General features: G+C 70.6%; 49 protein-coding genes (2 of these 49 only partly in view). 27 read left to right on the plus strand and 22 right to left on the minus strand.

Going from position 1 to position 57201, the window contains the following annotated elements:
* A protein-coding gene (gene hmpA, locus BLT59_RS08160; protein WP_091778338.1) for an NO-inducible flavohemoprotein crosses the window boundary here: on the minus strand, positions 1–149 show its start. 1093 nt of this gene lie to the left of the window's left edge; the window shows 149 of its 1242 coding nt (coding positions 1–149); the start codon lies at positions 147–149; the stop codon falls past the left edge of the window.
* A gap of 193 nt (positions 150–342) precedes the next feature.
* On the opposite strand from hmpA, the gene BLT59_RS08165 reads away from it, so the two are divergent.
* Entirely contained in the window at positions 343–834 is a 492-nt protein-coding gene (locus BLT59_RS08165; RefSeq protein WP_091778340.1) for an Rrf2 family transcriptional regulator, read from the plus strand.
* 19 nt (positions 835–853) lie between these two features.
* Here the strand turns inward: BLT59_RS08165 and BLT59_RS08170 are convergent, their stop codons facing one another.
* The 7 genes from BLT59_RS08170 to BLT59_RS08200 form a co-directional block, all read right to left on the minus strand.
* Positions 854–1960, minus strand: a complete 1107-nt coding sequence (locus BLT59_RS08170) for a microcin C ABC transporter permease YejB (protein ID WP_091778342.1) — start codon at positions 1958–1960, stop codon at positions 854–856.
* Between the two features lie 4 nt (positions 1961–1964).
* Entirely contained in the window at positions 1965–3812 is a 1848-nt protein-coding gene (locus BLT59_RS08175; RefSeq protein ID WP_091778344.1) for an extracellular solute-binding protein, read from the minus strand.
* Between the two features lie 14 nt (positions 3813–3826).
* Complete coding sequence (locus tag BLT59_RS08180; RefSeq protein ID WP_091778346.1) at positions 3827–5752, minus strand: extracellular solute-binding protein; 1926 nt, start codon at positions 5750–5752, stop codon at positions 3827–3829.
* A 169-nt stretch (positions 5753–5921) separates the two neighbouring features.
* On the minus strand, positions 5922–8006 hold the full coding sequence (locus BLT59_RS08185) for a hypothetical protein (RefSeq protein ID WP_091778348.1): 2085 nt from the start codon (positions 8004–8006) through the stop codon (positions 5922–5924).
* Between the two features lie 334 nt (positions 8007–8340).
* Positions 8341–11160 carry a DUF4159 domain-containing protein gene (locus BLT59_RS08190; RefSeq protein ID WP_091778350.1) on the minus strand — a complete coding sequence of 940 codons (2820 nt, stop codon included), beginning with the start codon at positions 11158–11160 and terminating at the stop codon, positions 8341–8343.
* A 7-nt stretch (positions 11161–11167) separates the two neighbouring features.
* Positions 11168–12079 carry a DUF58 domain-containing protein gene (locus BLT59_RS08195; protein ID WP_091778353.1) on the minus strand — a complete coding sequence of 304 codons (912 nt, stop codon included), beginning with the start codon at positions 12077–12079 and terminating at the stop codon, positions 11168–11170.
* Positions 12080–12081: 2 nt separating this feature from the next.
* A complete protein-coding gene (locus tag BLT59_RS08200; RefSeq protein ID WP_091778542.1) occupies positions 12082–13086 on the minus strand; it encodes an AAA family ATPase in 1005 nt (334 codons plus the stop codon).
* Positions 13087–13392: 306 nt separating this feature from the next.
* Here BLT59_RS08200 and BLT59_RS08205 point away from each other — a divergent pair, with 306 nt between their 5' ends.
* The 4 genes from BLT59_RS08205 to BLT59_RS08220 all read left to right on the plus strand — a co-directional run bounded on the left by BLT59_RS08205 (position 13393) and on the right by BLT59_RS08220 (position 19960).
* Positions 13393–16527, plus strand: a complete 3135-nt coding sequence (locus BLT59_RS08205) for a rhamnan synthesis F family protein (RefSeq protein WP_091778355.1) — start codon at positions 13393–13395, stop codon at positions 16525–16527.
* Positions 16528–16546: 19 nt separating this feature from the next.
* Entirely contained in the window at positions 16547–18079 is a 1533-nt protein-coding gene (locus BLT59_RS08210) for a glycosyltransferase family 2 protein (RefSeq protein ID WP_091778357.1), read from the plus strand.
* A 152-nt stretch (positions 18080–18231) separates the two neighbouring features.
* The gene (locus BLT59_RS08215; RefSeq protein ID WP_091778359.1) at positions 18232–18735 is read left to right on the plus strand and encodes a cupin domain-containing protein; all 504 of its coding nucleotides are present in this window, start codon (positions 18232–18234) and stop codon (positions 18733–18735) included.
* Positions 18736–18769: 34 nt separating this feature from the next.
* Complete coding sequence (locus BLT59_RS08220; RefSeq protein ID WP_244513901.1) at positions 18770–19960, plus strand: acyltransferase family protein; 1191 nt, start codon at positions 18770–18772, stop codon at positions 19958–19960.
* Positions 19961–19988: 28 nt separating this feature from the next.
* Here BLT59_RS08220 and BLT59_RS08225 read toward each other — a convergent pair whose 3' ends face one another.
* The gene (locus BLT59_RS08225; RefSeq protein ID WP_091778363.1) at positions 19989–21254 is read right to left on the minus strand and encodes an FAD-dependent monooxygenase; all 1266 of its coding nucleotides are present in this window, start codon (positions 21252–21254) and stop codon (positions 19989–19991) included.
* Positions 21255–21353: 99 nt separating this feature from the next.
* On the opposite strand from BLT59_RS08225, the gene tesB reads away from it, so the two are divergent.
* The 3 genes from tesB to BLT59_RS08240 all read left to right on the plus strand — a co-directional run bounded on the left by tesB (position 21354) and on the right by BLT59_RS08240 (position 24468).
* Positions 21354–22253 (plus strand): acyl-CoA thioesterase II, encoded by a 900-nt coding sequence (tesB, locus tag BLT59_RS08230; RefSeq protein ID WP_091778365.1) that lies wholly within the window; start codon positions 21354–21356, stop codon positions 22251–22253.
* Between the two features lie 295 nt (positions 22254–22548).
* Complete coding sequence (locus tag BLT59_RS08235; protein ID WP_010683623.1) at positions 22549–22887, plus strand: P-II family nitrogen regulator; 339 nt, start codon at positions 22549–22551, stop codon at positions 22885–22887.
* An 81-nt stretch (positions 22888–22968) separates the two neighbouring features.
* A complete protein-coding gene (locus BLT59_RS08240; protein ID WP_091778367.1) occupies positions 22969–24468 on the plus strand; it encodes an ammonium transporter in 1500 nt (499 codons plus the stop codon).
* 211 nt (positions 24469–24679) lie between these two features.
* On the opposite strand, the gene BLT59_RS08245 is transcribed toward BLT59_RS08240, so the two are convergent.
* A complete protein-coding gene (locus BLT59_RS08245; RefSeq protein WP_091778369.1) occupies positions 24680–25849 on the minus strand; it encodes a phosphoserine transaminase in 1170 nt (389 codons plus the stop codon).
* A 215-nt stretch (positions 25850–26064) separates the two neighbouring features.
* On the opposite strand from BLT59_RS08245, the gene BLT59_RS08250 reads away from it, so the two are divergent.
* On the plus strand, positions 26065–26244 hold the full coding sequence (locus BLT59_RS08250; protein WP_091778371.1) for a hypothetical protein: 180 nt from the start codon (positions 26065–26067) through the stop codon (positions 26242–26244).
* Here the strand turns inward: BLT59_RS08250 and trmD are convergent.
* Positions 26202–26951 carry a tRNA (guanosine(37)-N1)-methyltransferase TrmD gene (gene trmD / locus BLT59_RS08255; protein ID WP_091778373.1) on the minus strand — a complete coding sequence of 250 codons (750 nt, stop codon included), beginning with the start codon at positions 26949–26951 and terminating at the stop codon, positions 26202–26204. The genes BLT59_RS08250 and trmD overlap by 43 nt on opposite strands.
* A 75-nt stretch (positions 26952–27026) precedes the next feature.
* On the opposite strand from trmD, the gene BLT59_RS08260 reads away from it, so the two are divergent.
* A complete protein-coding gene (locus BLT59_RS08260; protein WP_091778376.1) occupies positions 27027–27752 on the plus strand; it encodes a class I SAM-dependent methyltransferase in 726 nt (241 codons plus the stop codon).
* Between the two features lie 7 nt (positions 27753–27759).
* Here BLT59_RS08260 and BLT59_RS08265 read toward each other — a convergent pair whose 3' ends face one another.
* Both BLT59_RS08265 and BLT59_RS08270 read right to left on the minus strand, forming a co-directional pair.
* A complete protein-coding gene (locus BLT59_RS08265) occupies positions 27760–28893 on the minus strand; it encodes an aromatic ring-hydroxylating oxygenase subunit alpha (protein ID WP_091778378.1) in 1134 nt (377 codons plus the stop codon).
* A gap of 326 nt (positions 28894–29219) precedes the next feature.
* The gene (locus BLT59_RS08270; RefSeq protein ID WP_091778380.1) at positions 29220–29849 is read right to left on the minus strand and encodes an ATPase; all 630 of its coding nucleotides are present in this window, start codon (positions 29847–29849) and stop codon (positions 29220–29222) included.
* 312 nt (positions 29850–30161) lie between these two features.
* Here BLT59_RS08270 and BLT59_RS08275 point away from each other — a divergent pair, with 312 nt between their 5' ends.
* The 5 genes from BLT59_RS08275 to rimM are packed head-to-tail and all read left to right on the plus strand — an operon-like array spanning position 30162 to position 33374.
* Positions 30162–30380 carry a glutathione S-transferase gene (locus BLT59_RS08275; RefSeq protein WP_091778382.1) on the plus strand — a complete coding sequence of 73 codons (219 nt, stop codon included), beginning with the start codon at positions 30162–30164 and terminating at the stop codon, positions 30378–30380.
* Positions 30381–30395: 15 nt separating this feature from the next.
* On the plus strand, positions 30396–31967 hold the full coding sequence (ffh, locus tag BLT59_RS08280; protein ID WP_091778384.1) for a signal recognition particle protein: 1572 nt from the start codon (positions 30396–30398) through the stop codon (positions 31965–31967).
* Entirely contained in the window at positions 31964–32296 is a 333-nt protein-coding gene (locus tag BLT59_RS08285; RefSeq protein ID WP_091778386.1) for a chorismate mutase, read from the plus strand. Before ffh ends, BLT59_RS08285 begins: the two co-directional genes overlap by 4 nt.
* Before the next feature lie 7 nt (positions 32297–32303).
* Positions 32304–32666 (plus strand): 30S ribosomal protein S16, encoded by a 363-nt coding sequence (gene rpsP / locus BLT59_RS08290; protein WP_091778388.1) that lies wholly within the window; start codon positions 32304–32306, stop codon positions 32664–32666.
* A gap of 12 nt (positions 32667–32678) precedes the next feature.
* Positions 32679–33374: a ribosome maturation factor RimM gene (rimM, locus tag BLT59_RS08295; RefSeq protein WP_091778390.1), complete on the plus strand. Its 696-nt coding sequence runs from the start codon at positions 32679–32681 to the stop codon at positions 33372–33374.
* A 68-nt stretch (positions 33375–33442) separates the two neighbouring features.
* On the opposite strand, the gene BLT59_RS08300 is transcribed toward rimM, so the two are convergent.
* Both BLT59_RS08300 and BLT59_RS08305 read right to left on the minus strand, forming a co-directional pair.
* Complete coding sequence (locus tag BLT59_RS08300) at positions 33443–35107, minus strand: DHA2 family efflux MFS transporter permease subunit (RefSeq protein WP_091778393.1); 1665 nt, start codon at positions 35105–35107, stop codon at positions 33443–33445.
* A complete protein-coding gene (locus tag BLT59_RS08305) occupies positions 35104–36369 on the minus strand; it encodes an HlyD family secretion protein (RefSeq protein WP_091778395.1) in 1266 nt (421 codons plus the stop codon). Before BLT59_RS08305 ends, BLT59_RS08300 begins: the two co-directional genes overlap by 4 nt.
* Positions 36370–36564: 195 nt before the next feature.
* Here BLT59_RS08305 and BLT59_RS08310 point away from each other — a divergent pair, with 195 nt between their 5' ends.
* Positions 36565–37230 carry an HdeD family acid-resistance protein gene (locus BLT59_RS08310; protein ID WP_091778397.1) on the plus strand — a complete coding sequence of 222 codons (666 nt, stop codon included), beginning with the start codon at positions 36565–36567 and terminating at the stop codon, positions 37228–37230.
* A 161-nt stretch (positions 37231–37391) separates the two neighbouring features.
* Positions 37392–39851, plus strand: coding sequence for a PBP1A family penicillin-binding protein (locus BLT59_RS08315; RefSeq protein ID WP_091778399.1), 2460 nt, complete (start codon positions 37392–37394; stop codon positions 39849–39851).
* Positions 39852–39855: 4 nt separating this feature from the next.
* Here BLT59_RS08315 and BLT59_RS08320 read toward each other — a convergent pair whose 3' ends face one another.
* Positions 39856–40284 carry a DUF1810 domain-containing protein gene (locus BLT59_RS08320; protein WP_091778543.1) on the minus strand — a complete coding sequence of 143 codons (429 nt, stop codon included), beginning with the start codon at positions 40282–40284 and terminating at the stop codon, positions 39856–39858.
* A 103-nt stretch (positions 40285–40387) separates the two neighbouring features.
* Between BLT59_RS08320 and BLT59_RS08325 the strand changes: the two genes are divergently transcribed.
* Positions 40388–40741 (plus strand): hypothetical protein, encoded by a 354-nt coding sequence (locus tag BLT59_RS08325; protein WP_091778401.1) that lies wholly within the window; start codon positions 40388–40390, stop codon positions 40739–40741.
* Between the two features lie 173 nt (positions 40742–40914).
* Here the strand turns inward: BLT59_RS08325 and BLT59_RS08330 are convergent, their stop codons facing one another.
* Positions 40915–41184 carry a hypothetical protein gene (locus BLT59_RS08330; protein WP_091778403.1) on the minus strand — a complete coding sequence of 90 codons (270 nt, stop codon included), beginning with the start codon at positions 41182–41184 and terminating at the stop codon, positions 40915–40917.
* 348 nt (positions 41185–41532) lie between these two features.
* On the opposite strand from BLT59_RS08330, the gene pcaD reads away from it, so the two are divergent.
* Positions 41533–42342, plus strand: a complete 810-nt coding sequence (pcaD, locus tag BLT59_RS08335; RefSeq protein ID WP_091778405.1) for a 3-oxoadipate enol-lactonase — start codon at positions 41533–41535, stop codon at positions 42340–42342.
* 175 nt (positions 42343–42517) lie between these two features.
* Here pcaD and BLT59_RS08340 read toward each other — a convergent pair whose 3' ends face one another.
* From BLT59_RS08340 to BLT59_RS08360, 5 genes are all read right to left on the minus strand, one after another.
* Positions 42518–42931 (minus strand): EF-hand domain-containing protein, encoded by a 414-nt coding sequence (locus BLT59_RS08340; RefSeq protein WP_091778407.1) that lies wholly within the window; start codon positions 42929–42931, stop codon positions 42518–42520.
* 223 nt (positions 42932–43154) lie between these two features.
* Positions 43155–44774 (minus strand): ABC transporter substrate-binding protein, encoded by a 1620-nt coding sequence (locus BLT59_RS08345; RefSeq protein ID WP_091778409.1) that lies wholly within the window; start codon positions 44772–44774, stop codon positions 43155–43157.
* 136 nt (positions 44775–44910) lie between these two features.
* The gene (locus tag BLT59_RS08350; RefSeq protein ID WP_091778411.1) at positions 44911–45972 is read right to left on the minus strand and encodes an MBL fold metallo-hydrolase; all 1062 of its coding nucleotides are present in this window, start codon (positions 45970–45972) and stop codon (positions 44911–44913) included.
* An 86-nt stretch (positions 45973–46058) separates the two neighbouring features.
* Complete coding sequence (locus tag BLT59_RS08355) at positions 46059–46295, minus strand: DUF6894 family protein (RefSeq protein WP_091778413.1); 237 nt, start codon at positions 46293–46295, stop codon at positions 46059–46061.
* A 396-nt stretch (positions 46296–46691) separates the two neighbouring features.
* The gene (locus tag BLT59_RS08360) at positions 46692–47918 is read right to left on the minus strand and encodes a transglycosylase SLT domain-containing protein (RefSeq protein WP_244513902.1); all 1227 of its coding nucleotides are present in this window, start codon (positions 47916–47918) and stop codon (positions 46692–46694) included.
* 321 nt (positions 47919–48239) lie between these two features.
* On the opposite strand from BLT59_RS08360, the gene BLT59_RS08365 reads away from it, so the two are divergent.
* From BLT59_RS08365 to BLT59_RS08400, 8 genes are all read left to right on the plus strand, one after another.
* Positions 48240–49430, plus strand: a complete 1191-nt coding sequence (locus BLT59_RS08365; protein ID WP_091778415.1) for an inositol-3-phosphate synthase — start codon at positions 48240–48242, stop codon at positions 49428–49430.
* A 232-nt stretch (positions 49431–49662) separates the two neighbouring features.
* Positions 49663–50592, plus strand: coding sequence for an HD domain-containing protein (locus tag BLT59_RS08370; RefSeq protein WP_091778417.1), 930 nt, complete (start codon positions 49663–49665; stop codon positions 50590–50592).
* A gap of 44 nt (positions 50593–50636) precedes the next feature.
* Positions 50637–51818 (plus strand): class I SAM-dependent methyltransferase, encoded by a 1182-nt coding sequence (locus tag BLT59_RS08375; protein ID WP_091778419.1) that lies wholly within the window; start codon positions 50637–50639, stop codon positions 51816–51818.
* Positions 51818–52813, plus strand: a complete 996-nt coding sequence (locus BLT59_RS08380; RefSeq protein ID WP_091778421.1) for a Gfo/Idh/MocA family protein — start codon at positions 51818–51820, stop codon at positions 52811–52813. The genes BLT59_RS08375 and BLT59_RS08380 overlap by 1 nt, the downstream gene beginning before the upstream one ends.
* Before the next feature lie 225 nt (positions 52814–53038).
* A complete protein-coding gene (locus tag BLT59_RS08385; protein WP_091778423.1) occupies positions 53039–54640 on the plus strand; it encodes a YcaO-like family protein in 1602 nt (533 codons plus the stop codon).
* A complete protein-coding gene (locus BLT59_RS08390) occupies positions 54637–55509 on the plus strand; it encodes a sugar phosphate isomerase/epimerase family protein (RefSeq protein WP_091778425.1) in 873 nt (290 codons plus the stop codon). The genes BLT59_RS08385 and BLT59_RS08390 overlap by 4 nt, the downstream gene beginning before the upstream one ends.
* A gap of 160 nt (positions 55510–55669) precedes the next feature.
* Positions 55670–56908: a glycosyltransferase family 4 protein gene (locus BLT59_RS08395; RefSeq protein ID WP_091778427.1), complete on the plus strand. Its 1239-nt coding sequence runs from the start codon at positions 55670–55672 to the stop codon at positions 56906–56908.
* A 114-nt stretch (positions 56909–57022) separates the two neighbouring features.
* A protein-coding gene (locus BLT59_RS08400; protein WP_091778429.1) for a PIG-L deacetylase family protein crosses the window boundary here: on the plus strand, positions 57023–57201 show its start. Its footprint extends 580 nt past the window's final position; only the first 179 of its 759 coding nucleotides appear in the window; its start codon is at positions 57023–57025; the stop codon falls past the right edge of the window.

The raw sequence follows: 57201 nt of genomic DNA on the forward strand, positions 1-57201 counted from the left end.
TGATGGGACTGGTTGAAGAGGTCGCGCATCTCCGCATTCTCGAAGAGGCGCTCGTACATGCGCTTCGTGATGGTGAGACCGTGGGCCTCCAGGGCCGGCACAGTCGCCCTGATGAGGGCGATGGTGGCAGGGGACAGCGGAGCGGGCATGGCACGGCTCTAAAGGTGTATCGGAGATGTTCCTTTTAGATCGCCCCTCGAAAAGATGCAAGATGAATACATCTTATAAGCGATACCGCAGTCGGCGCTCTGATGGTGGTGCGTGGCTTCCGCAGGGCTTACGGACCGGGCCGGTGGCGCCCCTCGCATCGCCCGCCGGTACGGATGGTCTTCTGGAGTTGAGATGCGTCTGACCCGCTACACGGACTATGCTCTGCGCACCCTGATCTACGTCGGCCTGCACGAGCCCGAGCAGAGTTCGATCGCCGGGATCGCCCGCGCCTATGGCATCTCGGAGAACCACTTGAACAAGGTGGTTCATCAACTGGGACGGCTGGGCCTGATCCGGACGATCCGCGGGCGGGGCGGCGGCCTTCGGCTCGCGAAGCCGGCGAGGGAGATCGTCGTTGGCGCGGTGGTGCGTCAGACCGAGGACGACCTGGCCCTGGTCGAGTGCTTCGGCGGCGGAACCTGCGCCATCACGGCCCCGTGCCGGCTCCGGCGCGTGCTGGGCGAGGCCTTGGCGGCGTTTCTCGCCGTGCTCGACCGCTACACCCTCGCCGATCTCCTCGGCTCACCGGACGGGGATGCGATTGCGGCACTGCTGGGCCTGGCCGGACCCGGGCGCGGCGAGCCGCTGACGCCGGCCGATGCGGTGAGCCTCCCGGACGGCTGACGACCGGCCCACCGCCGCCTCAGGTCGCCCGCGCGGAGAAATCGATCCGCGGGTCGATCCAGACGTAGATCAGGTCGGACAGCAGGTTCACCGCGAGCCCGAGCAGCGAGAAGATGTAGAGCGTGGCGAAGACCACCGGGTAGTCGCGCCCGACGATCGCCCGGAACGACAGCTCGCCCAGGCCGTCGAGGGAGAAGATCGTCTCGATCAGCAGCGAGCCGGTGAAGAAGGCCGAGATGAAGGCTCCGGGGAAGCCCGCGATCACGATCAGCATGGCGTTGCGGAAGACGTGTCCGTAGAGCACGCTTCGCTCGGAGAGTCCCTTCATCCGCGCAGTCAGCACGTACTGCTTGCGGATCTCGTCGAGGAACGAGTTCTTCGTCAGCAGGGTCGAGGTGGCGAAGGCGCCGATCACCAGGGCCGTAAGGGGCAGCACCATGTGCCACGCGTAGTCGGTCACCTTGTGCCAGGGCGAGAAGCTCTCCCACCCTTCGCTGGTCAGGCCGCGCAGCGGGAACCACTGGTAGAACGAGCCGCCGGCGAACAGGATGATGAGCATCAGCCCGAACATGAAGCCCGGGATCGCGTAGCCGATGATCACCACGAAGGAGGTCGCGCGGTCGAAGCGCGTGCCGTCGGCCACCGCCTTGCGGATGCCCAGCGGGATCGAGATCGCGTAGGACAGCAGCGTCATCCACAGGCCGAGGGAGATCGAGACCGGCAGGCGCTCCTTGATCAGCTGGATGACGGTGACGTCGCGGAAGTAGCTGCGTCCGAAATCGAACCGGACGTAATCCCACAGCATCTTGGCGAAGCGCTCGGGCGCCGGCTTGTCGAAGCCGAACTGCTTCTCGAGTTTGGCGATGAATTCCGGGCTCAACCCTTGGGCGCCGCGATAGCGGGAACTGGCGTCGCCGCCGCCGCCCGACGGCCGGCTGGCGCCGCCGAGGTCGCCCGAGCCGCCGGTGACGCGGGACATGGCCCCGTCGCGCTGGCCCTGGAGCTGCGACAGCACGCGCTCCACCGGGCCGCCGGGGGCGAACTGCACGATGGTGAAGGTGATCAGCATGATCCCGAAGAGGGTCGGGATCATCAGGCCGATGCGGCGCAGGATGTAGGCGAGCATGGCGTCAGTCCCGCCCGATCCGCTTGGCCTTGTCGGCGTCGAACCACCACGTCCCGGGGGCGCCGAGGTCGTATTTCGGCGGCGTCGCCGGGCGGCCGTACACGTCCCAGAGGGCGAGGCGGTGGGTCGAAGCGTACCACATCGGCACCCAGTAGCGCCCGGCCCGCAGGACCCGGTCGAGGGCCCGGCAGGCGGTGGTCAGGTCCGCTCGCGACGTCGCGTCGGCGACGGCGGTGAGCAGCGCGTCGACCGCCGGGTTCGCGATCCCCGAGAGGTTGTTGGAGCCGGCGGTCCCGGCGGACCGGGAGCCGTAGGTCTCGCGCAGCTCCGCGCCGGGGGTGAGCCCGCTGCTGTAACGGCGCGGCGTGACGTCGAAGTCGAAATCCTTCAGCCGGGCCTGGTACTGGGACGGGTCGACCGTGCGCAGGCTCGCCTTGATGCCGAGCAACCCCAGGTTGCGGATGAAGGGCTGCGTGACCGCCTGGAAGACCGGATCCTCGTCGAGGAACTCGAGGGTCAGGGGCTGACCGCCGGGGAGCAGGAGACCGCCACCCTGGCGTGTGCAGCCGGCCTCCCGCAGGAGCGCGTCGGCGCGCTTCAGCAGCGCCCGGTCCTGGCCGGACCCGTCGGAGACCGGCGGCGCCCAGGCCTCGCCGAACACCTCGGGCGGCAGGTCCTTGAACGGCTCCAGCAGGGCGAGTTCCTCGGCCGAGGGCTTGCCGGTCGCCTTGAGGTCGGAATTCTCGAAGAACGATGCCGTGCGCGTATAGGCGCCGTACATCAGGTTGCGGTTCGACCACTCGAAATCGAAGCACAGGCCGATCGCCTCGCGCACCCGCGGGTCGCGGAACGCCGCGCGGCGGGTGTTGATCCACCAGCCCTGCGTGCCGCTCGGCCGCGCGTCCGGCACCGTCTCGCGGACCACGCGGCCCTCGGTCATCGCTGGGAAGTCGTATCCGGTGGCCCAGACCCGGGCGGTGAACTCTTCGCGGAACGTGAAGGCGCCGCTCTTGAACGCCTCGAACGCTACGGTGCGGTCGCGGAAATACTCGTAGCGAATCGCGTCGAAGTTGTTCTGGCCGACATTCACCGGCAGCTCGGCGGCCCAGTAATCCGGAACACGCTCCAGGCCGATGGACCGGCCCGGATCGACCGCGCCGACCCGGTAAGGACCGGAGCCGAGGGGCGCGTCCAGGGTCGAGGCCTCGAAATCGCGGCCGGCGTAGTAGGCGGCTGAGAAGATTGGCAGCTGCGCGACGAACAGCGGCAGGTCCCGGGCGCGGCCCGGCTCGAAGGTCACCACCAGCCGCTCATCGCCCTCGGCCCGGGCGTCGGCCATGGGACGGATGACCTCGGCGATCTCAGGGTGGCCCTTGTCGCGCAGGAGCTTGAGGCTGAAGGCTGCGTCCCGCGCGGTCAGCCGGGAGCCGTCGTGGAACCGGGCCTGCGGGCGCAACGCGAAGGTGTAGGTCAGGCCGTCCGGGCTCACCGTGACGGCGCGCGCCACCAGCCCGTAGAGGGCGTCCGGCTCGTCGAGGGCCCGGACCATCAGGCTGTCGAACGTCAGGTTCATGCCGGCGGCCCCGTCGCCGCGCAGCACGAAGATGTTGAGCGTGTTGAAGGTGTTGAGCGACTGGTTGCCGATCGTCGCGGCGAGCTGCGACGAGTGCCGCCCGCCGCGCGGCGCCATCGGGTTCACGTAGTCGAAATGCGCGAAGTCGGGGCCGTATTTCAGCTCGCCGAAGCTGGACAGGCCGTGGCGCTCCTGCGCGTCGGCGGCCCGGGCGGGGCGCCACGGCGGCAGCGCCGCGAGGGCGCCGGCCCCGAGGACCAGCCCGCGCCGGGTCGGCATTCCGGGCGCCCCCGTCAACGGGGCGCCCCGGTCTTGGCCGCGAGCTTCTCGTCGTACCACCACGTGGTCGGGAAGCCGGAGCTGGCGTAGAGCGGCAGGATCGCCGGGTGGCCGAACCGGTTCCAGCGCAGGGTCCGCTGCTGGTCGGAGGACCATTGCGGGACGACGTAGTCGTGGGCGAGGAGCACCCGGTCGAGGGCGCGCGTCGCCGCGATCACGGTGTGCCGGTCCTTGGCGAAGATCACCTTCTCGATCAGGGCGTCGATGCCGGGGTCCTTGATCCCGATCAGGTTGCGCGAGCCGGGCTTGTCGGCCGCCGCCGAGCCCCAGTACTCGCGCTGCTCGTTGCCGGGCGAGAGCGACTCGCCCCACGACGACGTGGTGACGTCGAAGTCGAAGTTGCGGATGCGGTTCTGGTACTGCGCCTGGTCGATCACCCGCAGGGTGGCGTCGATGCCGATCAGCTTCAGCTGCGCCGCGAACGGCAGGATCACCCGCTCGAAGGTGTTCTGGAACTCCAGGAACTCGACGGTCAGCGGCTCGCCGGTGGCCTTGCTGACCATCTTGCCGCCGCGCAGCTCGTAGCCGGCCTCGCGCAGCAGGCTGACGGCCTCGCGGAGGTTCTTGCGCACCGCCTCGGGGCCGTCGTTGACCGGGTTGGCGTAGGGGGTGGTGAAGACCGAGGCCGGGACCTTGTCCTTCACGCTCTCGAGGATCGCCTTCTCCTCGCCCTCCGGCAGGCTCGAGGAGGCCAGCTCCGAGCCGAAGAAGTAGGAGTTGATCCGCTTGTACAGGCCGTAGAACAGGGCCTTGTTCATCTCCTCGTAGTTCATCGCGAGGTTGAAGGCCCGGCGGACGCGCGGATCCCTGAACTTGTCCCGGCGCGTATTGAACGCGAAGGCCTGCATGATGCCCATGCCGCGCTCGGGGAACGCCTCCTTGATCAGCCGGCCCTCCTTCACGGCCGGGAAATCCTCGTAGGCGGTCGCCCAATTGCGGGCGATGTTCTCGACGCGGAAATCGTAGAGGTCGCCCTTCAGCGCCTCGACCAGCACGGTGCCGTCGCGGAAATACTCGTAGCGCTCGGTGTCGAAGTTGTAGCGGCCGGCATTCACCGGCAGGTCCTTGCCCCAGTAGTCGGGCACGCGGGTGTAGGTGGTCGTGCGGCCCGGCTCGAACTTCGCGAGGCGGTAGGGGCCCGAGCCCAGCGGCGGCTCCAGGGTCGTCTCGGTGACGCTGCGCGGCTTGCCGTTGGCGTCCTTGGCGGTCCACCAGTGCTTGGGCAGGACGCGCAGCTGCCCGATCACCTGCGGCAGCTCGCGGTTGCCGGTCTCGGTGAAGGTGAAGGTCACCTCGCGCGGCCCGGTCACCTCAGCCTTGGCGACGGTTTGGTAGTAGGCGGCGTAGAACGGGCTGTTGGCCTTCAGCACGTCGAAGGACCAGACCACGTCCTCGGGCGTGATCGGCTTGCCGTCGTGCCAGCGGGCGTTCTCGCGCAGCCGGTACGAGACCGAGCCGAGATCGGGGGCGATCCGCACCGCCTCGGCGAGCAGGCCGTAGGAGGTGAACGGCTCGTCCGACGACTCGGTCATCAGCGGATCGTAGATCTGCTGGATGCCGTTCTCGAGGTCGCCCTTCAGGCCGGCGACGACGATGTTGAAATTGTCGAACCCGCCCTGAGCCCCGAAGCGCACCATCCCGCCCTTGGGGGCGGCCGGGTCGGCGTAGTCGAAATGCTTGAAGTCGGGGCCGTATTTCGGCTGGCCCATCAGCGTGATCGCGTGGGTCCACTGACCGTTTGCGGCCGGCAGGGTGGCCGGCAAGGCAGGCGGCGTCGACGGCATCGCGGCCGGTTCCTGCGCACGGGCCGGGGCGAGCTGGAGGCAGGCGACGAGGAGCGTCGCGGCGAGGAGGCGTCCAGTCACGGTCTGCGCTGTCACGGGCAGGCTGTCTCCGTTGTGTCGGGCCCGCGCCGGGCGCGGGTATTCAGTGAGGCTCATAGGCCGGGTGTACACCGGCCGTCGAGCGCGCATGCACACGCGCTGCGGTGCCAAGCGAGGCGCGGGTTTTCCCTCCCGCGCAGACGAGGAGCGTGTGTCGTGAAAAAATTCACGCCGCTCGGCCGCGTCGGCCCTCCACCAGCCACATGGCCAGCACCGCCGCCGCCAGGGCCGCAAGCGCCGCGAGACCCAGCGCCAGCGGGTAGACCTCGACGCCGCGGATGTTGGCGCTGTCGCTCGGCCGGAAGCCGATCCAGTCGCCGCCCGCCAGACGTCCGCCACGCACCAGCGCCAGCCGCGGCACGTCGATCCCGCCGCCGGTCCCGGCGACCCGGCGCACCGACCCGCCCGAGCCGTCGGCGACGGCCTTCAGCCTTTCGGTACCGCTGAACACGTCGGCAAGTTCGCGCGGGTTGGCCGGCCCGACGCTGACGAAGGCCACGAGGTTGCCCGAGCGCAGGGTGTGCAGGCCCAGAGTCTCCGCGTCGAAGGTCGCTGTGAACAGGCCGGGCTCATGGGGCTTGAGCGTCAGCGTCGTCACCTTCCCGGTCGGGCCCGTCACGGTGACCGGCTCGACCTGGTCCGCCATGGTCTGGCGCTCGACCCGTACCTCGCGGCCGCGCCCGGTGGTCTGGGCGCGCAGCGCCTCCTCCTCAAGGGCCGGCTCCTTCATCAGCCAGTGGCCGAGGCGGCGGAGCAGGTCGAGATAGGGGCCGCCCTCTTGGTAGCCTCGCGCCCAGAGCCAGGCGTGATCGGACAGGAGCAGGGCGACGCGACCCTTGTCCTCGCGCGAAAGGGCGAGCAGCGGCAGCCCCTCGGCGCCCGACAGGATCGGCTGGATGCCGGGCCGGGTCCGGGCCTCGATGATGCGCAGCCAGTCGCCCCAGGCCGGCGGGTTCGCGTCCGAGCCCGGCAGGGCGCGGGTCACCGGATGCCGCTGGCCGATCTGTGTCGGCGTCGCCTTGTAGGGCTTCTCGACGACCCGTCCGTCGGGGTCGCCGGGCAGGATGCCGGCCAGCCGCGTGCGCGCGAGGCTGGCCGGTCCGGCGAATTCCGGACCCGCCGCGATCAGCAGGGCGCCGCCTTCGCGCACGTAGCGGACGATGTTGTCGAAATAGGCCTGCGGCAGCACGCTCTGGTTGGCGTAGCGGTCGAAGATGATCAGGTCGAAATCCTTGATCTTCTGGACGAACAGCTCGCGCGTCGGGAAGGCGATCAGGGAGAGTTCCGAGATCGGCGTGCCGTCCTGCTTCTCCGGCGGGCGCAGGATCGTGAAGTGGACGAGGTCGACGTTGGCGTCCGACTTCAGGAGGTTGCGCCACGTGCGCTCGCCCTGGTGCGGCTCGCCGGACACGAGCAGCACCCGGAGCTTCTCGCGGATGCCCTCAATCGGCAGGACCGCCCGGTTGTTGACCGTGGTGAGCTCGCCCGGCAGCGGCTCGACCTCGATCTCCACCACGTTCGGGCCGCCGTGCTCGATGCGCAGGTTGAGGGCGAACGGCTTGTCGGTGGCGACGTCCCGCCGGCCGATCTCCTCGCCGTCGCGGCGCACCGTGACCACGGCGTGGCCGGTGCCGCCGCGCTCCATGACCTCGGCGCGGATCGTCAGATCCTTGCCGACGATGCCGAAGCGCGGCGCCTCCAGGAGCTTGATCTGCCGGTCGCGCTCGTCCGGGTGCCCGGTGACGAGGACGTGGAGCGGCGCCTTGATGCCGAGCTGGGCCAGGGAGGCGGGGACGTCGTGCACCACGCCGTCGGTGAGCATCACGATCCCGGCGAGGCGTTCCGGCGGCACGTCGGCGAGCGCCTGGCTCAGGGCGGTGAACAGTTTGGTGCCGTCGTCGCCGTCCTTGGAATCCGGCACGTCGATGAAACGGGGCTCGATATCGGTGAGCGCACCGAACCGGCGCTGCAACTCGGCGCGGACCGCGTCGGTCATCTGCGGCCGGTCGCCGAGCTGCTGGGACCCGGATCGGTCGACCACGATGGCGGCCACGTCCTTCACGGGCTCCCGGTCCTCGCGCACCAGCGCCGGGTTGGTGAGCGCTGCCAGCACCAGGGCGAGGACGAGGACGCGCAGCAGCGCCGTCCGGCCGCGCGCCAGGACGGCGAACACCGCCAGGACGGCGACGATCGCGCCGAGGATGGCGATCGCCGGCCAGGGCAGGAGGGGGGTGAAGCTGAGGCTCAGCATGGGGCAGAGCACTCCGGATCCGTGAGGCGACGCCTCGCTTCATTCCGTGCACCGCCAGGTTCACGCAGCGGTTCCGGGATGCGCAACGAGCTCCCTCTCCCGTGCGGGAGAGGGTTGGGGTGAGGGATACGATGCTTCCGTTCCGAGCGCGCCAGCGACGCACTGACTGGACGCGCAACGTCCGGACAGGTCTCACCCCTGACCCTGTCCCTCTCCCGCACGGGAGAGGGGACCCGCGCCCTGTCCTGCCGCCGCATCGCTGCGCCCCCGCTTCGGATCTGCAGACGCGCAGAGGGAAGAGAGGATGCGGTCTCGAGCCGAGTGTCCGAACCCATCACTGTCCCAGCCGCTCCAGCAGCGCCGGCACATGAACCTGATCCGCCTTGTAGTTGCCGGTCAGCGTGTACATCACGATGTTGACGCCGCCGCGGAACGCCATCTCGCGTTGGCGCTGGTCGCCGCCGACGACCGGGTAGAGCGGCTCGCCCCGGCGGCCCACCGCCCAGGCGGCGGCGAGGTCGTTGCCCGTGATGATGATCGGGCTCACCCCGTCGCCCGCGCGGGCCGGGCGGCGCTCGGCGCCCTCGGCGGCGGGCGGCAGCGCCTCCACCCAGGTCTGGCCGGTGGCGTAGCGGCCCGGGAAGCTGTCCACGAGGTAGAACGCCTTCGTGAGCACGTGGTCGAGGGGCACCGGCTCCAGCTCCGGCACCTCGAGCGTCGCCAGCATCTTCCGAAGATACGCACCTTCCGGGGTGGGCGGGCCGCCGGGCCGCGCCGTGAGGCCGTCGCGGGTGTCGAACAGGACCGAGCCGCCGTTGCGCATGAACGCGTCGATCTTGCGGATCGCGACGTCCGAGGGCTGCGGCCGGTTCGGGGCGATCGGCCAGTAGATCAGTGGGTAGAAGGCCAGCTCGTCCTTCGCCGGATCGATGCCGGCAGGCTCGCCCGGCTCCAGGGCGGTACGCGCGGCGAGCATCTGGGTCAGGCCGGTGAGACCGGTGCGGCTCGCCTCGTCGATGGCGGCGTCGCCCGTGATCACGTACGCGAGGCGCGTGACCAGCGCCGATTCGATGCCGTTCGGCCGGTTGGCCGGCGGCTCCTCCGCATGGGCCGGTCGCACCGGCAGGGCGGCGAGCAGGAGCAGCCCAACGAGGGCCAGCACGGCCGGCCGGCCGCGCAGGCGGGCCGCCAGACCGGCGCGGCGCAGGAAGCCGCCGAGCCACAGGCCCGCCAGGGTGTCGAGGGCCAGCAGCAGCAGCGCCAGCGTGAACAGGCTCGGCCGCAGATCCAGGGTCTCGGCCCCGGCGAGCGACCCGAACCGGGCGCCGTCGAGCGCGGCGGTGTCGAGGGGCTTCAGCCGGTCATCCGGTTTCAGGGCGTTCACGCTGATGCCTCCGTCCGGCGGACCGTAGAAGCCCGGTGGATGCTCGAGGTTCGCCCGGTCGGCGTAGTCGGCCGAGACCGCGGTGGCCGAGGCCGGCGGCGAGCCCAGTGCGCCGAACCCGTCCAGGGTCACCCGCGGCGCGAGCACCGGGGCGGCGGCCCGCGTCGCATCCCCCTGGACCGGCGCCGAGGCGCCGGCCAGCGCCACGACGCGCCGGAGCATGTCGATGAACAACCCGGACAGCGGCAGGTTCGACCACGTCGTGTCGGCGGTGACGTGGAACAGCACGATCGTGCCCTGGCCACGCTTCTGCGCGGTCACGATCGGCGTGCCGTCCTGGAGCGACGCCCAGGTCCGGTTCGGCAGGTCGCCGTCCGGCTCGGCCAGGATCTGGCGGCGCACGCCGATATCGGGCGGCGGCGTCAGGCCCGCGAAGGGGCTCTCGGGCGGGAAGGGCGCCAGGGTCTTGGGGCTGTCCCAGGAGAGCGTGCCGCCGAGCGTCCGGCCGCCCCGGCGCAGCCGCACCGGCACAAGCGGATCGTTGCCGGCGGCGAGCCGCGGGCCGGCGAAGCGCAGCAGCATCCCGCCCTCCTTCACGAAGCTCTCGACCCGGGCGGTGGTCTTCTCGTCGAGCGCGCCGACATCGGCGAGCACGAGCACCGAGACCTGATTGTCGAGGAGCTGGTTGATCGAGTCCGCGATCCCCTTGGCGCCCCGCGGCTCCTGCACGTCCGCGAAGGGCTGGAGCGCGCGGGACAGGTAGTAGGTCGGGGCCAGCAGGGGCTGGGCCTGGTCGAGGGTGCCGCCGAACACGAGGCCGACCCGGCGGCGCTTGCCGCGCTCGTCCTGCAGCACCACGGCGCCGGCCGAGCGCTCGCCCGCGATCTCCAGCCGGCTGATGCTGTTGCGCAGCTCCACCGGCATCTCGAAGGTCGCGTCCGCCTCGGTGGCGTCGGCCGCGAAGGCGAAGTCGCGCTCGGCCAGCGGCAGGCCCTTCTGGTCCAGCGCCCGGATCAACCCGGCGTCGCGTCCGTTCGGCGCCGCCCGCAGGGCGTGCGTCACGAGCTTGCCGGCGTTCTCGGTGGCGGTGAGGGCGAGGGCCGGCGGCCTGTCGGCCCGCAGCACCGTGAGGGCCGCGCCCGTGTCGCCCGCCAGGCCGGCGAGGCCCTTCGCGAAGCGCGTGTCGTTCGCGCCGGCCACGCCGTCGCTGATCCAGACGAGGCCGGCGCCGCGGTTCTTGTCGAGGAAGGTCTCGATCGCCGCGAGATGCGCGTCGCGGGCGGGGAGGATCGGGCGCGGCGCGAGGGCGCGCAGGCGCTCCAGGGCGGCGGCGGGCGTCTTCGCCTCGAAGGCGGCGGGGGCGTCGGCGAGGCCGATCACCGCCACTGGGCGCCCGTCCCGGGCGGCGCCCTCGACCGCGTCGGTGGCGACGCGCAGGCGGTCGCGCCAGTCGTGCGCGGCGGGGAAGCCGTTGTCGAGGAGCACGAGGAGCGCGCTGCGGCCGCCCCCGGCTCCGACGCCCCCGGCGTTCCAGACCGGGCCCGCGACCGCGAGGATCAGGGCGGCGGCGATCAGGAGCCGGAGGATCAGCAGCCAGGGCGGCGTGCGCGCCGGGGTCTGCCGCTGCGGGATCAGGTCGGCGACGAGCTTCAGCGGCGGGAAGTTGATCCGGCGCGGGCGCGGCGGGGTCACCCGCAGCAGGAACCACAGGGCCGGCAAGCCGATCAGGGCGGCGAGGGCCAGCGGTGCCGCGAAGGTCAGACCCAGCATGGCGGCCTCACTCCGTGCCGCGGGCGGCGATCAGCGTGGCGAGCCGCAGGGCCGCCTCGCTGGCCGGCCGGTCGGTGCGGTGGATGGTCAGCGTCCAGCCCTGTCCGCGGGCGATGGACGCCAGGGCGGCCCGGTGCTCGGCGATCCGGGCGCGGTAGCGCGCGCCCCAGGCGTCGGCGTCGCCGATGTCGAGGCTGAGGCTGCCCTCGAGGTCGTGCAGCACGGCCTGTCCGGTGAACGGGAAAGTCTCCTCGATCGGATCGACTACCATCAGCAGGTGGCCGCGGCTGCCGCGGCCGGCGAGGCTCTGCACCGAGGCCGCGATCCGGTCAGGGGCGGTCAGGAAGTCGCCGATCAGCACCACCTCGTCGAAGCGGGCGGGGCTCGCCCGGGGCGGCAGGTCCTGAGTCAGGCCGGCTCTGTCCGCCACGAGCGCCTGCGCCAGCCGCTCGACGATCCCCCGGGACGCGGTCGCCCGGGTCAGCCCGAGAAGGCCCACCCGCTCGCCGCCTTCCACGAAGGCGTCGGCGAGCCCCAGCCCCAGGATGATCGCGCGCTCGACCTTCGGGGCCGATGCCAGGTCCGACGCGAAGCCCATGGAAGCCGAGCGGTCGATCCACAGCCAGATGTTGTGGGCTGCCTCCCATTCGCGCTCGCGGACGTAGAGCCGGTCGTCCCGGGCCGAGCGGCGCCAGTCGACGCGCGCCGCGGCCTCGCCGGTGACGAAGGGGCGGAACTGCCAGAAGCTCTCGCCGGGACCCGCCCGGCGGCGGCCGTGGAGGCCGTGGGCCAGCAGGCTCGACACCCGCCGCGCCTCCAGGACGAGGCGGGGCATCTTGTCCGACAGGGCGGTCGCGCCCTCGCTCTCGCGCCGGCCGGGTACGCGCCTGCCCGCGTCGAGGGCGTTCGTCGCAACCAAAGTCAGAGCTTCTCCGCGAGCTTGGCGATCAGTCCCTCGATGGTCTCGCCGTCGGCGCGGGCGGCATAGCTCAGCGCCATGCGGTGCTTGAGCACCGGCTCGGCCAGCGCCTTCACGTCGGCCACGGAGGGCGCGACCCGGCCTTCGATCAGCGCCCGGGCGCGGGCGGCGAGCGTCAGCGCCTGGCTGGCGCGGGGGCCGGGACCCCAGAGGAGCTTGTCCTTCACGATCGCGTCGCCGCTGTCCGGCCGCGCGGCACGGACGAGGTCGAGGATCGCCTCGACCACCGCCTCGCCCACCGGCAGTCGGCGGACAAGGCGCTGGGCGGTGAGCAGCTGCTCGGTGGACATGACGGCGCGCGGGCGCACCTCGTCCACGCCGGTGGTCTCGATCAGGATCCGGCGCTCGGCGGCGCGGTCGGGGTACCCGACGTCGATCTCCAGGAGGAACCGGTCGAGCTGCGCCTCCGGCAGCGGGTAGGTGCCCTCCTGCTCGATCGGGTTCTGGGTCGCCAGCACGTGGAACGGCCGGGGCAGGTCGTGGCGGGCGCCCGCCACCGAGACGTGCCCCTCCTGCATGGCCTGGAGCAGGGCCGACTGCGTGCGCGGGCTCGCCCGGTTGATCTCGTCGGCCATCAGGAGCTGGGTGAAGACCGGCCCCTGCACGAACCGGAAGGCGCGGCGGCGGTCGGCATCCTCCTCTAGGATCTCGGTGCCGAGGATGTCGGAGGGCATCAGGTCCGGGGTGAACTGCACGCGCCGCGCGTCGAGGCCGAGCACCGTGCCGAGGGTCTCGACCAGCTTGGTCTTGGCGAGCCCCGGCAGGCCGACCAGCAGGCCGTGGCCACCGGCCAGGATGGTCACGAGTGCGAGATCGACGACCTCCTCCTGGCCGAAGATCACCCCGTGGATCGCCTCGCGCGCCGCGCCGACCGCGGCGAGGCAGCTCTCCGCCGTCGCCACGATGCCGTCGTCCAGGGCGGTGGCCGGGCTGATCCCCTGCGTCATGCCGATATCCATCTCCTGCCCGGGTCCCGCGGGACCCGCCGGCCAATCCCGCAAGTGTGGGGCTTCTGGTGCCGGGCTGGCAAGGTCGGGATCGCCGCACGCCTGTTCCGCGCGGTTTTGCCCGGATGCCGGGATCCGGGCCGCCCCCGGGCGCAGGTCTTGGCGTCGGCGACCCGGACCTTTAGGAAGGCGCCCAAGCCGGGGCGATCCTCACGCGCGACCGCCGGACCGGCCGAACCCTCTGATGTCTCTCGCGGATCGCGGCGTGGGCAGCTTTGCGGGCTTCCCGCGTATCCGGACCTGACCATGCGCCTTCGAGATGTGTTCGTCGTCGGATCGTCGGAGAAGGCCGGCCTCGCCGGCGCGGCGCAATCCCTCGCGCGCCCGCTGACCCGGCGCCTCAAGGGCCGCCGCCGCAGCGAGCCTCGTCAGGCCGACCTCGTCCGCGCCGTCAAGGAATCCGGCCTGTTTGATCCGGCCTGGTACGCCAGGCGCTACCCCGACGTGGTCGGCGAGGGGATCGATCCGGCGGTGCACTACGCGGTCCATGGCGGGCGGGAGGGGCGCTGGCCGCACCCGCTGTTCCACGGCGATCTCTACCTCGATTCCGTCCCGGGCCTCCGGGCCGAGGGCATCAACCCGCTGCTCCACTACCTCGACCGCGGCGCCGCGTCGGGCATCCGCCCCAACCCGCTGTTCGACCCGGACTGGTACGCGGCGCGCTACCTCGGCGGCGCCGAGCACCGCGCCCGGGCGTTCTCCGATTTCCTCTCGCGGAGCGACACCGACCCGTCGCCGCTGTTCGACACGGCCTGGTACCTGTCACGCTACCCGGATGCCCGCGCGGCCGGCGGCAACGCCCTCAGCCACTTCTTCGAGACCGGCCGGAAGCAGGGCTACCTGCGCAACCCGGAGGAGTTCGCCGGCCTGTCGCGGCACGTCGACCTGATCCGCCGGTCGGGCCTGTTCGACGCCGCGTTCTACCGGGAGCGCTGCCCCGAGGCCGAGACCAGCGGGCTCGAGCCGCTGGAGCACTACGTGATGGCCGGCGGCTACCGCCGCTACGCGCCGCACCCGCTGTTCGATCCCGACTGGTATGCGGCCCAATCCGCCGCGGTGCGGGCCGACAGCCTCAACCCGCTGGTCCACTACCTGGAGCACGGCGCCGCCGAGGGCCTTGATCCGGGACCCTGGTTCGACACGCGCTGGTACACCGAGACCTACTTGCGCGACGACGCGGCCGGGCAGAACCCCCTGGCGCATTTCCTCGCCGACGGGGGCCGCACGACGAGCCCGTCGCCGCGCTTCGACGCGCCCTGGTACCGCGCCCGCTACCCGAAGGTCGCGGCGCTCGGCCTCAACCCGCTGGTCGACTACGTCACGACCGGCCTGGAAGCGGGCCGCCTGACCCGCCGCGTCCCCGGGGCCGCGGTGCCGGAAGCCTCGGACGCGCGCCTCTCCTGCCTGAAGCGCGAACCGCGCCGGCACGGCCGCACGGCCCTGTTCATCACCCACTGCCCCGAGGGACGGATCCGCGGCCATGTCGAACCCTACCTGCGGGCCTTCGCGGAGAACGGGACCGACCTCGTCCTGATCATCGCCGCCGACCAGCACAAGAACGCCGTGCCCCAGGCGATCCTGGATCTCTGCGCCTCCGTCTACCTGCGCGAGAACAGCGGCTTCGACTTCGCGGCCTGGGCGCATGTCCTCCTGGAGGACACCGACCTCCTCGATTCCGAGACGCTCTACCTCGCCAACGACAGCCTCGTCGGGCCCCTCGACCGTGACGACTTCGCCGGCCTGCTCGCGAAGATTGACGCCTTCCCGGAGGCGGTGATCGGGCTGGCCGACAATTTCTACTACAGCCACCACCTCCAGAGCTTCTTCCTGGCCCTGAAGCGGCGCTGCCTGTCGTCCTACGCGTTCAACCACTTCCTCCTGTCGGTGGCGAACTGGCCGGACAAGAACTCGGTCATCACCGAGTACGAGCTGACCTTCTCGCAGCGGATGCGTGCGGCCGGGCTCGGCATGCGCAGCCTGTTCTCGGCCCAGAACAAGCACATGTCGCTGGTCAACGACCCGCGCAACAACCGCACCCTGTTCGACTGGGAGAACATGCTCAGCCAGGGCTTCCCGTTCGTGAAGCGCTCGCTGCTGGGCGAGCACGCCGCGATCGGCGGGGCGGCGGTGCGGGAGGCGATCGCCGAGCGCGGCTTCGACCTCGACCGGCTCGACGTGACCTACACGTATCCGGGGCCGCGGGTCTGGGCGGACCTGCGCAGGCCCCAGGCGCCGGAGCGGCCGCTGCGCGTCGCCTACGTCTCGCCGATGAACTACGCCAACGGCCTCGGCGTGGCGGCCCGCAGCTACGCCCGCGCCCTGCATCGGACCCCTTTCGCGCTGAACGTTCACCCGATGGAGCGGCCGTTCCACGTCCACGCCCGGGTGGCGCCCGCGTGGCAGGCCCGGACCTTCTCGGGCCCCGCCGACGTCGCCCTGGTGCATTTCAACGGCGACAGCTGGCACTCGCTGATGAGCGACCGGCAACGGGCGATCGCCGCGGAGGCGCGGCTGAAGATCGGGCTGTTCGTCTGGGAGACCTCCCACGTGCCCGGCGGCTGGCTGCCCACCGTCGACGGTCTCGACGCGATCTGGGCACCCACGGAGTTCTGCGCGGCGATCTTTCGGCAGATCACCGACATCCCGGTCGACGTCGTGCCCTACGTGGTCGAGAACGAGGCCGGCGAGCCGGTGAGCGCCGCCGCCAAGGCGAACCTGCGCAAGGCCTTCGCGATCGACCCGTCCAAGCGGGTGATCCTCTACGCCTTCGACGGGTCCAGCTACCTCGCTCGCAAGAACCCGCACGCGCTGATCCGCGCCTTCCGGGCGGCCGGGCTGGGACAGGCGGGCTGGCAGCTCGTGCTCAAGACCAAGCACGTCTTCGACCTGCCGGAGGAGGGCAAGAAGCTCCTCGACCTCGTGGGCACGTCCGGCGACGTGGTGGTGATCGACCAGCCGCTGTCCCAGAACGAGCTGGGCGCGCTGTTCGATCTCTGCGCGGTCTACGCCTCGTCGCACTCCTCGGAGGGCTTCGGCCTCACGATCGCCGAGGCGATGGAGATGGGCAAGGTCGTGGTCGCCACCGATTACGGCGGCTGCCGCGACTTCCTCGACGCCGCCTGCGGCTTCCCCGTGAAGGCGGAGGTCACGGCGCTCGACCAGACCTACGGCCCTTATCTCCGCGGCGCCGAGTGGGGCCAGGTGGACGAGGCGGACCTCACCCGGGCCCTCAACGACGCGGCCCGGGCGGTGACCGGCGGCGACGCGGCCCGGATCGGCGGCGCCGCAAGGGCCCGGATCCGCGAGCGGCTGTCCATCGGCGCGGTGGCGAGAGCCATGGAGGCGAGCCTGACCCGCCTCCTGGCGGCCGAACGGTCCTGATTCCCCGGAGACGCGACCCGTGTTGAAGAAGAAGCCGGTCCCGGCCCCGTCGGCCTCGTGGGGCACGCTCCCCTGGCCGGACGCGATCCTGCCGCTGCCCCTCGACGCGCAGCTCCGCCCCCTCGACGAGCGCCGGCTCGGCCAGGTCGCGGCCGGCCAGCTCCCCGCCTGCCGGGCGATCTTCGTCGCCCCCGCGGCCTCCGAGCTGCGCCCCGACCTCGCGGCGCACCTGACGCGCGCATTGGCGGAGCGGCCCGATATCGGCATCTTCTACGGCGACGACGCCGTGGTGGACAGCGCCGGCCAGGTGCGCAGCGTCCACTGCAAGCCGGCCTTCAATCCGGCGCTCCTCATGGCCGACGACTATATCGGCTTCCCGCTGCTCGTCCGCATCTCGGCCCTGGCCGGCCTGAGCCCGGATTTCGGCCTGCGCCACGGCAGCGCCGCCTGGTTCCGGTTCCTGCTCGGCGCGATCTCCGCGGGGATCGGCATCGACCGGATCCCCCAGACCCTGATCGCCTCGCCGCTGGAACGCCCGAAGGCGACGCGCACGGCGCGCGCCCACGCTCTCGACCGGTGGTTCGACACGTCCGGCATGCCGCTGCGCGCGGCCCCCGGACTGACCCCGGACACGCTGGAGATCCGCCGGAGCTTCGACGCGCGGCCGGCCGTGACCCTGGTCGTGCCGACCAACCAGAGCCGCCCGAAGGACGATCAGGGCCGCGCCGTGGAGGGCGCCAAGCCCCACGTGATCAACCTGCTCGACAGTCTCGGCCGCAGCACCTACCCGGCCGACAGGATCCGCGTGCTGATCGGCGACGACGTGGTCGACGACGCGATCTATCGCGGCCGCTCCGACCGCTTCGCCGTGACCCGCCTGCTGACGACTCGGGCACCGGGCGAGCGGTTCAACTACGCGGCCAAGATGAACACGCTCTGGCGCGCGGCCGAGACCGACCTCGTCATCCTGATGAACGACGACTTGGTCGTGCGCCGGCCCGGCTGGATCGAGGCGCTCCTGACCTTCGCGCTGGACCGCGGCGTCGGCGGCGTCGGCGGCCGGCTGCTGTTCCCCACGGGCAAGATCCAGCATGCCGGCATGACCGGCGGCATCTTCGACGTCTTCGCCCATCCCTGGTACAACCGGGACGCGGCCGAGCCGACCTACGGCGATTGGGCCCTGACGCAGCGGGACTGCTCGGCGGTGACCGGGGCGCTCTTCGCCACCCGCAAGGCGGTGCTGGAGGCCGTGAACGGCTTCGATGAGGGCTTCGCCCTCGACTTCAACGACGTCGACCTGTGCCTCAAGATGCGGCAGCTCGGCTACCGCATCGTCTACACGCCCTTCGCCGAGATGGCGCATCACGAGAGCGCCTCGCGGCAGACCAGCTTCGCGCCGGGCTCGCAGATCGCGCGCTTCCTGCGTCGCTGGGGCGACGTCATCGCGGAGGATCCGGCCTACAGCCCGCAGCTGCGCATCGACACCGACGTCGTCGCCCCGCGGGCCGACGCGACGCGCTGGATCACGGAGCGTCGGGCCGACGCGGCCTGAGCGGCCGCCGCGGGCCGGATTAAGGACAACACGCGAAGATCTGAGCGACCTGCTGGAACAGGATGGCCCGAGCCGCTAGGCCCTGAGGGCGAGGCGCGGCCCGTGTCGTCTTCGCCGGACCGGGCCCTGTGCGCCGAGGTGCGGAGCTGAGCGTGAAGAAGTTTTCCCTCGCCGCTGCCCTTCTCGTCGGCCTGGCCATCGTAGGCCTCTACGCGGAAATCCGGCTGCACGAGCAGGGTCGTCCTGTCGCGAGCACGGCGATCCGGCCCGGCGGGGCCGCCTACAGCCTTGCGCCGATCCCGGCGAACTGGGTGATTTCGGGCGATCCGGTCACCGAGGTCGCGGAGGTCTCGCAGACCCATGACGGGAGCGCGCAGGTCTACCTGTGGCGCACCACGGCGAGCACGTTCCGCTGGACCCACCACGCCGACGAGATCATCACCATCCTCGACGGCGAGGTCTTCATCACAGAGGCGGATGGCCGGCGCCATCACCTGACACCGGGCGACGTGGCGCATTTCCCGGTCGGGTCCGTCCAACTCTGGGAGGTGCCCAGGACGCTGCTGAAATCCGCGATCCTCAAGCATCGCAGCCCCACCCTGATCGAAGCGTCCCTGCGCTGGGTGCGCCGGGCCCGCGCGCTCGTTGCCGGCTGAGCTACGCGCGCGGCTTTCCAATGCATCCCTCAGCGTGACGACGATCGAAAGCCGATTTCAGGTTCGATTTGGCAATCTGGTGATACGGCTTGCTAAAGCTTGGCGGGGCATCATCAGATCTTCGACGACGCGAGCCGATCCGATGGCCCACCACCGCGACAGAGAACTCGATGCCGCGCGCGGTCTCGCCATGCTGCTGGTGGTCTATGGACACCTCCTGCAGCCGCTCTTTCTCGATCAATCCTGGATCTCTCAAGGTCCGGCCTTCGATGTCTGGCGCATCATCTACGCCTTCCACATGCCGTTCTTCTTCTTGCTCTGCGGCGTGGCCGATAACATCAAGGGGTACGAGGATTTCGGGGCGTCGGGCCTCTCTGCCCTGAAGCTCCTGCTGACAGCGCTGGCGTTCAGCGCCATTGCGCTCATGCCCCAGCTTCTTAATGGCACGCTGTCGCTGGAGGCCGCGCTGCTGAACCATCTGCGCGGCGACGGGCTCGGCTTGGGCGTGCTCTGGTTCCTGATCGTCCTGGGGCTGGTACGGGTGATCTACGCGGCGGCGCTCGCGGCGGCCCGGCCCTACGGATATTGGCTTGTTCTGGCTGGCGCCCTTGCCGTGTCCTGGCTCTGCAGCGAGCAAGCATTCAGGTTCTGGCAGATCTACTCGCTGGTCGGCGCTCTGCCGTTCTATGTCGCGGGGCGGCGGTTCGGGCGACGCGTCTTCGACGTGTCCGTCTTGCTCGGCTTGTGCAGTCTTGCCGTTCTCCTGCTGTGCGCGCCGAGTAACTTAGTCCATGTCGCAACCGGTCTGTACGGTGACGCGACGCTGTTCGCGGTCGCGGCCGTGGCGGGATGCTGGTTCATGCTGATGGTGGTCGGCCACCTGCGCGGGATGCCGCGTGCGATGGCGGCATACGTAGGCCGGGCGAGTTTCGAACTCTACATCGTAAGCGGCGCTTTTCTCATCCTGTCGCCGCAGCTGCCGGGATGGGACAGGTGGATTTTTCTGGCGCTGTTGGCCGCCGTCGGTCTGCCGCTGCACATGATCGCGGCGTACTTCTTGCGCAGGCCGATCCGGTCCGTCCGCAAGGCCGCCGACGGTGTCGGCGACCGGTTGATCGCTGCCGTACCGGCGAACTGGGCGGTTCTGGCGCTCGGGCCGATACGATTCCGGAACGCGGGGCGCCCACGGGTCTCGGGGCCCGGCCCAGCTCCGGACCAGGCCTGAAGACCGCACCCGGCGGGACGAGGTCTCCTCAGAGTGCTTCGCCCCGCATCAGCCGCGGTCGCGATCCACGCGCGGCCGCGGCCTCGCCGATGAAGAAGCGCTTGAGCCCCGGCAGCCGGTCCACGATCCCGAGGCCGAGGTCACGGGCGAGCCGCAGCGGCAGGGCGTCGTTCGAGAACAGGCGATTCAGCCCGTCGGTCGTTGCCGCCATGGCGAAGCTGTCGAAGCGCCGGGCGCGTTCATAAGCGCGCAGCACGTCGGGGCCGCCGGGATCGAGGCCGAGACGCAGCGCACCGGTCACGGCCTCGGCCAGCGCCGCGGCATCCGCGAGCGCGAGATTGAGGCCCTGGCCGGCGATCGGATGGATCACGTGGGCAGCGTCGCCCAGCAGGGCGAGGCGCTCGGCGCGGAAGGCCCGGGCGATGCCGAAGGCGAGGGGATGCCGGCTCGGACCGTGCTCAAGGGCGAGCGCGCCGAGATCCAGGGTGAACCGGCGCTCGATCTCGGCCAGCACCTCGTCGGGCTCGCCGGAGAGCAGGGCTTCGGCATCAACCGACCGCTCGGTCCAGACGATGGAGGAACGGTGCCCCAGAGAGCCGCCGTCCCGCAGCGGCAGGATCGCGAAGGGGCCCGCGGGCAGGAAATGCTCGAAGGCGCGGCCCCCGTGCGGCCGGGCATGGCCGATCGTCGCCACGATGCCGACCTGCGGGTAGGACCAGCCGACCCAGCCGATCCGCGCCGCCTCGCGCAGCCGCGATCGCGCTCCGTCGGCGGCCACCAGCAGATCGCCCCGCAGGGACTCGCCGGTCGTCAGCGTCGCCCGGATCGCGGAACCCTCCGGCAGGGCGCGCACCACCCCCGCGGTCTCGATCGCCACCCCGGCCGCCCGGCAGGCCTCGGCCAGGGCCACGGCCAGCGGTTCGGCCTCGATCATGTGGGCGAAGGGCTCGCCGTCACCGCGCTCCTCGTCCGCCTCGCGGCCGAAGGTCAGGAAGACCGGCCGCACCGGGTCGGCAAGACGGCTGTCGCTGATCACCATCTCGGTGATCGGCTCGGCCGCGTCGGCGGTGCGGGCCCACAGGCCGAGTCGGTCCAGCATCCGCCGGCCGCCCGCCGCGAGTGTGTAGGCGCGACCGCGATGCCGCGCGGGATCCGCGCCGCCCGGATCGATCACCGTGACGGCCAGCGCCGGCCCGTGGGCCTGCTTCAGGGCGAGGGCGAGGGCGAGGCTGGGCAGTCCGCCGCCGGCCATCAGGAGGCGGCGGCTGCCGGGTCGGGGCGTCTCGACCGTCATCGTGGCGGATCTCCTTGGCTCCCGCATGCGGGGCGCGTGGATTGGTACGTTCGAAAAGCCTATGTCGCATGCGGGCAACGAACGGAAACCCCGCGGGCCATGACCGACGCCAACACCGACGCGATGACGGATGCCGTCGCCGAGCTGATCGCCATCCTTGATCTCGAGCGGCTGGAGGTCGACCTGTTCCGGGGCCAGAACCCGAAGACGGGCTGGCGGCGGGTCTTCGGCGGGCAGGTGGTCGCGCAGGCGCTGGTCGCCGCGACCCGGACGGTGCCGGACGACCGCCCGGCGCATTCGCTGCACGCCTACTTCATGCTGCCGGGCGATCCCCGCACGCCCATCGTCTACGAGGTCGAGCGCATCCGGGACGGACGGAGCTTCACGACCCGCCGGGTCAAGGCGATCCAGCACGGGCGCGCGATCTTCGCCACGACGGTCTCCTATCAGGTCGTGGAAGAGGGATTGACCCACCAGCCCACGATGCCGACGGTGGCCGGACCGGAGGGGCTCCTCGACGGCAAGGCCCTGGCGGCGGCCGGCGGCACCGGCATGCCGGAGGCGATCGCCGCGTATTTCGGCCGGGAGCGTCCGATCGCACTGCGGCCGGTCGATCTGAACCGCTACCTGCCCGCTGGCGCGGGCGGCCGGGCACCCACGCCGATCTTCAATGTCTGGTTGCGAGCGGCTTCGACGCTGCCGGACGATCCGGCGCTCCATCGGGCGGTATTGGCCTACGCCTCCGACATGACCCTGCTCGACGTCTCGCTGATCCCGCACGCGCGCTCCGTGTTCGATCCGACAATCCAGGCGGCGAGCCTCGACCACGCACTCTGGTTCCACCGACCCGTCAGAATCGACGATTGGCTTCTCTACGCGCAGGACAGCCCGGTTGCCGGCGGCGCGCGCGGTTTCGCTCGGGGCCAGATTTTCGATCGGGCCGGCAACCTCGTGGCCTCGGTCGCGCAGGAGGGATTGATCCGTCCCACGCGGGATTAAACGACAATCTCGTGCGTGTGTTGCGCAGTTGCAACGGGGTGGTATGCACAGAATTGGGCAATTTGCATTATTGGTGTGCGGCTTGGCCCAAGAGGTTGCCCTGGTTCTGGTCGCTGCCGGCTAATCCGTAGGCAGAATGGCGAAGGACAAAAACGTTCCGCGGCGTGCTTGGCTGGCATAGTCCTTGAATGGCGGCGTTCGACCGCGGGTCATCCCGAGCTTGCGGACGGTCCGGGCCGTCCTGCATGTCGGGTGACGGCAACGGTTCCCAAGGACTTCGAAGGGGGCGTCGCCCATGAAAATCGTGATGGCCATCATCAAGCCGTTCAAGCTCGAGGAGGTGCGCGACGCGCTCACCGGAATCGGCGTCCACGGCCTGACGGTGACAGAGGTGAAGGGCTATGGCCGCCAGAAGGGCCACACCGAGATCTACCGCGGCGCGGAATACGCGGTCAGCTTCCTACCCAAGCTGAAGATCGAGGTCGCCGTCGCCTCCGACCTGACATCCAGCGTGATCGACGCCATCGCCGGGGCCGCCCGTACCGGCCAGATCGGCGACGGGAAGATCTTCGTGATGCCGCTGGAAAAGGCGGTGCGCATCCGGACCGGCGAGACCGACGCCGACGCCCTCTGATCCGCGGCCCGGAGCGCCCGGGCCCGCCGATTTCAAGACCGCCTGACACAACACGGATCTAAGACCGGGAGCCACGTGCCCATGAAACTTCGTCATGCCCTCATGCTCGGCTTGGGAGGTGCGGCAATCGCCGCCCTCCTGATCGAGCCATCCCTCGCACAGACGCCGACCCCGGAAGCCGCCTCGCCGCCACCCTCGCCGATCCCCAACAAGGGCGATACGGCCTGGATGATGATCTCGTCGGCCCTGGTGCTGATGATGAGCGTCCCGGGCCTGGCCCTGTTCTACGGCGGCCTCGTGCGCACCAAGAACATGCTGTCGGTGCTCACCCAGGTCTTCGCGATCGTGTCGATCGTCGGGCTGCTCTGGGTGTTCTACGGCTACAGCCTCGCCTTCACCAACGGCGGCGGCCTGAATGACTTCGTCGGCGGCTTCTCGAAGGCGTTCCTGAAGGGCATCGACGCGAATTCGACGGTGGCCACCTTTTCGAACGGCGTCGTGATCCCGGAATACGCCTATCTGTGCTTCCAGATGACGTTCGCCATGATCACGCCCGCGCTGATCGTCGGCGCCTTCGCCGAGCGGATGAAGTTCTCCGCGCTGGTGGTGTTCACGATCCTCTGGGTCACGGTCATCTACTTCCCGATGGCCCACATGGTCTGGTACTGGGGCGGCCCGGACGCCGTCGGCAACGCCGCCAAGGCGCTGGCCGCCGCCACCGACGACGCCTCGAAGGCGACCGCCCAGGCGGCGCTGGACGCGGTCAACAAGGATGCCGGCTTCCTCTTCCAGAAGGGCGCGCTCGACTTCGCGGGCGGCACCGTGGTCCACATCAACGCGGGCATCGCCGGCTTCGTCGGCTGCCTGATCATGGGCAAGCGCATCGGTTACGGCCGCGACCTGCTCGCCCCGCACTCCCTGACCATGACCATGATCGGCGCCTCGCTGCTGTGGGTCGGCTGGTTCGGCTTCAACGCCGGCTCGAACCTCGAGTCCAACGGCACCGCCGCGCTCGCCATGCTCAACACCTTCGTGGCGACCTGCGGCGCCGCGGTGGCGTGGCTGTTCGCCGAGTGGGCCCTCAAGGGCAAGCCGTCGCTGCTCGGCATGCTGTCGGGCGCGGTCGCCGGCCTCGTCGCCGTCACCCCGGCCTCCGGCTTCGCCGGCCCGATGGGGTCGATCGTGCTCGGCCTCGTCGCCGGCGTGGTCTGCTTCGTGATGTGCTCCACCGTGAAGAACGCGCTCGGCTACGACGACTCGCTGGACGTCTTCGGCGTTCACTGCATCGGCGGCATCCTGGGCGCGCTGGCGACCGGCATCCTGGTCGACCCGAACCTCGGCGGCGTCGGCATCCCCGACTATACCTCGAAGCCGGGCGAGCTGGCGGTCGGTGCCTACGACATGATGAGCCAGCTCATCATCCAGGCCGAGGCGGTCGGCCTGACGCTCCTGTGGTCGGGCATCGGCTCGGCGATCCTCTACAAGCTCGTCGACGTGACGATCGGCCTGCGTGTCACGCAGGAGGAGGAGCGCGAGGGTCTCGACATCGCCGATCACGGCGAGCGCGCCTACAACTACTGAGACGGACGGCGCGGCCCCGCGGGGCCGCGTCCACGCACAAGAAAACCCCGGCTCCGAAAGGGCCGGGGTTTTTTTCATTAGGCCGTCATCGCGAGCGCAGCGAAGCGACTCAGGGCAGCGTTACGGTTGGAAATGGCGCGAAAGCCCGGATCGCTTCGCTCCGCTCGCAAAGGCGATGCGGGACTGCGACCGGGCATCGACCCCCGAGCTTCTACGCCGCCCGCGTCAGCGCCGCCTTCTCCTCCGCGAAGGCCCAGTCGAGCCAGGGCGTCAGGGCCTCGAGATCGGCGGTCTCCACGGTGGCGCCGCACCAGATCCGGAGGCCCGCCGGCGCGTCGCGATAGGCGCCGATGTCGAGGGCGACGCCCTCCCGGTCGAGGCGCTCGACGATCCCCGCCGCGAAGGCCGAGACCGCTGCGTCGCCGCGGGCGAGCACGTCCGGATCGGCGATCACGAGGCAGACGCCCGTGTTCGAGTAGGTGGCGGGATCGACGGCCAGCGGTGCGATCCAGGGCGTGCGCGCCACCCAGTCGTAGATGACCTTGGCGTTGGCATCGGCCCGCGCGTGCAGCGCCTTCAGGCCGCCGATCCGCTCGGCCCAGTCCAGGGTGTCGAGATAGTCTTCGACGGCCAGCATCGAGGGCGTGTTGATCGTGTCGCCCTTGAAGATGCCCTCGATCAGCTTGCCGTCCTTGGTGAGGCGGAAGATCTTCGGCAGGGGCCAGGACGGCGTGTGGCTCTCCAGCCGCGCCACGGCGCGGGGCGAGAGGATCAGCATGCCGTGCGCCGCCTCGCCGCCCATGACCTTCTGCCAGGAGAAGGTCACGACATCGAGCTTGTCCCAGGGCAGGGCCTGCGCGAAGGCCGCCGAGGTGGCGTCGCAGATCGTCAGGCCCTCGCGGTCGGCCGCAATCCAGTCGCCGTCCGGCACCTTCACGCCGGCCGCGGTGCCGTTCCAGGTGAAGACCACGTCGCTGCGCCGCGTGTCGATCGCCGCGAGGTCCGGCAGGATCCCGTAGGGGGTCTGGTGGATGCGGGGCGCGATCTTGAGCTGCTTCAGCGCGTCCGTGACCCACTCCTTGCCGAACGCCTCCCAGGCGGCGACCTCGACGGGCTTCGGCCCGAGCAACGTCCACATCGCCATCTCGACGGCGCCGGTGTCGGAGGCCGGCACGATGCCGATCCGATAGTCGGCGGGCACCTGCAGGACCGCGCGGGTCAGGTCGATGGCCCGGCCGAGCTTGGCCTTGCCGACGGGAGAGCGGTGCGACCGGCCGAGGGCGGCGTCGGCCAGGGCGGCCGGGGTCCAGCCGGGGCGCTTGGCGCAGGGGCCGGAGGAGAAATGGGGCACGCGCGGGCGCTGCGTGGGGCGGCTGGTCATGGCGGATCCATCCTTGCAGAGGGACGCTCTCCCGCGGGGAGGCGCGTCCCGGCTCGCGCATGCGCCGAAACCGGCCGGCTTGCAAGCGCCTGTCCCGCCAGCAGTCTTCGCGGCGCTGCCCCTGGCCGGGACAGTGCCGCGGGCGGCGGGGAACAGTCGATTAAGCGGGGCTCGTTAGCCTTAATGAGGTGCCGCGTAGCGTTTGAGGTGCGCCGATGTCTTTCCACAGCGCCGCGATATTGGCGGTCTGGTCCGTTCTACTCTTGGTTATTGGGGCCTTAATACCCCGCCTGCTGCTGGCGAGCCGGACACCGCGGCTCGTGCCGCAGCCGCTGCAACTCGACCCGCTGGATTACGACCGCGACGGCCCGGTGATCGACCTCGAGCCGGCCTGACCGGGGACGCCCCCGTCGCGCAAATCCGGGCGCCGCTCGGCGGTGATCCGCTCCGCCTCCGCCCGCCGCCAGCGGGCGATGGCGGCGTGGTTGCCGCCGGAGAGGACGTCCGGGATCGCGCGGCCCTCCCACTCGCGGGGGCGCGTGTAGTGCGGGTACTCGAGGAGCCCGCCCTCGAAGCTCTCCTCGACGCCGGATTCCATCTTGCCCATCACGCCGGGCAGGAGCCGCACGCAGGCATCCAGCACCACCAGGGCGGCGATCTCGCCGCCCGACAGCACGTAGTCGCCGATCGAGACCTCCTCCAGGCCGCGCCCGGCGATCACGCGCTCGTCGACGCCCTCGAAGCGGCCGCAGACGATCAGGGCCCCCGGTCCCGCGGCGAGGTCGCGGACGCGGGCCTGGGTGAGCGGCCGGCCGCGCGGCGACATCAGAAGGCGCGGGCGCGCATCCTCCGCGCCGGTCGCGGCGTCGATGGCGGCGCCGAGCACGTCGCAGCGCAGCACCATCCCGGCCCCGCCGCCGGCCGGCGTGTCGTCCACCGAGCGGTGGCGGCCGAGCCCGTGCTCGCGGATGTTGCGGGCCTCCAGAGTCCAGTCGCCCCGCGCCAGGGCATCGCCCGACAGGGAGACACCCAGCGGGCCCGGGAACATCTCCGGGTAGAGGGTCAGGATCGTGGCCCGCCAGGGCGTGTCCGCGCGCGTCATGGCGCTTGATGGCGCGCGGGGTGCGGCACGGTCAACGGGCTCGGCACCGCCGGGGCGCCCGGCGTGTTGACGGCCATGATCCGCGCCCTCGCTCTCCTCGCCGTCGCCGTCGCCGTGCTCGGCCCGGCCCTCGCCGCCGAGCCCCTGGCGCCTCCGGGCGCGCCCGCCAGCGCCTTCCCCAGGCCTCACCGGCCCGTGGCCGAGATCGTCGCGCCGCGCTGGTCCTCGGAGGCCGAGCGCGACAAAGCCGGCGAGTTCGAGCAGGTCGCCATAGGGATGGGCATCGCCCCCGGCGAGACGGTGGCGGATATCGGCGCCGGCAGCGGCTACTACGCGGTGCGGCTGAGCCCTCGGGTCGGGCCGCGGGGCCGCGTGCTCGCCGAGGACGTGACGCCGTCCTACCTGTCAGCCCTGGAGACGCGGGTGATGCCGCTCAGGAACGTGACGGTCGTGCGCGGCGAGCCCCACGACCCGCGCCTGCCCCCGGCCTCGGTCGACGCGGCGATCCTCGTCCACATGTACCACGAGATCACCCAGCCCTTCGGCCTGCTCCACAACCTGGCCGCCGCGATGCGCCCGGGTGGCCGGGTCGGGATCGTGGATGCCAACGCCATCCCGTCGCGGCACGGCACGCCGCCGGCGCTCCTGCGCTGCGAGCTCGCCGCCGCGGGCTACCGGGAGACCGGCTTCCAGCCGCTTGCGGACGGGGCCTACCTGGCAGTGTTCGCGGCGCCCGCGCCGGACGCCCGCCCGAGGCCGGAGACGATCCGTCCCTGCCGCGACGACGCGACGGGGCGGTAGCGGCGCCTCAGGAGCGCCAGCGCAGCTCGCGGCGTTCCAGCGGGTTGACGAACGGGCGCCCGTCGCGGGCCGATTCCAGGGCCTCGCGCTTGAGCCGGAAATACCATTGCGAGGGCAGGTCGCCCTGGCCGAACAGCACCATGGTGGGCTTGCGGTCGAGCCCGTCCTGCGCGTGCTGGAGCACCTGCTGGTCCTGGGTCAGGAACTGCCGCATCAGCGGGCGCGCGACCGGCTTGAGCAGGTTCAGGGGCGGCATGCTCCAGTAGAGGGCGTTGGTGAGTAGCGTCCGGTCCGGCGTCAGCGGCGTCGCGAAGGTGTAGTTCGCCACCCGCTTCTCCCCCGCGCGAATGCGCTCCAGCCGCACGCCCGGCAGGCGGAACTCGATCTCGACCTCCGGGATGCCGCCGAGCAGGCGGTAGACCGGCGAACTCGTCGTGGTCGCGTGGCTCGTCATCACGAAGCCGTGGGGAACCGGCTGGAAGGTCTTCACCTTCTCGCGGAGCTGCTTCGAGGGTCGGAACCACCACGTATCGTGGACGAAGGCGACGTGCCCGGGATCGACGAGGCTCAGCGTCGTCAGGTCGAAGGAGGCCTCGACCACGAGTTCGACGACGAGCGACCCGGCCGGCTCGAAATCCAGCGTCGGCACCTCCGGCACCGTGCCGGCGGCGGGGCCGAGATGCGGGTTCACCCAGAGGAAGCCGGCGCTCTCGCGGATGGGGAAGCGCTGGACCTGGATGCGCGAGAAATCGGCGGCGTCGTGCTCCGACAGGGTCGGGACGTCGCGGCAACGCCCGTCGGTGCCGAAGCGCCAACCGTGGAACGGGCACATCAGGGTGCCGCCGTCGAAGCGCCCCTTCGACAGGGCCATGCCGCGATGGGGGCAGCGGTCGCGCAGCGCGAACGGCGTGCCGTCGGGGGCGCGGCCGAGCACGATCTGCTCGCCGTTCAACTCAACGGCCCGCAGGCCGGTCCGGCTGCCCGCTTTACCGAGGCTGCGGGACTGCCCGACGCAGTACCACGCGTTGCCGAGCGGCTGGCGCATCGCGTCGGGATCGAGCGCGGCCTCGTCGGCAGGGCGGGACGGATTGGCGAAGGGCGCGTTCAAGGCGGTTCGGGCTGACCTCGGAGGATCCGTCATACGCCCGGCCGCCGGGGCGGGGAAGCGCCGGCAAGGGATCGGGCCGGGGTGGACAAAGGGGCGCAGGCGAGGGGCTTCACAAGCCGGGCCCGGCCACCTAACTTCGCCTCATCCGCAACCAACGAAAGGAGGTGATCCAGTGTCTCATTGTCATCAGCCGTGTGTCTCGGCTCATCGGACCTGGACCGTCGCCTCCGGCGCGTCGCTCTAAGACGCGTCAGAGACCCGATCTCGGGACAGTTCCGCCGGACATCACGGTTCGGCAATGGAAGGGCCACCCTCTCGGGTGGCCCTTCGGCTTTTCAGGGATGGGGCAGGTCGCGCCGTCAGCGCCGCTGGGCCTGGAACAGCGGCTGGGCCAGCGCCTCGGTTCGAGCGCGCCACAGGTCGCGCTCCTCGCGCAGGCTGTCGCGCTCGCCTGCCAGGGTCAGGCGCTCCGACCGCAGCGCGTCGCGTTCCGCCATGGCCCGGTCGCGCTCGGCGCGCAGCTCCTCGCGCTCGATCCGGAAGCGCTCCCGCTCGCTGCGAAACTCTTCGCGCTCGCTGCGGACCTCTTCCTGCTCGTTCCGCAGATCCTCCAGCGAGCCGATCTCGTCGCGGATATGTTCGCGCAGGGTCCGGATCTCGTCGGCCAGAATGGCCTGCAATTCGTCCTGACGCTCCGCCTCCACCCGGAGCTTGGCCTTGAGCATCAGGTTCTCGGCCATCAGCTCGGCGATATCGGGATCCTCCGCCGTCGCCCGCGGCGCCTCGGGGCTTGGCACGACGCGGGGCGACCAGGCCGCCTCGCCGCCGCGAGCCCGCTTCGGCTCCGGCTGGGCCTCCACCGGCCGCACGTCGCTGCGCGTCTCCATCGGCGCTTGGGCCTTCATCGCGGTCAGCCAGTCGCGGAGCGGACCGGTTGCGGGAAAGCTGCCGGACTCGGTCGGCGAGAGAGAGCGGGCGGGTTCCGACATCGGCGGGCGTCCTGAGCGAATATGGCCCGAAGACAAGCTCAACATGCTTAACGATCGGTAAAGGTTAACGCGGTTCGGCCTGCGCTATCGGGGGGCGGATCCCACCGGGTTAGCTCGGAAGAGGCGTAAAAATTGACTTTCCGGCCGCGTGCGGCTACGCCCCGCCCTCCCGATCCGTTGCAGATCGACCGATGCCAAGCCGACCGGTCCCGCGAGACCGGAGGTCAACGCCCGACAGCGCGTCCGCGCCCTCGGGCGCGATGGGTGTTGGGCCGATCCGCCGCGACGGGATCCGCCGGCCGAGGCACCCGCATGACGCGAGATCAAGAAGCGTTGAAGATCGAGGACGCGATCAACGAGACCTGCCCGTGGTCGGGCAAGCCGATCTCGGCCGACTCGCTGACGCTCTACAACGGCGCCGTGGTCGGCTTCTGCAACCCGGATTGCCGGGACAAGTTTGCGAGCGCCCTGCGCAGCTTCGAGGCCGCCCTCCAGGCGCGCCGCGTCGAGCGCGCCGGTCTCGAACAGTAACCGCGGGTCCAGAGCATGTTCGAAGGCCTGTCCGACCGCCTCTCCGGCATCCTCTCGGGGCTCACCCGGCGGGGCGCCCTGACGGAAGCCGACGTCACCGCCGCCATGCGCGAGGTGCGCCGCGCCCTGCTGGAGGCCGACGTCGCCCTGGAAGTGGTGCGCGGCTTCACCGACAAGGTGAAGGAAAAGGCCGTCGGCGCCGTCGTGCTCAAGTCGGTTACCCCCGGCCAGATGGTCGTGAAGATCGTCAACGACGAGCTCGTGGCGATGCTCGGCACCGACGCCGAAACCGTCGATCTCAACGCCCCCGCCCCGGTGCCGATCCTGATGGTCGGCCTGCAGGGTTCGGGTAAGACCACCACCACCGCCAAGATCGCCCGGCGGCTCTCCGACCGCGAGAAGCGCAAGGTGCTGCTCGCCTCCCTCGACACGCGCCGCCCGGCCGCCATGGAGCAGCTCGCGGTCCTGGCGAAGCAGGTCGGCGTCGAGTCCCTGCCGATCGTCGCCGGCCAGTCGGCGGTGCAGATCGCCAAGCGCGCCATGGACGCCGCCCGCCTCGGCGGCTTCGACGTGGTGATGCTCGACACTGCCGGCCGCACCACGGTGGACGAGGGCCTGATGGCCGAGGCCGCCGAGGTGAAGGCCGCGACGAAGCCCCACGAGGTGCTGCTGGTCGCCGACGCGCTCACCGGCCAGGACGCGGTCAATACCGCCCGCGCCTTCGACGAGCGGCTCGGCGTCACCGGCATCGTGCTGACCCGGATGGACGGCGATTCCCGTGGTGGCGCGGCTTTGTCGATGCGCGCCGTCACCGGCAAGCCGATCAAGCTCGTCGGCGTCGGCGAGAAGGTCGACGCGCTGGAGGAATTCCACCCGGCCCGCGTCGCCAACCGCATCCTCGGCATGGGCGACATCGTCTCGCTGGTCGAGAAGGCCGCGGAGACCATCGACCACGAGCAGGCGCTCCGCACCGCGGAGAAGATGCGCAAGGGCAAGTTCGATCTCGAGGACTTGTCCATGCAGCTCGCCCAGATGGAGAAGATGGGCGGCATCGGCGGCCTGATGGGCATGCTGCCCGGCATGGGCGCGATCAAGAAGCAGGTCGAGGGCGCCAACCTCGACGAGAAGATGTTCAAGCGCCAGCGGGCGATCATCTCGTCGATGACCCCGCAGGAGCGCAAGAACCCCGACCTCCTCAAGAACAGCCGCAAGAAGCGCGTCGCGGCGGGCTCGGGGGTCGACGTCTCGGAGATCAACAAGCTCCTGAAGATGCACCGGACCATGGCCGACATGATGAAGGCGATGGGCCAGGGCAAGCGCGGGATCGGGCAGGCGCTCGGCTCGATGTTCGGCCTGGGCGGCGGCGGGATGGGTGGTATGGGCGGCATGCCCGGCCTGCCGCCCGGCATGCCGGAGCCGACGCCGGAGCAGATCGCCCAGCTCGAGAAGCAGTTCGGCGGCAAGCTGCCGCCGATGCCGCCGGGCCTGGGCGGGGGCGGCGGGATGCCGAAACTCCCGGGTCTTCCCGGCCTCGGCGGCCCGAAGCTGCCGGGTCTCGGCGGGTTCATGCCGGGGAAGAAGAAATGAACGTGCTCGCGGCGCAGGCCGTCGATCCCGAACTCGCACGCCTGCGCGACAGCATCGACAATTTCGATGCGGCGCTGATCCATCTCCTCGCCGAGCGGTTCCGCTGCACGCAGCGGGTCGGCGAGCTCAAGGCCCGAAAGGGGATCCCCCCTTCCGATCCGGACCGGGAGGCCCGTCAGGTCGCCCGGCTCCGCAAGCTCGCGGTCGAGGCCAAGCTCGACCCCGACTTCGCCGAGAAGTTTCTGGCCTTCGTGGTCAAGGAAGTCATTCGGCACCACCAGTCGATCAAGGCGGACCACGAGTCCCAGATCGAGCAACAGCGAAAGTAGTCAGACCATGGCCCTCAAAATCCGTCTCACCCGTGGCGGCGCCAAGAAGCGCCCGTACTACCGTATCGTCGTCGCCGACGCCCGCGCCCCGCGCGACGGCCGCTTCATCGACAAGGTCGGCGCCTACGACCCGATGAAGGCCAAGGACGATCCGGCCCGCATCGTGCTCGACAACGAGAAGATCCAGAGCTGGCTCGCCAAGGGCGCGCAGCCGACCGACCGCGTCCTGCGCTTCCTCGACCAGGCGGGCCTCGCCAAGCGCCCGACCCGCAGCAACCCGCAGAAGGGCGAGCCGGGCGAGAAGGCCAAGGAGCGCGCCGCCAAGCGCGCCGAGAAGGCCGCCGCCCCCGCCGAGGACGCCGCCGCGTAAGGCGCTCCGGTCATGGCGCGCCGCCCCGCAGGTCCCACCTCCCGCGACGGCGGCCGCCGGGGCCGCACGAGCTCGGCGATCGGCAAGATCGCCCCCGATGTGGCGACCTCGCCCAAGGCGCCGGCCCCCAAGCCGGCGCCGCTGCCCGTTCCGCCCGATTCGAACCTCGTCCTGCTGGGCGAGTTCGGGCGGGCGCACGGCCTCAACGGCGAGGTCCGGCTCAAATCCTACACCGGTGATCCGCAGGCGATCGCCGGCTACGGAAACCTTCAGACGGCCGACGGCCGGACGCTGACGCTCGCCGACGTGCGTCCCGCCCCCGGCCCGTCCCCCGACATGCTGATCGCCCGGGTGAAGGGCGTCTCGGGCCGCAGCGCCGCGGAGGCGCTCAACCGCGTCGCCCTGTACGTTCCCCGCGACCGTCTGGACGCGCCCGAGGACGACGACGAGGTCTACGCCGCCGACCTGATCGGCGCCGCGGCGGTGGACGAGGCCGGAACCCTCATCGGGACGATCGTGGCCGTGCCGAATTACGGCGGCGGCGATCTCCTGGAACTGCGACCGCCGAACGGCGGCGCCACGGCGCTCCTGCCCTTCACGAAGGCCTTCGTGCCGGTCCTCGACGTGGCGCAGCGCCGCGTCACCGTGGTCGCGCCGGAGGACCTGTTCGCGGCACCGGGCGAGAAGCCCGCCGACGATCCGGGCTAGGGACGGCGGCCGGTCCTCGCGCCGGCGGCGCGTCCGGCGTCCGGGCTGTGCCTCTGTCGCGGCCGCCCTCAATGCCCCCCGGCCGGCGCCCCGCCGCCGAGCTTGACGCTCTTCAGGCTCAGGGCCAGCGGGACCGCGCAGGCGGCGACGAGGCCGAGTACCCAGAACACGTCGATATAGGCCCAGTAGGCCACCTGCGTGCTGAGCACGCTCCCGATCCACGCGGTGGCCTGACTCTGGGCCTCGACACCGGCATAGCCGTGCTCGGAGAAGTACTGCGTCGCCTGCCGCATGGTCTCCTGGTAGGCCGGCGAGGCCGGGTTGACGCTCTCCACCAAGCGGCTCTGATGGAACTGGCTCCGGTAGGCCAGGATGTTCTGCGCCAGCGAGACCCCCATCGAGCCGCCGACGTTGCGGGCGACGTTGATCAGCGCCGAGGCCTGGTCGGTCTGGTCCTTACGGATCCCCTCGTACGAGGCCGAGGTGATCGACAGGAACACCATCGGCAGGCCGATGCCGATATAGACCCGCGACCATGCGAAGAACGCGAAGGTCGTGCTGCCGTCGATCCGCGTCAGGTCGTACATGCCGAGCGCCACGATGGTCATGCCGGTGGCGATCAGCCATTTCGGCTGAACGTAGGACGAGATCCGACCGGTGAGGAACATCATCACCACCGTGACGATGCCGCCCGGGCCGAGGACGAGGCCCGACAGGGTGGCGGTGTAGCCGTAATATTCCTGCGTGATCTGCGGGATGAACTGCGTGGTGGCGATCAGGATCGCCCCAGTGAACATCATTACCAGGAAGCACGAGCCGAACTGACGGTTACCGATGAGGCGGAGATCGACGGCCGGATTCTCCTTGTTCAGCAGCCAGGGGATCATGGCGATGAACGAAACGACCATCAGCACGCCGGAGACGTTCATCAGCGTCGAGGTGCCGAACCAGTCCTTCCGCTGGCCCTCGTCGAGGATCACCTCCAGCGAGCCGAGGAACAGGGCGACCAGCACGAAGCCGACGATGTCGAACCGGATGCCCTTGCGGACCAGGGCGCGGCGATCCTTCTTGGCCGCCTCGCTGTCCTCGATCAGCCAGTACATCAGCCCGAGGGCGATGACGCCCACCGGCCCGTTGATCAGGAAGCACCAGTGCCAGGAGGCGTTGTCGGAGAGCCAGCCACCGAGCGTCGGGCCGATCACCGGCGCCACCACGATGGCGACCCCGTAGAGCGCGAAGGCCTGGCCCCGCTTCGCTGGCGGGAAGGAATCCGCCAGGATCGACTGCGCGAGCGGCGCCATGCCGCCGCCGCCGAGCCCCTGCATCACCCGGAACAGCAGCAGGGATTCCAGGCTCCAGGCGAAGCCGCACAGGATCGACGAGACGGTGAACAGGGCCACCGACCACATGAAGAACGCCTTGCGGCCGTAGCGCTTGGCCAGGAAGCTCGACGCCGTCAGCGTGATCGCGTTGGCGACGAGGTAGCTCGTCACCACCCAGGCCGCCTCGTCGGGGCCGACCGCCAGACCGCCCGAGATGTAGCGCAGGGCCACGTTGGCGATGGTGGTGTCGAGCACCTCCATGAAGGTCGCCAGCGCCACCACGCCGGCGATGAGCCACGGATTGTGGCCCCCCGGTGCCTTGCCGGCCTCGGATTTGCCGGCGCTGGGTTTTCCGCCCCGCGGCTTGCGGCCGCGCGCCGGGGCGCTCGCTTGGCCGGCCACGGCGCTCACCGCACCGTGACGGTCGGGACGATCGACATGCCCGGGCCGATCGACACATCCGTCGGCCAGTCCTTGACGACGATCTTTACCGGGATGCGCTGGGTCACCTTCACGTAGTTGCCGGTGGCGTTCTGCGCCGGCAGGAGGCTGAAGGCCGTACCCGAACCCGGCTGCACGGAGGCCACCGTGCCGTGGATCCTGCGACCCGGATAGGCGTCGATCTCGAGATCGACCGGCTGGTCCGGCCGCATGTCGGAAATCTGCGTCTCCTTGAAGTTCGCCGTCACCCAGATGTCGTCGGGCACGAACATCGCCAGGCTCTGGCCGGCCTGGGCGAGCTGGCCGACGCCGCCGGTGAGTCGCACGATGCGCCCGGGCTGCACGGCGCGAAGGGTCGTGTAGCCGAGATTCAGCTCGGCTTGCTCCACCTGCGCTCGGTCACGGCCGAGCTGTGCCTGGGTCGAGGCCTTCTGCGCCTGAAGCGAGCCGACCTGCTTCTGCGCGGCGACCACGCTGGCATTGGCGCTCTGCACGGCAGCCTGCCGCTGCTGCAGCGTCGAGGTTGCCGATTGCGATTGCTGGACCGAGCCGGAGCCGCGCTCGGCGAGGTCCTTGTAGCGGGCCGCATCCTCCTGGGCGAATTTCAGCGCCGCCTCGGCGGTGGCGACCTGCGCCTTGGACACGTCGATGTTGGCGTATTGCGCCTGGATCTGCGCGTCGATGTTCTTGATACCGGCCTCGTCGGCCTCGACCTGCGCCTTCGCCTGATCGAGGGCGATCTGATAATCGCGCTGGAAGATCTGGAACAGGATCTGGCCGGCCTCGACATGCTGGTTGTCGGTCACAGGCACGTCGACGAGATAGCCGCCGACCTTCGGCTGGACCGAGATGCTGCGTGCATCCACGAAGGCGTCGTCGGTGCTCTCGTAGGGGTGCATGTACAGCAGCCAGTAGAAAAACACCCCGACGCACAGCGCGACGACCGCGAGGCCGCCGAGGAGGAACGCGAGCGGGTGGCGCCGCAGGACGTTCGGGCGCCGTGCGCCGTCACCGGCATTGTCGGATCCCTCCGCCTCGTCGCCGGCTGCGCCGTCCTGCGCCTCGGGCTCGTTTGCCGCGTCCTCCGCACCGGGCTTGCGCGCGGTCTCGCCAGCCGCGGACGGATAGGTCCGGCCGAGATCCAGGACATCGCGTTCGCCCACGGCCGCCCGGCTTTCGGCCGGCCGCAGGCGCGCCTCGTCCTCGGAGGAGTGCCGCTGATCGTCAAACATGGGAAGTCGTCGCCCGATGGGCCGGCCACCCTGGGGTGACCGGGCTTGTCGCATCGCCCGCCTCAGGCAGCAAAAGCCGGCCGCAGTCTCAAGGTTCCCTGCGCAGATCTGCCCGTATAGGAACGCATGCCGCACTGCGACGTTCTGCGCCCGGAACCTTCGCGGTTTTCGGCCGAGAGGCTTCAGGAGTTCGCCATGACAAGCAGCCCATCCCCAACGCCGCGCAGCTCCGGATCCGGTCCGACGAGCTCGCCCACGGGTATCCCCCTCGTCGGCGTCGCCCGCCTCGATGCGATGAGCGCGGCGCTCGCGCGCAACTGGTGGCTCGTGGCCCTGCGCGGCGTCATCGCGATCCTGTTCGGCGTGATCGCGTTCGTTGCCCCGGGCGCCTTCGTGCTCTCCCTGGTGCTGTTCTTCGCCGCCTACATGCTCGTTGACGGCGTCTTTGCCATCGTGGGCGCGGTCCGGGCCGCGCAGCGCCATGAGCGCTGGGGCTTCCTGTTGCTCGAAGGTCTCGTCGACATCATCGTGGGTGTCGCCGCGGCGCTGGTGCCGGCCGCGGCCGTCTGGGCGTTCGTAATGCTGCTCGCCGCGTGGGCGCTGGTGACCGGCGGCCTGATGATCGCGGCCGCCTTCCGCCTGCACGTCCATTACGGGCGGTGGTGGCTGGTCCTCGGCGGGGTCGTCTCGATCCTGTTCGGCCTCGCGCTGCTCATCAATCCGGGCATGTCGGCCCTGGTCCTGACGTGGTGGATCGGCTCCTACACCTTCGCCTTCGGCGTGCTGCTGCTGATCCTGGCTTTCCAGCTGCGCAGCCGGCACGGGGCGGCCTCGGGGCCGACGCCGCCGCTCGGCCGCTGAGCCGACCGGCAAGCCGGATCGGGCTCGTGGCCCGATCCACACGGTCGCGGCGCGATCGACGGGCCGGCCGGCCTCCGTTCGCGCATGCGTGGGACATGGGAGCCGATGCGGCTTAGAAGGCTCGGTCGACCGGATCGGCCGGTCTCGGAATCTGCATCACGATGACGCCCGACGCGCCGGAGCGCGCCCCCGCCGACGGGCCGAGACCGCCGAAGCCGGATTCCGCCCCTGAGGCCCCAGACCCGCGCCTCGCCGCCCGCGAGGCCGGGCGCGCGGCGCGCGACCTGTCCCGCCATCTCCGGACGCTGATCGCCGCGGCCGGCCTCGGCCTCGCGCGTCGTGGCCGGGCCTTGTCCGCGCGCTCGGCGGCGCGGGCTCGCACCACCCGGATGGATCGTCCCGCCGACACGGCCATTCCGCGGCCGGAGGATCGGGGCCTGAACCGGTGGATGCGGCCGATCTTGGGCCGCCGGCACCCGGCCCGGCTCGCCGCGGCCGGGCTGATCCTGCTGCCGGTCCTGGCGCTGGCCGTGTACCTGTTCGCGGCCTTCGTGACTCTGCCGCCGCTCGGCGGCGCCGTGGTGGAGACCGGCCAGCGGGCGATCACCGTGGAGGCCGATGACGGCCGGGTCTTCGCCACCCGCGGCAGCTTCCGCGGCCAGAAGCTCACGGCCGCCGACCTGCCGCCGCACCTCGCCCAGGCGATCGTGGCGATCGAGGACCGGCGCTTCTACAGCCACTGGGGCATCGACCTGCGCGGCCTTGCCCGGGCCGTGTGGCGTAATCTCCGCGGCGGTGGCGTGCGCGAGGGTGGCTCGACGATCACCCAGCAATATGTCCGGCTGATCTCCCTCAACCAGGAGAAATCGCTCTGGCGCAAGGTGCAGGAGGCCTTCCTGGCGCTGCGGGTCGAGTCGATGATGAGCAAGGACGCGATCCTGCTCGGCTACCTCGACTCCGCCTATTTCGGCGCCGGCGCCTACGGAGCGGACGCGGCGGCGCGGCGCTATTTCGGCAAGCCCGCCAAGGCCCTGAATCTGCCGGAATCGGCGATGCTGGCCGGGCTGGTGCGGGCGCCCTCGCAGCTCGCCCCGACGCGCAACCTCGGCGGCGCCAAGGAGCGCGCCGACGTGGTGCTCCAGGCCATGGTCGAGACCGGCGCGATCACGCAAGCCGAAGCCGACGCCGCGCGCAAGCAGAGCGTGACCCTGAAGTCGCCACCCGAGGCGCCGCCCGGCACCAACTACTTCCTCGACATGATCGCGGGCGACGTGAAGCGCCTCGCCGGCACCGACGGCGACATGACGGTGCGCTCGACCCTCAACCTCGACCTGCAGAGCCTCGCCGAGGGCGTCGTCGCCCGCCGCCTCGACAAGGACGGTGCCCGCCGCAAGGTCGGCCAGGCCGCCATGGTGGTGCTGTCGAAGGAGGGCGCGATCCTCGCCATGGTCGGCGGCCGCGACTACGAGGACAGCCAGTTCAACCGCGCCGTCCAGGCCAAGCGCCAGCCCGGCTCCCTGTTCAAGCTCCTCGTCTACCTGACGGCCTACGAGAAGGGCTACACGCCGGAATCCGTGATGGTCGACCGCCCGGTCCAGATCGGCGATTGGGACCCGGAGAACGACGACGGGCGCTACCGCGGGCCGGTGCCCCTGCGGACCGCCTTCGCGCTCTCGATCAACACCGTGGCGGCCCAGCTCGGGCAGGATGTCGGCATTCCGGCCGTGATCGCCACCGCGCGCAAGCTCGGGATCCAGTCGGACCTGCCCAACGTGCCGAGCCTCGTCCTCGGCTCGGGCGCCGTGAGCCTTCTGGAAATGGCCCGCGCCTACGGCTCGGTCCTGTCCGGGCGCACCCCGCTCCAGGCCTACGGGATCCAGGCGATCCGCGGGGCGGCGCCGCAGCCGCTCTACGTCCGAACCGACCCGGCCCCGGGCGCGATGCTGGCCCAGGAGCCGCGCACCATGATGCTCGACTCGCTGCAGGCGGTGGTGGAATCCGGCACCGGCCGTGCCGCGCGGGTGCCGGGCCAGATCATCGGCGGCAAGACCGGCACGAGCCAGGATTTCCGCGACGCATGGTTCGTCGGCATGACCCCCGACCTCGTGGTCGGGATCTGGGTCGGGAACGACGACGACAGCTCGATGAACCGCATGTTCGGCGGCGAGATGCCGGCCGGAATCTTCCACGACTTCATCCAGCGGGCCACGGAGAAGCTCGCGAAGGGCAAGCTCCGGCCCTCGGCGGAGCGGGCCGAGCCGGCGCGGGCGCCCGCGCCTGCCCCCGCGGCCGAGCCGGTCGCGGGCGGCGAGGTCCGCGGCGTGCCGGAGGTGATCGACACCGGCACCCTCAACCTGCGCGGGCGGGTCGTGCGCCTCCTCGGCGTCGTCGGCGAGCGCGGCCACCTCGCCCGCCAGCTCGCCAGCTACCTGCGCCGCCGCGAGGTGGTTTGCACCGGACTCTCCGATGGGGCCACGGCCCGCTGCCGCATCGAGGGCGACGACCTCGCCGGGCTGATCCTGGCGGCCGGCGGCGCGCGGGCCTCGGAGGACGCGCCGCCGGACCTCCTGGGCGCGGAGGAGCAGGCCCGCGCCGAGCGCGTCGGCCTGTGGGGCCGGTGAGGCGCTAGCCCTCCCCGAGCTTCGCCAGCGTCCGCGGGTCGGGTGCGCCGTCGAAGTAGCGCGCCAGCGCGTCGGCGAAGAGCGGCTCCCCGGGGGCGGCACGGGCGAACAGCGTCATGCTGGAGCGGAATTTCAGATCGTCCGGCGAGCCGAAGATCGCGTGGGCCGAGCGCCCGGCAATCGCGTTCACGGCCGCCGTGCAGGCGCGCAGGCGCTCGCCCAGCACCGGATGCGCCAGATAGGCTTCGGCCTCTTCCAAGGAACCGATGGCGTAGCGTTGCGCCATCGGGCTCGCGCCGAGCCCGGCGACCTGCGGAAAGACGAACCACATCCAGTGGCTGCGCTTCGCACCGGCCCGCAGTTCCGCCAGCGCCCGCTCGTAGACACCCTCCTGCGCGGCGACGAAGCGGCCGAGTTGGTAGACGTCCGACATGGCGTGGCTCCGATGCTCCGGTTTCACTCCATCAACGGCGCCTTGCCGCTCCTGGATGCAGGCCGTCGCAGACGCCGTGTCCGGATTGATGTAAGCGCGGCCCATGCTCGCAACGCTCGTCGCCTTCATGGTCGCGAACCCGGCAATGAGCCACGCCCTGACGGCGATCCTCGAGACCGCCGGGATGGCTGCCGCGCTGATCCTGCTGCGCAGCCCCCGCCCGGAAGGCATCGCCGCGCTGGTGGTCTCGACCTACTATTACGGTCGCGAGGCCGGGCAGCGGGAACACGACATCAAGCATGCCGGCTGGGATGCCGTGCAGGCGCATCTCGGCGCCGAGTTCCTGTACGGGTGGTCGCTGCCGAACCTGCAGCAATGGGTAGCGCCGACCTGTGCGGCCTGGGCGGTGGCGGGGGCGATCGTCCTGGTCCGGTCGCGGACGGGCGTCCAGCGCTGACGGATGGCTGCCGGACACCGGACGCATCCGCGTCCTCGCGCGCGCAGCGAAGCAACTCAGGGCCGCGCGACGTCCGTCACGGAGAGCCACTGCATGGCTTGGCCGCGTTCGCGGGGACGGCTCCGGCAGCGGACCGTCGCGCAACGGTGCGCCCCACTTCCGGAAGGGTGATCTCAGGCTCGGATTGAGGGACCGTCCGACGGCTTGACCTGGCTGCGGTCCCCGAGAAGCCGCCGGCCGGAGGCGATGATCTGGACCGTGTCGCGGTTGCCGCATTGTCGCCGCGCCAGGGCTTCCAGGTCGCGCAAGTAGTCGATCACCGGGCCCCGCTGCTTGTCACTCCGGCCGATCACCGGCTCGACCTTGGCGGTCACCAGCCCGGCCACCGTGTCCCAGAATTCCGCCGGACGGATCGCGGCGTCGCCCATCGAAGGCTCGTGCATCGCTCATCTCCTCCTGCCTTGCAGCCGCTCTCGTCGGGTATTTCGCCCATTGGCGCATTGACCCATGTTGACGACGGCACCGCGTGCCGGATCACGCGCGGCAACGGGATCCGTGCCGGAGCGAATCCGACGGGGCGGCGTCCGCCATGGATCATGCCGCAGAGACCGTATCGGACGACCTGCACGAGCGCGGTCGGGACCTGATATGCCTGGGCCGCGCCTGAGAGCCGAAGCCGTCCGGGAGACCGCGACGGCCCAGGCATCACCGAGCCCTTCGACGTGCCGGCCAGCGATGGTCGCGACCTGCCGGCATGACATTCTCGAACACGCCAGACCGGAGACCGCCGCATGCCTCAGATCACAGTCGCGGGGATCGGATTTCGCTACCTCCTCGAAGGACCCGACGATTCCCCCGTGGTCGCCTTCTCGAACTCGCTCGGTGCGACCCTGGAGATGTGGGACGCGCTGATACCGGCGCTCGCAGGACGGTTCCGGACCCTGCGCTACGACACGCGGGGCCATGGCGCGTCTGACACCCGCGACGAGCCCATAGCGGTGGCGGATCTCGCCCAGGACCTCGCGGGTCTGCTCGACGCCCTCGGGATCGACCGTGCCCATCTGGTCGGATTGTCGCTCGGCGGGATGACCGTGCAGGCGCTGGCGAGTGCCGATCCCGAAAGGGTCCTCAGCGCCACCCTGATGGCGACGGCCGCCTACATGCCGAGCATGCAGAGCTGGGACGAACGGGCTGCGACCGTCCGCGCCCACGGAACGGCCTCCGTCGTGGAGGCGACGCTCGGGCGCTGGTTCACGCCGGATTTCGTGCGGCGCGACCCGGCCGCGGTCCAGGCAGTCCGCGAACGCTTCGTGGCGTGCGATCCGGCCGGCTACGCCGTGTGTTGCGGGGCGATCGGGCGCATGGATCTCCGGCCCGCGCTCTCCGCCATCGCCGCGCCGACCCTGGTGATCGCGGGCCGCGACGACCCCTCGACGCCGCCGGCCATGGCCGAGGAGATATGCGGCGGCATCGCCCAGGCCGAGCTCGTCATCCTGCCACGCGCCGCGCATCTGCTGGCCGTGGAACGTGCCGAGGCCGTCGGCAGCTACCTCCGGGCTTTCCTCGACCGCACCGCGCGCGGCGCGGAGCCGGGACGCTGACTCGCCTCGCGTCGGCGGCAGCGTCGCCGAGGCTGCCAATCTCGTGTCCAGGCCGGTGCACAGAGCCGCAAGGCGCCGGTCGATGGCAAGGCCCGGCTTGAACGCAGAAGGCCCCCCGCGGCCGGCTGCGCGGGGGCCCTTCTCATCGACGTTCCTCAGGAACGTCCAGTCCGATTTACTTGATGAGGGCGAGAAGGGCCTTGCCGGCCTTGGAGTTCAGCTCCTTGGCGTCGAGGGTGCCGTCGTTGTCCGGATCGGCCAGCTTGAAGCGCTCTCCGACCGCCGCGAGATATTCCTTCTTGTCGAGGGTGCCGTCGCTGTCCGGATCGGCCTGCTTCACGCCAGCCTTGCTGAGGCGGCCCTTCAGCTCACGGGCGTCGAGGGTGCCGTCCGCATCCTTCTCGAGACGGTCGAAGGTCGCCGAAGCCACGGCTTCCACTTCCTTCAGATCGACGGTGCCGTCATTGTCGGTGTCGATCATCTTGACGGCGCTCGCTCCGCTCACCGGCTTGGCCAGCGCGGCCGGAGCAGAAAGGCCGCACACCGCGAGCGTCACCGCCGCGAAGCCACTGATGAAACGAAGGGTCATTGCCAAACTCTCCCGAAAAATGATGCCCGATCTTCCTAGTCTCCGACTCACCGTGCTGCAAGTGCGAAATCGGATCCCGTGGGCGGATCCGGTCGTCTCCCGGGGCACGCGATAGAAAAAGGGGGCCGGCATGAGCCGGTCCCCAAGAAGGCGCATAATCGCCGGGGGGGCGAAGCGCGTGTCGTCTCGCGCCATTCCCCAACCGGAGACAGGTCTGCCCGGATCAGGCGAGCGTCGCGAGGTCCTGAAACCAGTGCTGCGCCTGGACGTAATTTTTCACCCGCGAAGACAGTGCGTGCGGATTGGTGTCGTGGACCACCCAAACCTGTACGGCATCGTCGACGACGATCTCATGGATGCGCGCCAGCAGCCTGTTCTGCTCATCGACGTCCAGGCTCGCCTTCACCTTGTCGCAGAGGGCGTCGACCTCGGGGTTGCGGTAGTGGCTCCAGTTCACGCCGTTCGGAGCGATCTGCTTCGAATCGTAGAAGCGCAGGATCGCGTAGAACGGGTCCGACGTGACGTAGGCGATGTTCCCGACGCTGACCCCCTTGAGGCTCGGATCCGCGGCGCCCTGTCGCCATGCGGTGTAAGCCACCTCCAGTTCGACGGTCTTGAACGTGACCTGGATCCCGACCTCCGCCCAGCTCTGCTGGACGAACTCGTTGATCGGTAGCGACAGCATCTGCCCCGTCCCCCCGGTCGGGATCAGGACCGTCGCCTTCACCGGGTTCTTGACCGAATACCCGGCCTCCTCGACGAGCTTGCGCGCCCGATCGACGTCGGTCGTGATCTTGAAGCCCGGTTTGCCGAACCACGGGCTCGATTCCTGCACCTGCCCGACAGCGGGCTGGGCGAGGCCGCCCATCAACTCGACGACACCCGCGCGGTCGATGGCGAGATTGGCGGCCTTGCGCAGGCGCAGGTCGCGCCAGGGCGAGCCCTCCAGCATCGACAAGTGGTAGTTCCAGACATGGGGCGTGTCGTTGCCCACCACCCGCATCCCGGCGGCCTTCAGGCGCGGGACGGCATCGGGCGCGGGCGCCTCGATCAGGTCGACGCTGCCCGACAGGAGCGCGTTCACCCGGGCGAGATCCTCGGGCACGCAGGTGAGGGTCAGCTTCGCGAGCTTCGGAACCCGCTTCGGATTCCAGTAGCCGACATTCGGCAGCAATTCGAGGCGCACCCGCGGCACCAGCTGGCCCATCCGGAACGGCCCGGTCCCCGAGGGTTCGAAGGCGAATTTCGCCCAGTCCCGGCCGACCTTCTCGTACTGCGCCGGAGAGGAGATCAGGAACCAGAGCATCTGGTAGGGGAACAGGCTGTCGGGCGCCTTCGTGACCACCTGCACGGTCTTGGCGTCGAGCTTCCGATAGCTCGCGACCCCGGGCAGGCGCGGACGGACCTGGGCCGCCTGCCGCTGGTCGAAATGCGGCGCCTCCTTGTTCAGTACCTTGTCGAAGTTCCAGATCACCGCGTCGGCATCGAAGGCCGAACCGTCGTGGAAGGTCACCCCCTCCCGCAGGTGGAAGGTCCAGATCTTGGGATCGGCGGGATCGGCCTCCCAGGCGGTGGCGAGTCCGGGTACCATCCTGCCCGGCCGGTCCGCGACGTCGAGTTCCCAGGCGACCAGGGGGTCGTAAAGGGTCAGTCCGGTGAACTGGTAGCCGCCGGCACCCCGGTCCGGCTGGCCGGTGGTGAGCGGCAGGTCGGTCATGGAGATGCCGTAGGTCAGGCTGCCGGGGGCCGCGCCCTGCGCGCCGGCCCGGCCCGCCGCCCCGAACGCGGCGAGGGCGACGCCCCCGGCCATCAGGGATCGGCGTGTCGGCTTGATCGGGTCCATCGTGTCTCTCGGCTGAAGGCGGGCGCCGCATGGAGCGGCACCCGCCTTCAGGCGCGCGGCGGCGCTGTCCGGGCCGTGTCCCCATGCTGCATGCAGAATGATGCACGCATCATGCCCAATGCCTCGCCGAGAGCGGTCAGACCTCCCAGACCTGCCCGGGTCTGAGGGGAAGGAACCGCTCCAGCGGGATGCCGGAGCCGCCGAGGGCGACCGCCAGCGCCTCCGCGGGCCGCTCGATGCCCTCGTCGGTGAGCTGGAACGTGCCCCAGTGATGGCCGAGTGCCTGCTCGGCGCCGAGCAATGTAAAGGCCTTCACCGCCTCGGCCGGGTTGACGTGCTGCGCCCGCATGAACCAGCGCGGCTCGTAGGCGCCGATCGGCAGCGTGGCGAGGCGCGGTGGCCCGAAGCGGACGCGGATTTCGGAGAACAGCGTGCCGTCGCCGAAGCCGGTATCGCCGACATGGTAGTGCACGCCGCAGGACGAGGTGATCACGAAGGCGCACCACAGGGCCATCCGCCGGTCGTTGACGCCCCGCGCCGACCAGTGGTTCGCGGGAGTCAGGTGGACCTGCAGGCCGTCGCCGAGATCGACCGACTGCCCCCAGTCGCGAATCTCGACATGCATCGTATCGTCGTAGCCGCGCAGGATCGTGTCGTTGCCCAGCGGCGCCACGATCAGCGGCTGGTGCGCCTGCCAGATCCGGGCGAGGCTCGGGCCGTCCAGATGGTCGTAATGGTTGTGGGTGACCAGAACCGCATCGATGGGCGGCAGGTCGGCGAAGGCGATCCCGGGCGGATTGACGCGCTTCGGACCGGCAAAGCGGACCGGGCTCGCGCGCTTGGCGAAGACCGGATCAATCAGGATGTTGCGGCCGGCGACCTGCACGAGATAGCTCGCGTGGCCGATCAGCACGACCCGCAGGCCTGCGACGCGCTCGGGCGGCCGGTCGGCCGGAAAGGGGCTCGGGAAGCTCTTCGGCCAGGGCTCGCGCTGCCGCTTGGCCTGCCAGCGCAATACGTCCGGCAGCGACTTGTCGGTCGCCTGCTCCGGCAGGAAGAACCGCAGCCCGTCGAAATGGTCGGAGGTCGGGCCGCGATAATAAGGGTTCTTGCCGCGCCGATGCGCGGCATAGCCGACACCGCCGAGCGTCATGACCGTGGCCGCACTCGCGACCGTGAGCAGGCTGCGCCGTTTCATGGATCCGAGATGGCCCGAACCGGGGGCCGGTCAAGCACGCCGGTGGAGCGGCGGTGAGCCTCAGGCCCGTGCGAGGCCGCCCCGGCTCAATCGACCATCTCGGCAGCGAGGGAGAGGCGTGCCCGGTAGACGATCTTGCCGACTCCGTCGCGGACGCAGGCGACGTAATCCTGACGCTCGACATCCGGCAGCATGTCGCGGGCGATCGCCGACATGATCCGGGTGACTTTGGCCCTGGCCGCAGGCAGGTCCGGCAGGTCGAAGCCGACCTCATCGTGGATCGGCTGTGAACCGTCGTGAAGGTCGATGAAGAAGCGGGGCATCGGCGCGAAGCGTCTCAAAGAGAAGTCGTTCTCCCAAAGTATTGGTCTTGTTATGGTTAACGGGGACTTAAAACGCGTAGTGTGAGGCCGCTCGACGGCGGAGCGTTGGAGGGGCGGGCGAGAGCCGGTTCCGAACTTCGACGCCTCGCTCCCGACCCGCTCCGTCTTTCCGGGGCGCCGCGGGCGAGCCCGGAATCCAGGCCCGCCGATCGCGCAAGGATCTGTCGCCCGGGGCCTCTCCGGATCCCGGGTTCCGTCGGTGCGGCGCCGGATGACGGAGCCGCGCCTGGGAAATGCCAGGGAGAGACGAGGCGGTGCGAGCCGCCGATCGGACGCCCCGACGCGTCGAAGCGGTGTTCCGATCCGCTCAGGAAAGCCGCCGGTCCGACAAGGTCCTCAAACCCCGTCCGGCGGCAGCGCCTCCGTCACCTCGACGCGGCGGTTGCCCGCCACCGGAGCCGTCTCCTCGCCGGCGGCGACGTCGGTCTGGGTGGGCGCCTTGACCAGCGCCTCGGCAACCGCCGCGACACCCTGGTAGCGGGTCAGCCGCCGGTCGATCATGCCGTCGATCCGGTCGTGCAGCTCGGCCACGGTCAGGCTGCGGCGCTTGCCGCCCGCCTTCTCGGTGAACAGGCTGCGATTGGCTCGGGCCGCGGTGCGGAACTCGCGTCCCGCGACCTCGTCGGGCTTCTCGGAGGAGAGCGACAGGAAGCGCCCGGCGCTCGCGGTGCCGAGAAAATGGGCGAGGTACAGCTCGGTCGTGGTGAGCGCGCGCCCGACCCGGGCCTCGATCCGCTCGCGGTCGCGCTTGACCAGCTCGGCCGCCATCAGGGCGGCCACGCGCGGATCATTGCGCAGGCCGAGCACCCGGGCGCGCATGCTGCCCGTCACGGTCATCGCCGCGCCCCGGCCCTTCACGGCTGCGGCTTCCTCGGCGAGCCCGTAGCGGGCGCCGTAATCGCGGATCATTTCCAGCCACGTGCGGGCGACGAACTGGAACAGGCCCTGCGCCGAGGAGGTCGCCGCCTTCGCAACCGTGTCGAAGCTCGATTCCTTGTCGGCCAGCGCCATCATGTAGACGGGGTCAACGCCGGCCTCGTCGGACGCCTTGACGATTGTGTCGACGACCGTGCGCGGCACGCTGCGCTCGCCGAACTTGACCGCGTCCCGACCCTGTTCCTGCGTCACCCGCGGCAGCGCCGCGAGGTCGTCCTGGATCAGGGCCGTGGTGGCGGGCTCCTGCTCCGGCACCGGCAGGCCGTTCCAGGCGTCTGCATCCGGCGCAGCGGCGGACGCGCTTGCCTCGGAATCCGGCCGCGCCAGCGCCTGAGCGGCGCGGGGGCTGGTATCGACCCGGTCGTGGGCCTGGGCGGAAGGCGCGAAATAGGCCGGCGCGAAGGCCGCCTGCGGCAGGCCGAACCCGGCGACGAGCCCGAGCGCCAGCGTCCCGGAGATCCGGCCCAGGCCGGTGCGGCGAAGTGACCGGCGCCCTGTCCCGCGGCCGGCCCGCGGCAGCCACGCCACGGCTTCATCCTCGAAACGCCCGGTGCCGTTCAGGGTCTGCGGCACGAGTCGGCTCACGTCGTCGGCGCGACGCGCCGGCTCCGGGAAAACCCCCATCATTGGTCCTCTTCAGATTGGTCCTTGCATCCGCCCGGCTCTGACGGCCGGGTTTTTTCGGAAGCGGCGGCCCTATCGACGCCGGCCGTGACCAGAATGGGACGGCCCCGTGATCCAAGCGTGGCACGGTCAAGGAAGAGTTAACCCTGCCTCTTAGGGCTGCGTTAACGCCGCGATCCGGCCGCGCCTCGGGCGACGGCGGGGCAATGTTGTCGCATTCGGCTTGGAACGCGGCACTGCCGAGCCAGTTAGGAACGGCCCCGGTGGGGTCGAACCTTCCGTCCCAAGACGCCGCCCGCGTCCGTACAAGGACATCGTTTTCCGATGAGCATGCAGTCCGGTCGCCGCGTCGGTGTCGCGTTCGTTGGCATGGGGGGCGCCGTCGCCACCACCGCCATCGCCGGCATCGAGATGATCAAATCCGGCTCGAACCGGCTCGACGGGCTGCCGCTCGCCGGCCTCTCCGTGGCGGGCCTGGCCGATTACAAGGATCTCGTCTTCGGCGGCTGGGACCTGAACGGCGACGACCTCGCCTCGGCTGCGAGCGGCCACGGCGTGCTCTCGAAGGACGATATCGAGAACGGCGCCCAGGTCCTGAAGGGGATCACCCCCTGGCCGGCGGTGGGCAGTGCCAAGTTCTGCAAGAACATCGACGGCCAGAACCGCATCGTCGCCAAGGACCACCGCGAGGCGGTCTCGGTGATCGCGAACGATCTCCGCCGCTTCCAGAAGGAGAGCAACCTCGACGACGTGGTCGTGGTGAACCTCGCCTCCACGGAGCGCTGGCCCGACCTGAACGACCCGACCCTGAACTCGACCGCCGCCTTCGAGAAGGGGCTGGATTCGAGCGACGAGGCGATCTCGCCCGCGATGCTCTACGCCTACGCGGCGATCAAGAGCGGCATCCCCTATGCCAACTTCACCCCGAGCGTGGCCGCGGACGTTCCGGCGCTCCTGGACCTCGCCAAGGAGCTGAACGTCCCGGTGGCCGGCAAGGACGGCAAGACCGGGCAGACCATGATGAAGACGGTGCTGGCCCCCGCCTTCAAGGCCCGCGCCCTCCACGTCGACGGCTGGTTCTCGACGAACATCCTGGGCAACCGCGACGGCCTCGCCCTGAACGATCCGAATTCACTCCAGTCGAAGCTCAACACCAAGGGCACGGTGCTCGATTCGATCCTCGGCTACCCGGTCGAGGACCATCTCGTGCACATCCACTATTACCGCCCGCGCGGCGACGACAAGGAAGCCTGGGACAACATCGACGTCACCGGCTTCATGGGCCAGCGGATGCAGATCAAGGTGAACTTCCTCTGCAAGGACTCGATCCTGGCGGCGCCGCTGGTCATCGAGATCGCCCGCGTCCTCGACCTCGCCAACAAGCGCGGCGACGGCGGCGTGCAGGAGCAGCTCTCGACCTTCTTCAAGGCCCCGATGGTCAAGAACGGCCACGGGCCGGAGCACGCCTTCGGCAAGCAGGAGAAGATGCTCCACGACTGGCTGGGCGTGCACTGAACGGACCGAGCGCGCCGCCGCGCACGGCTCCTCCCCTTGCGGGGAGGAGTTGGAGGTGGGGGTGATGCAGGATTGAGCGATCCGGTGCCGCCTGCACCACCCCACCCCCTGACCCCTCCCCACAAGGGGGAGGGGACGCGCTTCGACCTTCGTATGTTGGAGAGCCGGAAGGGTTCGTGGAGCGTCTGGTGAAGGCCTCACCCGAACTGCTGTACGCGGTCTGAAAGAAACGATGCCCAGCGAGAACCACCCGTCGCAATCCGGCGCCGCCGCGCCCGAGGCCTTGCGCGACCTTCTGGTCGAGATGAACGACCTCAAGCGCGTCCGCTCTGCGGGCCGTACCGGGTCGATCGCCGAGCGCCTGTTCGCGCAGGGCTGGGGCCTCCTCACCGGCGGGACCCCGCCGGAGGATGTCGCCCTCGACATCACGGCAACGACCCTCGCGGCGACACGCCTCTGCGACCTCGACGCCGCCTTCCTGACCGCGGCTGGGCTCTCCGAGGAGGCGGCTTCCGCGGTGCTGGTCGCGGGCTTCGATGCCGTAACCGGAGACCTCGATCTGGATCTGCGGGCCCGCCTGCGCGCGCGGCTCGCGCCACGTCCGGCGGGCAATCCCGGACCGCTGCCGGGTTTCGTCGGCGCCCTGGCGCAGCAGCCGCGGGCGGGCGTCACCTGTCCCGGCCGCGCCCGCATCCTGCTGGAGCCGCCCGAGAACCACGCCGAGCATTGCCTGATCGTGGCCGCCTACGGCGTCTGCCTCAGCCCCTTCTACCGGGCCGACCCCGGCACCGTGTTCCTGGCCGCGATGGCGCACCACTTCCACAACGCCGCGATGCCGGATGCGGGGTTTACCGGCGAGATGCTGCTCGGCGACCATCTCGGGCCGATCATGGCTACAACAACCGCCTGGGCGCTGGCCGAGCTCTCAGAGCCCCTGCGTGGTCAGGTCGAGCGCGCCCGGGCGGTCCTGCCCGACGATGCAACCGCGGAAGGCCGCGCCTTCCACGCCGCGGATTGTATCGATCGGGTCTTGCAGATCGCCCAGCACCTGCGCGGGGCCTCGACCACGATGGGGATGGTGCTCGACGAGTGGGAGCTGGTCCATGCCGGCCCGGTGAAGGGTTTCCACGACCGTGTCCTCGCCGACATGCGCATCCCTTGATCGCCGGATCCATCCGCCCATCTGCCCGGGCGGTCCCGAGAGCCATGATCCCGTTCGAACTCACATCGCCGGATACCGGCAACCCGCTGAAGGCCGACGGCCCGCATGCCCTGCGCGATGCGGTGACCGGCGCGCGCTGGCCCGTGATCGACGGGATCCCGTACCTGCGCGTCGGCCGCGAGGCCTTGATCGAGCGGGTGCTGGCCCATCTCGACGCGGGTGAGCCCGACGAGGCGCTCGCCGCCCTCTTGGTCGATCAGGACGATTGGTGGAACGGGCCGCCCGCCGATCCCGCCGGGATCATCCGGCTGATCAAGGACCGGCGCACGGCGACGCTGCGCGATGCGGTCGAACGCCTCGGCTGGGGCCGGGTCGGCGACTATTTCCTGCACCGCTGGAGCGACCCGACCTACTTGGCCGGGCTGTCGCTGCTGGAGGCGCACTGGAACGAGCCCATCTGCGTCTTCGAATTCGCCTGCGGCATCGGCCATTACCTGCGAGAGCTGCAGCGGCGCGGCTGCAAGGTCGCCGGCGCGGACGTGGTCTTCGCCAAGCTCTGGGTCGCGCGCCACTGGGTCGTCGCCGAGAAGGCGCAGCTCGTCTGCTTCGATGCGGGCTCGCCGCATTGGCCGATCCCGGGGGCACCCGTCGACCTCGTCGCGTGCAACGACGCCTTCTACTTCCTCGACGACAAGGCCGCCCTTCTCGATTGCCTCCGTCAGAATGCCGGCGACGATGGCTGGCTGGCGCTCAGCCACATCCACAACCGCGACTGCCCGGGCTTCTCCGCCGGTCGCGCGGTGACGGCCGAGGAGATCGCCGAGCTGTTTCCCGACGCCCTGGTCTACGACGACGCGGATCTGACCCGGGCGCTTGTCGCGGCGCGGGCGCCGGTCCCGCAGGAGCCCGGGTCCCTCCGGACCTGCGAAGCCTTCTCGGTGGTGTGCGGTCCCGGCATGCGACCGGCGCCCCGTGCGGTGGTCGACGGCCTGACCCTGCCGAGGCCCGGAACGGTGCTGCGGCTCAACCCGCTCTACGTGCCCGAAGCCGACGGATACAGCGTTCGCTGGCCGTCGGAGCGCTACGAGGCGGAATACGCCCCCCGCGCCACCTACCCGATGCGCTCGCCCGGCCCCGAAACCGTGACCTTCGAGGGCAGCCTCGACGCGCCGGAGACGCAGCGCGTGCGCGTGCGCGAATTCGTCGACCTGCCGGAGCGCTGGTGATGGACGGGGTCGGCTGGGGCATCGTCGGCTATGGCTGGGTCGCCCGCGACTACATGGAGCCCGGCATCCGCGCGGCTGGGCATCGGTTGGTCGCGGTCTGCGATCCGAACCCGGACAGCCGCGCCGCCGCCGAAGGCGCGGGCGCCCGCAGCCATGCCGACCTCGCCGGCCTGATCACCGAGCCGGACGTCGAGGCGGTCTACGTGGCGACGCCGAACCACCTTCACCGCGGCGCGGTCGAGGCCCTGGCGGCCGCCGGCAAGGCGGTGCTCTGCGAGAAGCCGATGGCGGCGACGCTCGTGGACGCCGAGGCCATCGTCCGCGCCGTCGAGGCCCACAATATTTTCTACGGCACGGCCTTCGACCAGCGGCACCATCCGGCCCACCGGGCGATCCGCGCGCAGGTCGAGACCGGGCGGCTCGGCATCGTGACGGCGGTGCGGATCGTCTATGCCTGCTGGCTCGGGCGCGACTGGTCAGAGGCCGGCCAGCCGAACTGGCGGATCGATGCCGCCCAGGCTGGCGGCGGCGCGCTGATGGACCTCGCGCCGCACGGACTCGACCTCGTGGAGTTCCTGATCGGCGAGCCGATCACCACCATCGCGGCCCTGACCCAGACCCGGGCCCAGGATTACGCCGTCGATGACGGCGCCCTTCTGATCGGCCGCACCGCTGGCGGCGCGCTGGCGAGCCTGCACGTCGCCTACAATTGCCCCGACGCGCTGCCCCGCCGCCGCCTGGAGGTGGTCGGCACGAAGGGCATGCTGGTGGCCGAGAACACGATGGGCCAGACGGCCGGCGGTGCGCTGGTGTTCATCGACGGTGCCAGTGGTCGCCCGGACCCGCTCGCCTTCGATCCCGAGAGTTCGCCCTTCACCGAGCAGGTGCGGGCCTTCGGCTCGGCCCTGCGTCGGCCCGAGGAGCGGGCGGCGTGGTCGGCGGCACGAGACCTTCACACGATGCGGCTCGTCGCCCGCGCCTACGGGCAGGGGTAGCGAGCATTGGACAGGATCAGCGAACGCCGAGCCTCGACCCGATCCATACCGTCCCAGCCCTCATCCTGAGGTGCCCGCGCCAGCGGGCCTCGAAGGAGGGCTCCAGGGATCGCACGGCCGGCTGGGATCCTCCTTCGAGGCCTTCGCGGCGCTCCGGCACCTCAGGATGAGGGGGATGGATGGGATGAGGCGTGGCGCACGGTTCGAGGAAGACGGGAACACGACGTGAGCAACGCAGACGCCTTCCACGACCAGGATGACCGCGCTCGCCACGAGCGGATCAAGGCGCCGCGCCCCTACCGCTTCGGCGCCAAGCGGCCGATCGAGGGGCTGCCCGAGACCCTGCCCGATCCTGTGCGCGCCTATCTCGACGTCCTGCCGGAGGGGCGCGTCGTCGGCTTCCCGCTGGCGCCCCTCGACCGCACCGGTATCCCGGTCTGGTTCGTGGCCCTTTTCCTCGACGACCCGTACTTCGTCGGCGCGATGCCGTCGGGCATCGGCTACGGTGCCACCGACGAGGAGGCGCTGATCGGCGCGGTCGCGGAGATCGCCGAGAACCTGATGCCCTCACTCGCGGTCCTGCCCCGGGCCAAGGAGCGGGCGAGCTACACCGATCTCGCGCGCGTCTACGGCCAAAAATCCGTCGCCGACCCGCTGACGCTGTGCCTGCCGGCCGGCTCCCCGGTCGGCCGCGACACGGTCCTCGAATGGACGCCCAGCGTCCGGCACGCCACGGGCGAGATCGTGCTGATGCCGCTCGACGTCGCCGCCACCGACTATTTCGAGCTGTCGGAGGGCTACCGGCCCTTCACCAACCTGATCACCAACGGCCTCGGCGCCGGGCCGGACGTGCCCTTCGCGCTGGGACACGGCGTGCTGGAGCTGCTGCAGCGGGACGGGAACGGCCTGCTGTTCCGGGCACTGGACCAGGGCGTGATGCTCGACCTCGACGGCATCGGCCCGGAGAACGCCGCGATGCTGACCCGGCTGAAGGATCTGGGCATCCGCGCCCTGCCGAAATTCGCCACCGACCAGTTCGGCCTGACCAACCTCTACGTCGTCGGCTACGACGAGGATCCGGCGCGCACGCCGGCGCCGATCGCGCTGTCGGCCTGCGGCGAGGCCTGCGACCCGGACCGGGAGCGGGCCCTGCGCAAGGCGCTCCTGGAGTTCCAGGCCGCGCGGGTGCGCAAGACCTTCGGGCACGGGCCCCTCGACCTGGCCGCCACGGTGACGCCGCCGGGCTACATCGATGCCTTTATTCAGAAGGCGCTCCCCAGCCTGGACCTCGAGGAGAGCCGCGCCCTGCAGGCGATGCTCGAATGGATCGAGATGCCGGCGGCCGACCTCCGCGGCGTTCTCGCCGACACGGTCTATTCCGAGCGGAGCACCAAGCGCTTCGCGGAGCTACCCTCCACTCCGGCCGCCGACGGCCATGCACGGGGCAAGATCGCCTGCGACCGGCTCACGCAGTCCGGGTTCGACGTCCTCTACGTCGATTGCACGCCGCCCGGCGGCGGGGTCGGCGTGGTCAAGGCGATCGTGCCGGGGCTCGAAGTCGAGACCATGAGCTATTACCGGATCGGCGAGCGCAACACGAAGAAGCTCCTCGACCGCGATCATCCGCTGATCCGATTCGGCACCGAGAGCGAGACCTTGCGCCCGGTGCGCCTCACGCCGGAGGCCCTCGAGCGCTTCGGCGGCCAGCCGCTGTTCGACGTGGCCCTGGCCGAGACGATCGTCGGTCGGCACTATCCGCTGTACCGCGAACCGGAATCGCATCACGCGCCATTCCGGCTCGCTCAGCGCAAGGGGAGGGCGGCGTGACGCTCCGGTTCGCCTACAACACCAATGGCGCGGCCAACCACCGACTCGACGACGCGATCCACCTGATCAAGGCGGCCGGCTACGACGGAGTCGCACTCACCCTCGACATCCACCACCTCGATCCCTTCTCCGAGAACTGGGCCGCCGAGGCCGGCCGGGTGGCGAGCCTGCTCGAGAAGCTGGAGCTGACCTGCGTCATCGAGACGGGGGCCCGCTTTCTGCTCGATCCCAACGCGAAGCACGAACCGACCTTGGTGACGGCGGATGCCGCGGGCCGGGCCCGGCGGGTCGGCTTCCTCAAGCGGGCGATCGCGATCGGTGCCATGCTCTCCGCCGAGGCGGTCTCGTTCTGGGCCGGCGTGCCGAAGCCCGGCGTCGATCATGGCGAGGCCCGGCGCTGGCTGGAAGAGGGACTGCACGAGGTCGCAGGTTTTGCCGCCGAAGCCGGCATCGTGCCCTGCCTGGAGCCCGAGCCCGGCATGCTGATCGAGACGCTCGACGATTATGCCGCCCTCGACGTGCCGGGGCTGAAGCTCGCCCTCGACACCGGCCACTGCCTCGTCACGGGGGAGCGGGACCCTGCGGTGGCGGTGCGGGAATTCGCCGGCCGGATCGGCACCGTGGCGATCGAGGACATGAAGCGCGGCAGCCACATCCACCTTCCTTTCGGGGAGGGCGACATGGACGTGCCGGGTGTGCTGGAGGCCCTGGAGGAGATCGGCTTCGGCAAGCTGATCTGCGTCGAGCTGTCCCGCGAGAGCCACCGGGCCGACGTGATGATCCCGCAGGCGCTGGACTACCTCCGCGGCTGCCGCCGGCCCGGCCCGGTGTTGGGCGGCGGGCAGGAGACACGGCGGCAATGGCAGTGAGAGTGGCGGCCCATCTCTCCTCCCCCTTGCGGGGAGGAGCCGGAGGTGGGGGTGGTGCAGGATGGGGCGCTACGGTGCCTTCTGCACCACCCCCACCCCTACCCCTCCCCGCAAGGGGGAGGGAATTCCGTCCCGCCCGCGCCCCGGACCGCGTGCCAGCATGAGAATCCTCTTCCTCAGCCGCCGCTACTTCCCCGCCATATCGGGCATGAGCGTCTATGCGCAGAACCTGCTGCGCGAGCTGGCCGATGCCGGTCACGACGTCACGATGATCTCGCAGTATCGCGGCGACGCCTTCGGCACTCGCGTCTACGGGGGCGGGCCCCCACCGCCCGTCCCGGGGGTGCGGGTGATCGGCCTGGAGCAGCTGGGCGAGCAGACCTCCGGCGATTTCGAGCGCGACATCGCCACGATGGTGGACGCGATCTGCCGGGAGCACGCCGAAAAGCCCTTCGACATCCTGCACGCGCAATACGGATACCCGACCGGTTGGGCGGTGCTGCTCGCCGCGCGCAAGCTCGGGGTTCCGAGCGTCGTCTCGATCCAGGGCGGCGACGGCCACTGGGTCGGATCCTGCTGCGAGACCCATCGGGTCGCCATGTGCGAGGTCCTGGCCCACGCCAACGCGCTGCTGATCGGCGGCGCCTCCTTCGTGGACGAGGTCTGCGGGCGGCTCGGATCGGATCCCGCGCGCTTCACCATCGTGCCCGGCGCGGTCGACACGGACCGGTTCGCGCAACAGACGCCCGACGGCTTGCCGGCACCCCATGCCGGGCCGGTGCGGCTGTTCTATCACGGCCGGGTCGACCGCCGGAAAGGCGTGCTCGACTTCATCGACGCCCTGGCGATCCTGCGCGCGCAGGGTACGCCTTTCGCGGCCACGATCTCGGGGATCGGGCCCGACGTCGAGCCGGCCCAGGCGCTCGCTGCCGAGCTGGCCTTCTCGGAGCGCGAGATCGCCTTCACGGGCTATGCCGAATACGGCTCCGTGCCCGAACTCTACCGACGCGCCGACGTGTTCGTCTCGCCGACCTACGCGGAAGGGTTCTCCAACACGATCCTTGAGGCGCTGGCGGCCGGCCTCGCCACGGTCTCCTGCCACGCCGTCGGCGTCTCGGACTGCCTACGCGACGGCGAGAACGGATTGCTGGTCGATCCCGGCGATGTGCCGGCGCAGGCGGCCGCGTTGACCCGGATCATCACGGACGAGGGTCTGCGCCGCCGCATCGCGACGGCCGGGCTGGAGGAGTGCCGGCGGGTCTATTCCTGGCACGCGGTCGGGCGGCAGATCATGGACGTCTACGCCCGCGTGCGCCACGAAAGGCCGGCTGCCGACTTCGCGACGGACCTGCCCTACGATCCCAGCTGCCGGTTCCGCGCCGAGCCGCATCTGCTCTGAAGGCGCCCGACAGATATCCGATTCGCGCCCTCATCCTGAGGTGCTTCCGCTGCGCTCCGGCACCTCGGGATGAGCGCGACGGTTGGACATCCCCCAGCCGATAGGCCCTGAACCGTGCCGATTGCCCTCGCCCTGTCACCCCATCTCGATGATGCCGCCTTTTCCTGCGGCGGCCTCCTGGCGAGCCTCGCCGCGGATGGCTGGCGCGTCGTGATGGCGACCCTGTTCACCGGCAGTGTCGCCGAGCCCAGCGGCTTCGCGCTGGCTTGCCAGCTCGACAAGGGGCTGCCCGC

The organism is Methylobacterium sp. UNC378MF (assembly GCF_900103195.1).
In the GTDB taxonomy this organism is placed as follows: domain Bacteria; phylum Pseudomonadota; class Alphaproteobacteria; order Rhizobiales; family Beijerinckiaceae; genus Methylobacterium.

Coding starts and splice junctions, on each gene's coding strand:
- BLT59_RS08165 (WP_091778340.1), top strand. CDS start 343: ATGCGTCTGACCCGCTACACGGACTATGCTCTGCGCACCCTGATCTAC.
- BLT59_RS08170 (WP_091778342.1), bottom strand. CDS start 1,960: ATGCTCGCCTACATCCTGCGCCGCATCGGCCTGATGATCCCGACCCTC.
- BLT59_RS08175 (WP_091778344.1), bottom strand. CDS start 3,812: ATGCCGACCCGGCGCGGGCTGGTCCTCGGGGCCGGCGCCCTCGCGGCG.
- BLT59_RS08185 (WP_091778348.1), bottom strand. CDS start 8,006: ATGCTGAGCCTCAGCTTCACCCCCCTCCTGCCCTGGCCGGCGATCGCC.
- BLT59_RS08190 (WP_091778350.1), bottom strand. CDS start 11,160: ATGCTGGGTCTGACCTTCGCGGCACCGCTGGCCCTCGCCGCCCTGATC.
- BLT59_RS08200 (WP_091778542.1), bottom strand. CDS start 13,086: ATGACGCAGGGGATCAGCCCGGCCACCGCCCTGGACGACGGCATCGTG.
- BLT59_RS08205 (WP_091778355.1), top strand. CDS start 13,393: ATGCGCCTTCGAGATGTGTTCGTCGTCGGATCGTCGGAGAAGGCCGGC.
- BLT59_RS08225 (WP_091778363.1), bottom strand. CDS start 21,254: ATGACGGTCGAGACGCCCCGACCCGGCAGCCGCCGCCTCCTGATGGCC.
- tesB (WP_091778365.1), top strand. CDS start 21,354: ATGACCGACGCCAACACCGACGCGATGACGGATGCCGTCGCCGAGCTG.
- BLT59_RS08235 (WP_010683623.1), top strand. CDS start 22,549: ATGAAAATCGTGATGGCCATCATCAAGCCGTTCAAGCTCGAGGAGGTG.
- BLT59_RS08240 (WP_091778367.1), top strand. CDS start 22,969: ATGAAACTTCGTCATGCCCTCATGCTCGGCTTGGGAGGTGCGGCAATC.
- BLT59_RS08245 (WP_091778369.1), bottom strand. CDS start 25,849: ATGACCAGCCGCCCCACGCAGCGCCCGCGCGTGCCCCATTTCTCCTCC.
- BLT59_RS08250 (WP_091778371.1), top strand. CDS start 26,065: ATGTCTTTCCACAGCGCCGCGATATTGGCGGTCTGGTCCGTTCTACTC.
- trmD (WP_091778373.1), bottom strand. CDS start 26,951: ATGACGCGCGCGGACACGCCCTGGCGGGCCACGATCCTGACCCTCTAC.
- BLT59_RS08260 (WP_091778376.1), top strand. CDS start 27,027: ATGATCCGCGCCCTCGCTCTCCTCGCCGTCGCCGTCGCCGTGCTCGGC.
- BLT59_RS08265 (WP_091778378.1), bottom strand. CDS start 28,893: ATGACGGATCCTCCGAGGTCAGCCCGAACCGCCTTGAACGCGCCCTTC.
- BLT59_RS08270 (WP_091778380.1), bottom strand. CDS start 29,849: ATGTCGGAACCCGCCCGCTCTCTCTCGCCGACCGAGTCCGGCAGCTTT.
- BLT59_RS08275 (WP_091778382.1), top strand. CDS start 30,162: ATGACGCGAGATCAAGAAGCGTTGAAGATCGAGGACGCGATCAACGAG.
- ffh (WP_091778384.1), top strand. CDS start 30,396: ATGTTCGAAGGCCTGTCCGACCGCCTCTCCGGCATCCTCTCGGGGCTC.
- BLT59_RS08285 (WP_091778386.1), top strand. CDS start 31,964: ATGAACGTGCTCGCGGCGCAGGCCGTCGATCCCGAACTCGCACGCCTG.
- rpsP (WP_091778388.1), top strand. CDS start 32,304: ATGGCCCTCAAAATCCGTCTCACCCGTGGCGGCGCCAAGAAGCGCCCG.
- rimM (WP_091778390.1), top strand. CDS start 32,679: ATGGCGCGCCGCCCCGCAGGTCCCACCTCCCGCGACGGCGGCCGCCGG.
- BLT59_RS08305 (WP_091778395.1), bottom strand. CDS start 36,369: ATGTTTGACGATCAGCGGCACTCCTCCGAGGACGAGGCGCGCCTGCGG.
- BLT59_RS08310 (WP_091778397.1), top strand. CDS start 36,565: ATGACAAGCAGCCCATCCCCAACGCCGCGCAGCTCCGGATCCGGTCCG.
- BLT59_RS08315 (WP_091778399.1), top strand. CDS start 37,392: ATGACGCCCGACGCGCCGGAGCGCGCCCCCGCCGACGGGCCGAGACCG.
- BLT59_RS08320 (WP_091778543.1), bottom strand. CDS start 40,284: ATGTCGGACGTCTACCAACTCGGCCGCTTCGTCGCCGCGCAGGAGGGT.
- BLT59_RS08325 (WP_091778401.1), top strand. CDS start 40,388: ATGCTCGCAACGCTCGTCGCCTTCATGGTCGCGAACCCGGCAATGAGC.
- BLT59_RS08330 (WP_091778403.1), bottom strand. CDS start 41,184: ATGCACGAGCCTTCGATGGGCGACGCCGCGATCCGTCCGGCGGAATTC.
- pcaD (WP_091778405.1), top strand. CDS start 41,533: ATGCCTCAGATCACAGTCGCGGGGATCGGATTTCGCTACCTCCTCGAA.
- BLT59_RS08340 (WP_091778407.1), bottom strand. CDS start 42,931: ATGACCCTTCGTTTCATCAGTGGCTTCGCGGCGGTGACGCTCGCGGTG.
- BLT59_RS08345 (WP_091778409.1), bottom strand. CDS start 44,774: ATGGACCCGATCAAGCCGACACGCCGATCCCTGATGGCCGGGGGCGTC.
- BLT59_RS08350 (WP_091778411.1), bottom strand. CDS start 45,972: ATGAAACGGCGCAGCCTGCTCACGGTCGCGAGTGCGGCCACGGTCATG.
- BLT59_RS08355 (WP_091778413.1), bottom strand. CDS start 46,295: ATGCCCCGCTTCTTCATCGACCTTCACGACGGTTCACAGCCGATCCAC.
- BLT59_RS08360 (WP_244513902.1), bottom strand. CDS start 47,918: ATGATGGGGGTTTTCCCGGAGCCGGCGCGTCGCGCCGACGACGTGAGC.
- BLT59_RS08365 (WP_091778415.1), top strand. CDS start 48,240: ATGAGCATGCAGTCCGGTCGCCGCGTCGGTGTCGCGTTCGTTGGCATG.
- BLT59_RS08370 (WP_091778417.1), top strand. CDS start 49,663: ATGCCCAGCGAGAACCACCCGTCGCAATCCGGCGCCGCCGCGCCCGAG.
- BLT59_RS08375 (WP_091778419.1), top strand. CDS start 50,637: ATGATCCCGTTCGAACTCACATCGCCGGATACCGGCAACCCGCTGAAG.
- BLT59_RS08380 (WP_091778421.1), top strand. CDS start 51,818: ATGGACGGGGTCGGCTGGGGCATCGTCGGCTATGGCTGGGTCGCCCGC.
- BLT59_RS08395 (WP_091778427.1), top strand. CDS start 55,670: ATGAGAATCCTCTTCCTCAGCCGCCGCTACTTCCCCGCCATATCGGGC.